Annotated in this window: 53 protein-coding genes (2 of these 53 only partly in view); 22 read left to right on the top strand and 31 right to left on the bottom strand. The window is 66.7% G+C overall.

Annotated features, from left to right (window positions below):
* Positions 1–448: the 3' portion of a hypothetical protein gene (locus V3328_RS16345; protein ID WP_340330754.1), read on the top strand. Its footprint begins 233 nt before the window's first position; 448 of the gene's 681 nt are visible here — the last part of the coding sequence; the start codon falls outside the window, past its left edge; the stop codon is at positions 446–448.
* 1 nt (position 449) lies between these two features.
* On the opposite strand, the gene bmt is transcribed toward V3328_RS16345, so the two are convergent.
* Positions 450–1,454: a betaine--homocysteine S-methyltransferase gene (gene bmt / locus V3328_RS16340; RefSeq protein WP_340330753.1), complete on the bottom strand. Its 1,005-nt coding sequence runs from the start codon at positions 1,452–1,454 to the stop codon at positions 450–452.
* A gap of 107 nt (positions 1,455–1,561) precedes the next feature.
* A complete protein-coding gene (locus V3328_RS16335; RefSeq protein ID WP_340330752.1) occupies positions 1,562–2,395 on the bottom strand; it encodes an MBL fold metallo-hydrolase in 834 nt (277 codons plus the stop codon).
* Positions 2,396–2,811: 416 nt separating this feature from the next.
* Between V3328_RS16335 and V3328_RS16330 the strand changes: the two genes are divergently transcribed.
* Positions 2,812–4,584 carry a hypothetical protein gene (locus tag V3328_RS16330; protein ID WP_340330751.1) on the top strand — a complete coding sequence of 591 codons (1,773 nt, stop codon included), beginning with the start codon at positions 2,812–2,814 and terminating at the stop codon, positions 4,582–4,584.
* A gap of 21 nt (positions 4,585–4,605) precedes the next feature.
* Here the strand turns inward: V3328_RS16330 and V3328_RS16325 are convergent, their stop codons facing one another.
* From V3328_RS16325 to V3328_RS16315, 3 genes are all read right to left on the bottom strand, one after another.
* Complete coding sequence (locus tag V3328_RS16325; RefSeq protein WP_340330750.1) at positions 4,606–7,038, bottom strand: GcvT family protein; 2,433 nt, start codon at positions 7,036–7,038, stop codon at positions 4,606–4,608.
* Between the two features lie 85 nt (positions 7,039–7,123).
* On the bottom strand, positions 7,124–8,425 hold the full coding sequence (locus V3328_RS16320; protein ID WP_340330749.1) for a M24 family metallopeptidase: 1,302 nt from the start codon (positions 8,423–8,425) through the stop codon (positions 7,124–7,126).
* An 11-nt stretch (positions 8,426–8,436) separates the two neighbouring features.
* On the bottom strand, positions 8,437–10,029 hold the full coding sequence (locus tag V3328_RS16315; RefSeq protein ID WP_340330748.1) for a trimethylamine methyltransferase family protein: 1,593 nt from the start codon (positions 10,027–10,029) through the stop codon (positions 8,437–8,439).
* Between the two features lie 374 nt (positions 10,030–10,403).
* Here V3328_RS16315 and V3328_RS16310 point away from each other — a divergent pair, with 374 nt between their 5' ends.
* The 7 genes from V3328_RS16310 (at position 10,404) to V3328_RS16280 (ending at position 20,167) form a co-directional block, all read left to right on the top strand.
* Complete coding sequence (locus V3328_RS16310; protein ID WP_340330747.1) at positions 10,404–12,092, top strand: ABC transporter substrate-binding protein; 1,689 nt, start codon at positions 10,404–10,406, stop codon at positions 12,090–12,092.
* Between the two features lie 122 nt (positions 12,093–12,214).
* Positions 12,215–13,165: an ABC transporter permease gene (locus tag V3328_RS16305; RefSeq protein ID WP_340330746.1), complete on the top strand. Its 951-nt coding sequence runs from the start codon at positions 12,215–12,217 to the stop codon at positions 13,163–13,165.
* 14 nt (positions 13,166–13,179) lie between these two features.
* Positions 13,180–14,205 carry an ABC transporter permease gene (locus V3328_RS16300; protein WP_340330745.1) on the top strand — a complete coding sequence of 342 codons (1,026 nt, stop codon included), beginning with the start codon at positions 13,180–13,182 and terminating at the stop codon, positions 14,203–14,205.
* Between the two features lie 14 nt (positions 14,206–14,219).
* Entirely contained in the window at positions 14,220–16,310 is a 2,091-nt protein-coding gene (locus V3328_RS16295) for a dipeptide ABC transporter ATP-binding protein (RefSeq protein ID WP_340330744.1), read from the top strand.
* Between the two features lie 199 nt (positions 16,311–16,509).
* Entirely contained in the window at positions 16,510–17,673 is a 1,164-nt protein-coding gene (locus V3328_RS16290) for an iron-containing alcohol dehydrogenase (RefSeq protein WP_340330743.1), read from the top strand.
* On the top strand, positions 17,670–18,779 hold the full coding sequence (locus V3328_RS16285) for a mandelate racemase/muconate lactonizing enzyme family protein (RefSeq protein WP_340330742.1): 1,110 nt from the start codon (positions 17,670–17,672) through the stop codon (positions 18,777–18,779). The genes V3328_RS16290 and V3328_RS16285 overlap by 4 nt, the downstream gene beginning before the upstream one ends.
* An 86-nt stretch (positions 18,780–18,865) precedes the next feature.
* Positions 18,866–20,167 carry an NAD(P)/FAD-dependent oxidoreductase gene (locus V3328_RS16280; RefSeq protein ID WP_340330741.1) on the top strand — a complete coding sequence of 434 codons (1,302 nt, stop codon included), beginning with the start codon at positions 18,866–18,868 and terminating at the stop codon, positions 20,165–20,167.
* A gap of 54 nt (positions 20,168–20,221) precedes the next feature.
* Here V3328_RS16280 and V3328_RS16275 read toward each other — a convergent pair whose 3' ends face one another.
* Positions 20,222–21,478 (bottom strand): glycosyltransferase, encoded by a 1,257-nt coding sequence (locus tag V3328_RS16275; protein WP_340330740.1) that lies wholly within the window; start codon positions 21,476–21,478, stop codon positions 20,222–20,224.
* Positions 21,479–21,552: 74 nt separating this feature from the next.
* On the opposite strand from V3328_RS16275, the gene V3328_RS16270 reads away from it, so the two are divergent.
* From V3328_RS16270 to V3328_RS16250, 5 genes are all read left to right on the top strand, one after another.
* Complete coding sequence (locus V3328_RS16270; protein ID WP_378759056.1) at positions 21,553–22,785, top strand: benzoate/H(+) symporter BenE family transporter; 1,233 nt, start codon at positions 21,553–21,555, stop codon at positions 22,783–22,785.
* An 84-nt stretch (positions 22,786–22,869) separates the two neighbouring features.
* Entirely contained in the window at positions 22,870–24,090 is a 1,221-nt protein-coding gene (locus V3328_RS16265; RefSeq protein ID WP_340330738.1) for a winged helix-turn-helix domain-containing protein, read from the top strand.
* A gap of 206 nt (positions 24,091–24,296) precedes the next feature.
* On the top strand, positions 24,297–24,782 hold the full coding sequence (msrB, locus tag V3328_RS16260) for a peptide-methionine (R)-S-oxide reductase MsrB (RefSeq protein ID WP_340330737.1): 486 nt from the start codon (positions 24,297–24,299) through the stop codon (positions 24,780–24,782).
* Positions 24,783–24,825: 43 nt separating this feature from the next.
* Positions 24,826–25,428 (top strand): peptide-methionine (S)-S-oxide reductase MsrA, encoded by a 603-nt coding sequence (gene msrA / locus V3328_RS16255; RefSeq protein ID WP_340330736.1) that lies wholly within the window; start codon positions 24,826–24,828, stop codon positions 25,426–25,428.
* 167 nt (positions 25,429–25,595) lie between these two features.
* On the top strand, positions 25,596–26,048 hold the full coding sequence (locus V3328_RS16250; protein ID WP_340330735.1) for a DsrE family protein: 453 nt from the start codon (positions 25,596–25,598) through the stop codon (positions 26,046–26,048).
* 19 nt (positions 26,049–26,067) lie between these two features.
* Here the strand turns inward: V3328_RS16250 and soxB are convergent, their stop codons facing one another.
* The 6 genes from soxB to V3328_RS16220 form a co-directional block, all read right to left on the bottom strand.
* Complete coding sequence (soxB, locus tag V3328_RS16245) at positions 26,068–27,759, bottom strand: thiosulfohydrolase SoxB (RefSeq protein WP_340330734.1); 1,692 nt, start codon at positions 27,757–27,759, stop codon at positions 26,068–26,070.
* 90 nt (positions 27,760–27,849) lie between these two features.
* A complete protein-coding gene (soxA, locus tag V3328_RS16240; RefSeq protein ID WP_378759055.1) occupies positions 27,850–28,704 on the bottom strand; it encodes a sulfur oxidation c-type cytochrome SoxA in 855 nt (284 codons plus the stop codon).
* 49 nt (positions 28,705–28,753) lie between these two features.
* Positions 28,754–29,080: a thiosulfate oxidation carrier complex protein SoxZ gene (gene soxZ / locus V3328_RS16235; protein WP_340330733.1), complete on the bottom strand. Its 327-nt coding sequence runs from the start codon at positions 29,078–29,080 to the stop codon at positions 28,754–28,756.
* Between the two features lie 12 nt (positions 29,081–29,092).
* Positions 29,093–29,548, bottom strand: a complete 456-nt coding sequence (gene soxY / locus V3328_RS16230) for a thiosulfate oxidation carrier protein SoxY (protein WP_340330732.1) — start codon at positions 29,546–29,548, stop codon at positions 29,093–29,095.
* A 93-nt stretch (positions 29,549–29,641) separates the two neighbouring features.
* Entirely contained in the window at positions 29,642–30,100 is a 459-nt protein-coding gene (gene soxX, locus V3328_RS16225) for a sulfur oxidation c-type cytochrome SoxX (RefSeq protein ID WP_340330731.1), read from the bottom strand.
* A gap of 147 nt (positions 30,101–30,247) precedes the next feature.
* Positions 30,248–30,871 (bottom strand): thioredoxin family protein, encoded by a 624-nt coding sequence (locus tag V3328_RS16220; RefSeq protein ID WP_340330730.1) that lies wholly within the window; start codon positions 30,869–30,871, stop codon positions 30,248–30,250.
* Between the two features lie 208 nt (positions 30,872–31,079).
* On the opposite strand from V3328_RS16220, the gene V3328_RS16215 reads away from it, so the two are divergent.
* A complete protein-coding gene (locus V3328_RS16215; protein WP_340330729.1) occupies positions 31,080–31,580 on the top strand; it encodes a GlcG/HbpS family heme-binding protein in 501 nt (166 codons plus the stop codon).
* 4 nt (positions 31,581–31,584) lie between these two features.
* Here V3328_RS16215 and paaE read toward each other — a convergent pair whose 3' ends face one another.
* The 5 genes from paaE to paaA all read right to left on the bottom strand — a co-directional run bounded on the left by paaE (position 31,585) and on the right by paaA (position 35,386).
* A complete protein-coding gene (paaE, locus tag V3328_RS16210) occupies positions 31,585–32,664 on the bottom strand; it encodes a 1,2-phenylacetyl-CoA epoxidase subunit PaaE (RefSeq protein WP_340330728.1) in 1,080 nt (359 codons plus the stop codon).
* 8 nt (positions 32,665–32,672) lie between these two features.
* Positions 32,673–33,176, bottom strand: a complete 504-nt coding sequence (gene paaD, locus V3328_RS16205; RefSeq protein ID WP_340330727.1) for a 1,2-phenylacetyl-CoA epoxidase subunit PaaD — start codon at positions 33,174–33,176, stop codon at positions 32,673–32,675.
* Between the two features lie 4 nt (positions 33,177–33,180).
* Entirely contained in the window at positions 33,181–33,954 is a 774-nt protein-coding gene (gene paaC, locus V3328_RS16200) for a 1,2-phenylacetyl-CoA epoxidase subunit PaaC (protein ID WP_340330726.1), read from the bottom strand.
* A complete protein-coding gene (paaB, locus tag V3328_RS16195) occupies positions 33,954–34,238 on the bottom strand; it encodes a 1,2-phenylacetyl-CoA epoxidase subunit PaaB (protein WP_340330725.1) in 285 nt (94 codons plus the stop codon). Before paaB ends, paaC begins: the two co-directional genes overlap by 1 nt.
* 152 nt (positions 34,239–34,390) lie before the next feature.
* Complete coding sequence (gene paaA, locus V3328_RS16190; RefSeq protein ID WP_340330724.1) at positions 34,391–35,386, bottom strand: 1,2-phenylacetyl-CoA epoxidase subunit PaaA; 996 nt, start codon at positions 35,384–35,386, stop codon at positions 34,391–34,393.
* A gap of 87 nt (positions 35,387–35,473) precedes the next feature.
* Here paaA and V3328_RS16185 point away from each other — a divergent pair, with 87 nt between their 5' ends.
* Complete coding sequence (locus V3328_RS16185) at positions 35,474–35,929, top strand: PaaI family thioesterase (RefSeq protein ID WP_340330723.1); 456 nt, start codon at positions 35,474–35,476, stop codon at positions 35,927–35,929.
* A 10-nt stretch (positions 35,930–35,939) separates the two neighbouring features.
* On the opposite strand, the gene V3328_RS16180 is transcribed toward V3328_RS16185, so the two are convergent.
* The 5 genes from V3328_RS16180 to paaG all read right to left on the bottom strand — a co-directional run bounded on the left by V3328_RS16180 (position 35,940) and on the right by paaG (position 40,096).
* Positions 35,940–36,785 carry a PaaX family transcriptional regulator gene (locus tag V3328_RS16180; protein WP_340330722.1) on the bottom strand — a complete coding sequence of 282 codons (846 nt, stop codon included), beginning with the start codon at positions 36,783–36,785 and terminating at the stop codon, positions 35,940–35,942.
* Between the two features lie 109 nt (positions 36,786–36,894).
* Positions 36,895–37,491 (bottom strand): TetR/AcrR family transcriptional regulator, encoded by a 597-nt coding sequence (locus V3328_RS16175; RefSeq protein ID WP_340330721.1) that lies wholly within the window; start codon positions 37,489–37,491, stop codon positions 36,895–36,897.
* A gap of 7 nt (positions 37,492–37,498) precedes the next feature.
* Positions 37,499–38,809, bottom strand: a complete 1,311-nt coding sequence (paaK, locus tag V3328_RS16170) for a phenylacetate--CoA ligase PaaK (protein WP_340330720.1) — start codon at positions 38,807–38,809, stop codon at positions 37,499–37,501.
* 37 nt (positions 38,810–38,846) lie between these two features.
* Positions 38,847–39,293, bottom strand: a complete 447-nt coding sequence (paaI, locus tag V3328_RS16165) for a hydroxyphenylacetyl-CoA thioesterase PaaI (RefSeq protein WP_340330719.1) — start codon at positions 39,291–39,293, stop codon at positions 38,847–38,849.
* A gap of 11 nt (positions 39,294–39,304) precedes the next feature.
* On the bottom strand, positions 39,305–40,096 hold the full coding sequence (gene paaG, locus V3328_RS16160) for a 2-(1,2-epoxy-1,2-dihydrophenyl)acetyl-CoA isomerase PaaG (RefSeq protein ID WP_340330718.1): 792 nt from the start codon (positions 40,094–40,096) through the stop codon (positions 39,305–39,307).
* A 338-nt stretch (positions 40,097–40,434) separates the two neighbouring features.
* Between paaG and V3328_RS16155 the strand changes: the two genes are divergently transcribed.
* From V3328_RS16155 to paaZ, 5 genes are all read left to right on the top strand, one after another.
* Positions 40,435–41,466, top strand: coding sequence for a TRAP transporter substrate-binding protein (locus tag V3328_RS16155; protein WP_340330717.1), 1,032 nt, complete (start codon positions 40,435–40,437; stop codon positions 41,464–41,466).
* An 84-nt stretch (positions 41,467–41,550) separates the two neighbouring features.
* Positions 41,551–42,060 (top strand): TRAP transporter small permease, encoded by a 510-nt coding sequence (locus V3328_RS16150; protein WP_340330716.1) that lies wholly within the window; start codon positions 41,551–41,553, stop codon positions 42,058–42,060.
* 3 nt (positions 42,061–42,063) lie between these two features.
* Positions 42,064–43,377, top strand: coding sequence for a TRAP transporter large permease (locus V3328_RS16145; RefSeq protein WP_340330715.1), 1,314 nt, complete (start codon positions 42,064–42,066; stop codon positions 43,375–43,377).
* A 7-nt stretch (positions 43,378–43,384) separates the two neighbouring features.
* Positions 43,385–44,608, top strand: a complete 1,224-nt coding sequence (locus tag V3328_RS16140) for a cytochrome P450 (RefSeq protein ID WP_378759053.1) — start codon at positions 43,385–43,387, stop codon at positions 44,606–44,608.
* Between the two features lie 24 nt (positions 44,609–44,632).
* Positions 44,633–46,657, top strand: coding sequence for a phenylacetic acid degradation bifunctional protein PaaZ (gene paaZ, locus V3328_RS16135; RefSeq protein ID WP_340330714.1), 2,025 nt, complete (start codon positions 44,633–44,635; stop codon positions 46,655–46,657).
* 55 nt (positions 46,658–46,712) lie between these two features.
* Here paaZ and V3328_RS16130 read toward each other — a convergent pair whose 3' ends face one another.
* From V3328_RS16130 to V3328_RS16090, 9 genes are all read right to left on the bottom strand, one after another.
* Complete coding sequence (locus V3328_RS16130) at positions 46,713–48,608, bottom strand: PhoX family protein (RefSeq protein WP_340330713.1); 1,896 nt, start codon at positions 48,606–48,608, stop codon at positions 46,713–46,715.
* Between the two features lie 266 nt (positions 48,609–48,874).
* The gene (locus V3328_RS16125) at positions 48,875–49,669 is read right to left on the bottom strand and encodes an alpha/beta fold hydrolase (RefSeq protein WP_340330712.1); all 795 of its coding nucleotides are present in this window, start codon (positions 49,667–49,669) and stop codon (positions 48,875–48,877) included.
* 13 nt (positions 49,670–49,682) lie between these two features.
* Positions 49,683–50,360 (bottom strand): carboxymuconolactone decarboxylase family protein, encoded by a 678-nt coding sequence (locus V3328_RS16120; RefSeq protein WP_340330711.1) that lies wholly within the window; start codon positions 50,358–50,360, stop codon positions 49,683–49,685.
* Positions 50,361–50,373: 13 nt separating this feature from the next.
* Positions 50,374–51,402 carry an acyl-CoA dehydrogenase family protein gene (locus tag V3328_RS16115; RefSeq protein ID WP_340330710.1) on the bottom strand — a complete coding sequence of 343 codons (1,029 nt, stop codon included), beginning with the start codon at positions 51,400–51,402 and terminating at the stop codon, positions 50,374–50,376.
* 14 nt (positions 51,403–51,416) lie between these two features.
* A complete protein-coding gene (locus V3328_RS16110; protein WP_340330709.1) occupies positions 51,417–52,580 on the bottom strand; it encodes an acyl-CoA dehydrogenase family protein in 1,164 nt (387 codons plus the stop codon).
* Between the two features lie 4 nt (positions 52,581–52,584).
* Positions 52,585–54,741: an acetate--CoA ligase family protein gene (locus V3328_RS16105; protein ID WP_340330708.1), complete on the bottom strand. Its 2,157-nt coding sequence runs from the start codon at positions 54,739–54,741 to the stop codon at positions 52,585–52,587.
* Positions 54,738–55,943 (bottom strand): CaiB/BaiF CoA transferase family protein, encoded by a 1,206-nt coding sequence (locus tag V3328_RS16100; RefSeq protein WP_340330707.1) that lies wholly within the window; start codon positions 55,941–55,943, stop codon positions 54,738–54,740. The genes V3328_RS16105 and V3328_RS16100 overlap by 4 nt, the downstream gene beginning before the upstream one ends.
* Before the next feature lie 7 nt (positions 55,944–55,950).
* On the bottom strand, positions 55,951–56,403 hold the full coding sequence (locus V3328_RS16095) for a MaoC family dehydratase (protein ID WP_340330706.1): 453 nt from the start codon (positions 56,401–56,403) through the stop codon (positions 55,951–55,953).
* On the bottom strand, positions 56,403–56,867 hold the full coding sequence (locus tag V3328_RS16090; RefSeq protein WP_340330705.1) for a hypothetical protein: 465 nt from the start codon (positions 56,865–56,867) through the stop codon (positions 56,403–56,405). The genes V3328_RS16095 and V3328_RS16090 overlap by 1 nt, the downstream gene beginning before the upstream one ends.
* A gap of 228 nt (positions 56,868–57,095) precedes the next feature.
* On the opposite strand from V3328_RS16090, the gene V3328_RS16085 reads away from it, so the two are divergent.
* Positions 57,096–57,113: the beginning of a LysR family transcriptional regulator gene (locus V3328_RS16085; RefSeq protein WP_340330704.1), read on the top strand. 882 nt of this gene lie beyond the right edge of the window; only the first 18 of its 900 coding nucleotides appear in the window; it begins with the start codon at positions 57,096–57,098; its stop codon lies beyond the right edge, outside the window.

Below are 57,113 nucleotides of genomic sequence, written 5' to 3'. Positions count from 1 at the left end.
CGAGCCGATCGCGGCGGAATTCGACGCGCGTGCGGTGTTTCCGTTCGACAAGCCGCCGCTGCCGTTCCAGCGCTGGGCCATGCGCGCGGAACCGGTCCATTCCTCACCGCTCGGGATCCTGATCCACCCGGACCATGGGCTGTGGCACGCCTATCGCGCGGCACTGATGTTTGCCGAAGCGATCGATCTTCCGCCGGCCGACGATCGGCCGAGCCCATGCGAGGCCTGTGCAGATCGCCCCTGTCTCACCGGCTGCCCCGTGGGCGCGTTCAGCGCGGCCGGCTACGACGTCGCCGCCTGTGCGTCCTACCTGAAATCTCCGGCCGGCCAGGTCTGCCTCGAGACAGGCTGCCAGGCGCGCAACGCCTGCCCGGTGGCTTCCGACCGCGGGTACGGCCCCGCGCAGATCCGATTCCACATGGCCGCCTTCCGGCGTGCCGTCTGCTGACTCAGCCGCGGCCGCGCCGCCGGCCGCGACGGGGCCGGTCATCGTCGCCTCGGTCGGTCGCCTGCTTCATGATGAGCGGGCCGAGGCGGCCGACGATCCCGTCGACATCCGGGCGCGGGCCCGGCACATGATCGTCGAGAGCAGCACGCATCGCGGCAATGTGCCGGGGCGTGGTGCCGCAGCACCCGCCGACGATCCGTGCGCCGCAGTCCACGGCCAACCTGGCATAGTCGGCCATCAGCTCCGGCGTGCCGGAGTAGTGGATGTGCTCGCCGTGAAACTGCGGAATTCCGCAGTTGCCCTTGGCGATCAGCACGGCGTCCGGCGACTTTGCCGACATCTCGAGGATCGCCAGCAGGAGGTCGGGCGCGCCGACGCCGCAATTGGCGCCGTAGCCCGCAGGCCGTGAAGGCATCTGCGCGGCGATGTCGGGCAGGTCGCCCGGAGGCACGCCCATCATCGTTCGGCCGGCGGTGTCGAAGCTGGCGGTGAAGACGAAGGGCAGGCCGGTCCGGGCCGCCCCCTCCGCAGCGGCGCGGATTTCGTCGGGAGCCGACATGGTCTCGATCCAAAGCACATCGGCCCCGCCGGCCTTCAGCCCCTCCGCCTGCTCGGCGAAGGCCTCGACAGCCTCCGCATAGGACAGTTCCCCAAGCGGCTCGAGGAGGTCGCCGGTCGGACCCATGGAGCCGGCGACGACGATGCGCCGGCCGGAGCGATCGGCGATCCAGCGGGCGATTTCCGCCGCACGCCGATTGATCTCGCGCGCCTTTTCGTCCGCCGCATGCAACCGGAGACGGCGACGGTTGGCCCCGAACGAGTTCGTCAGAACGATATCGGCGCCGGATTCGATGAACTCGCGGTGCAGTTCCGCGACGCGTTCGGCCGTCTGCACGTTCCACAGTTCCGGCGCGTCGCCGGACATCAGGCCGCGGTCGAAATAGTTGGTCCCGGTCGCGCCGTCGGCCAGCAGCGTGCCGCGTTCGGCGAGCAGTTCGAGCAGCACGGGCGATCTCCTGATCGGTTGACCGGCGCCAACTATCAGTCCTGACGCGTGGGCGGTAGCCCACCCGCGGCATCGGTCATCCTCGGGTCGACACGGTGGCGTCCGGCCTAGGGTTCCGCATCGGCCGGACCGTTGCCGGTGACGGCGTCGACGTACCGGCTGGCCGACGACTCGACCGCCTGTCTGGCGTCGCAGGCGATGATCTTGTCCCAGAAGGCGCCGTAGATACGGTCGTAAGAAAACGGCGCCATCCGCGAAACGATCCGCTCGACGACCGCGGGCGACAGCGGAATGTAGTTCGGATAGCTGCGCATGAACGAAACGTGCCGGCGGTCGGGCGTGACCTGCAGAATGTCGCCGACCAGCAGGGCCCCTTTTCCCTCCGCCCCGTCGGCCCAGTGCAGAACCGTGCCGCCAGCGAAATGGCCGCCGGTGCGAATGGCGACCAGTCCCGGCAGCAGTTCTTTCGTGCCGCCGCTCCAGTAGTCGATGCGATCGCTCGGTCGCACGACCCATTGCCGGTCGTCCTCGTGCAGGTGGATCGGCACGCCGCCGAACGCCTCGCTCCAGGTGACCATCGCCGAGTAGTAGTGGGGATGGGAGATCGCGATTGCGTGGAGGCCGCCGAGCGCGTCGATGATCGTGCGGGTCGCGTCGTCGATCAGCGAAACACAGTCCCACAGCACGTTTCCCGCCGGCGTGCAGACCAGCAATGCGCGCTGGCCGATGGCAAAGTGCGGTTCGACGCCGATGCCGATCAGGCCGGCCTCCTCCTGCCGGAAGCTGTTTCGGTGCGACTGTGCGAGCCGATCGAGGCTTGTCCAGCTCTGGCCGTGCGGATTCACGTACTGCCGGTCGTCCACGCAGATCGGGCAGTCCGCAGGCGGGGTCTCCGCCGGCGGAAATTCGGTCCCGCAGGTGGTGCACATCGGCGCGAACATCGCATCTCCTCGACATGAGGGCAGGGATCGGGCGGCGGCGCGTCCGGGTACTTGAGCCCGGTTGCGGAGCGACTTTTCCCTGCGTGACAACGGAGCGTCAAGTGTGAGGCGGAGCAACCGGCGTCGAGGCGCGGGCGCCCGAATTCGGTCCTCTCGGACGCCGCCGGACCGACGGACTTGCCGGCGCCTGTGAGTGGCCGGGCGGCCCAGCGTCGCTGGACAAGCTCAGCACCGGCATGACACTTACCCGCAGTCGCCGAGCGGCCAGGACCTCGGGAGCCCGGCGACCCACTGGCGAGCATCCAAGAGGCCAATCTGTGGAATTTCTGATCTCCAACGTCGAAATACAGGATAGCGATGCACTAATCCGCGGGATGAACGCCGTCAGAATCAGCGATCCTCCCGAATTCGAGATCTTGGAGCAGAGGACTTTCCGGGCATACGTCAAGGGCGCATGCGCATCTGACGGCAACAAGGTGTTCTCTCTGGACGGCACCGCATTCTTCAAGGACAGGTTCGTCTCGAAGTTTCATGGAGTCGATGGCGGGCTTCTTCGCGAACTGAAGGAAACGGTGCGATCCGATCCCGAGGAACCCGTCGGAAGTTTTTGCCTCGTCTCGATAGATCGAGACAGAAGCGAATTCCTGGTCCAGTTCGACCCGCTCGGCGCCTATCCGTGTTTCGTCTGGCGCCAGGGCAGCGCCTTCGCCGTCTCCAACAATATCCACTACATCAACGCCATCGTCACGGTGGCGGGCGGAGAGCTGACCAGGACGGTCTTGCCGTACCTGGGCGATTTCGCGCTCGGCTCGGCCTACGACGTCGGAAGCCCGTACGAGGAAATCCACATTGTCGGGCCCGGCCAAACGCTCGGGGGCGGCACGAAGCTGGAGGTTCTCGACCGCGGTCTCGATCCCGCCGGCGCGGAAAATGACGTTTCCTACGACGACAGCCTGGCCCGGGCGGCCGATCGGCTCCGCAACCGCGTCGAGATCGTCGCCAGAACATTCGAGGAGCGCGACGTCTTCTTCGACCTCACCGGCGGCATGGACAGCAGGATCGTCCTGGCGGCCGTTGTGTCGCGGGTTCCGCGGCCGCGCTGGGACTACCGGACGCTGTTCGACCATCCTCATCCGGACGGCCACTGCGCGGCCCTATTCGGCGAGACGTACGGTCTGGGCCGGGTCCAGGGAATTCCATGGGATCATCGCCGGAACATGTCGGCGATCGAGAGGATGCGGTTCGAGACGTTCGTATCCATGGGAGTGGGACCCAAGTACGGATGGTCGATAACGCCCCCTTACGCCGACATAGCGCAACTGCACGGGGGCTACGGCGAAATCGCCGGGTCGTCGCCGGATGCAAAGCGCTTCCTCATTCAAGGCGAAGAGCCGACCTATCGGAGCCTGCCCGAGCAATACCTTACGAGACTGGGCCAGATGGGCCTGTTGCGGTTCTTCACCCCGTACGGGATCGAATGGTTGCGGGGCCTCCTCGGATCGCGCCTCGGCGAATTCGAGAAGGCCGGGGTGCGGCCGGCGGATGCGCCGTTGCACTACTACAATTTCGGGCGGCTGCGCTCGCATTTCGGGGTCAATTCGAGGCTGCAGTCGCAGAACCGGAATTATGTCGACCTGTTGTACGACGTGCAGTTGCAACACTGCGCGCTGAGGGTCGACCGCGTTGCGCGTGCCAAGGGCAAGGTCAATCTGGACCTGATCCGCCTCGTCGGCGGCGACGAAGTGGCCGGCCTGCCCATGGCTGCCGATCAGTGGGACGCCTCGCTGTTTGCGAGCGACGACCTGCGCATCGCGCTGCAAAAGCCGCCGATCACGGCGCAGACTCCCAGGATGTTCGACAACGCGCCCGAGAAGAGGCAGATCCCGCCGGCGAACGGGAGCCCTGTTTCGTTTCGCGCGCGGCCCGACCCCAGGCTCGCCGGATACGATGCAAGCCAGGTGGATATGGCGCTGCGCAACACATACCGGCGCTGGGCGTTCCTGGAGACCTACCTGCCGGAGACACGCGCGATGCCGGAGCTGAACAGGCGGCTCGACTGGGAGGCGATCGACGGGCTTCTCTCCCAGCCGCTCGAGACGCTGCAACGCTATCCCAACAACGTGCTCGTGCAGACACTCTGCGACTGCGTCATCTGGCACCAGGAGATGGAGCTTTCGGTCTTCGAGTGACGCGAACGACTGCGCCGGGGCTCATCCCCGCATTCGCAGTCCCTCCGGATCGAACAGCGGCTCGTGCTGGACGGTCACCGGGCGGCGCTCGCCGATGATCTCTATCTCGAACGCGCCGCCGCCGCCATTGGCCAGTTTCGCCGGCACGTAACCCTGCGCCAGCGAGGCATCGACATAGTGGGCATAGCCGCCTGATGTGACCCAACCCACCACCTCGCCATCGTGCCAGATCGGCTCGTCGCCGATCACGTCGGCATCGTCTGCGTCGACGACGAAGGTGACCCGCTTGAGCCTGGGCCCGTCGGCGTTCTCCCGCGACGCTGCTTCCAGACCGATGAAGTCGTTCTTCGACAGGTCGACGAAGCGGTCGAGGCCCGCTTCGAACGGACCGTAGATCGGCCGGAGTTCCCGATACCAGGTCGGAAAGTTCTTCTCGAGCCGCATCGACAGGAGGGCGCGCATGCCGAAGTTGACGATGCCGAACTCCTCGCCCGCCTCCATGATCTTCTGGTAGAGGCGCCGCTCGTACTCCGGCGACACCCAGATCTCGTAGCCGAGATCGCCGGTATAGGTGATGCGCCCGACCTTGGCGGGGACGGCGGCAAGGTCCATCTCGCGGAATGCCATGAACGGAAACGCCTTCGCGGAGACATCCTCGTCGGTCAGCCTTGCGAGCACGTCGCGCGCCTTCGGCCCGGCGATCGACAGGCCGACCAGCTTCATGCCAAGGGCCTCGATCCGCACCGACCCGTCGGCTGGCAGGTGCCGCTCGAACCAGCGCATGTGGTAGACCTGCGCCTGGCTGGAGCCGAACATGTAGAACCTGTCGTCGGCTACCTTGGCGATGGTGAAGTCGCCGATCAGCTTGCCGGCCTCGTTCAGCATCGGGGTGAGCACGATGCGGCCGGTCCGCGGCATCCTGTTGGTCATCAGCCGCGAAAGCCAGGCTTCGGCGCCCGGGCCGGTGATCTCGTACTTGGCGAAGTTGGCGATCTCGGTGACGCCGACGCGTTCCCGCACCGCCAGAACCTCGGCTTTCACGTGCGGGAAGTCGTTGGATCGGCGGAAAGAGACGATGTCCTTCGGCTCCACTCCTTCCGGGGCGAACCAGAGCGGCGTCTCGAGGCCCCACGAGTCGCCCATAACCGCGCCCTGCGCGACCATCCTGTCGTAGAGCGGGGTGGTCTGGATCGGTCGTGCGGCGGGCAGCTCCTCGTTCGGGAAGCGGATCGAGAAGCGGCGGGAATAGTTCTCCTTCACCTTGGCATTCGTATAGGCAAGCGTCGCCCAGCCGCCGAAGCGGGAGACATCCATCGCCCAGACGTCGAAACCGGGATCGCCGTCGACCATCCAGTTGGACAGCGCAAGACCGACACCGCCGCCCTGGCTGAAGCCGGCCATCACCGCGCAGGCGCACCAGAAGTTCCGCAGGCCCTGCACCGGGCCGACCAGCGGGTTGCCGTCCGGCGCGAAGGTGAAGGGCCCGTTGATGATCTGCTTGATGCCGGCCCGCTCGAAGGCGGGGAAATGCGAGAAGCCGACCTCCAGCGACGGGGCGATGCGGTCGAGATCCGGCACCAGCAGTTCCTGGCCGAAGCTCCAGGGAGCCTGGCGCGGCGACCAGGGACGGCAGGCCTTCTCGTAGGTGCCCATCAGCATGCCGCCGCGCTCCTGGCGGATGTAGATCTCGCCCTCGAAATCGATGGCGTGGACCACCTCCTTGCCGGTGGTCCGGTTGATCTCCGCAACCTCCGGCATGTCCTCGGTCAGCACGTACATGTGCTCCATCGCCAGTACCGGCAGCTCCAGGCCGACCATGCGACCGACTTCGCGGGCCCACAGGCCGCCGGCGTTGACCACGTGTTCGGCATGGATCGTCCCCTGCTCGGTGACGACCTGCCAGGTACCGTCCTCGTTCTGGACGAGCTCGGTCACCCGGTTGCGCAGCACGATCTCGGCGCCGCCGATCCGCGCCGACTTGGCGTAGGCGTGCGTGGTGCCGGACGGGTCCAGGTGGCCCTCGATCGGATCCCAGAGCGCGCCGACGAAGTGGCTTTCGTCGATCAGCGGCAGCAGTTCCTTCGCCTCGGCGGGCGTGATGATATCGAGGTCCATGCCGAGATAGCGGCCGCGCGCCTTGGCCATCTTCAGCCATTCCATCCGCTCGGCCGTGCCGGCGAGCTGAAGTCCGCCCGTCAGGTGCAGGCCGCAGGACTGGCCGGAGATCTCCTCGATCTCCTTGTACAGGCCGATCGTGTAGGCCTGCAGCTTGGCGACGTTGGGGTCGCCGTTCAGGGTGTGGAAGCCGCCGGCCGCGTGCCATGTTGAGCCCGAGGTGAGCTCCGAGCGTTCGATCAGCACGACGTCCTTCCAGCCCGCCTTGGTCAGGTGGTAGAGAACGCTGCATCCGACGACGCCGCCGCCGATCACGACGGCCTGTGCGTGGCTTTTCATCGGCTCTTGTTCCTTCTTGATTGCATTCGCGCTTGCTCTGGCCGTCGGGAATGACGACGGCGGCGGAAGACCGCTTCGCGCACCATCATACCTCGGGCACCAGGTCCATCGGGAAGCGGTCCAGCACCTCGATCCCGGTTTCGGTGATAAAGGCCTGGTTCTCCAGCTTCACGCCTTCGCTGCCGCCGACCGCACCGACATAGCTTTCGAAGCAGACGCACATGCCCGGCTCGAACACGCCGTCGTAGCCGCCCTTCTTCGTGTCCTGCGGGTAGGCGACGCTGGGGTATTCGTCGCACAGTCCGACGCCGTGGACGACGCAGCTGTAGCGGTTGGGCATGTAGTCGTCGGAGAGCCGATAGCTCTTCTCGGCGAACTCCCGGAAGCCCATGCCCGGCTTCAGCAGGTCCATGTTGAACGCGATCTGCTCCGTCGCCACCGCGTGCAGCACCGCCTGCGCGTTCGACGGCCGGTTCGAGCCGGCGACCCAGGCGCGGGAGATGTCGCAGCAGTATCCGTACGGGCCGATCAGGTCGGTATCGAAGGAAACGACGTCACCGGCCTCGATGACCCGGTCGGAGCATTCCTGGAACCACGGATTGGTGCGGGGGCCGCTGGCCAGCAGGCGGGTCTCGATCCATTCGCCGCCGCGGGCGATGTTCTCGCGGTGCAGGATCGACCAGAGCTGGTTCTCGGTCATGCCTGGTTCCAGCGACCGCCACATCGCCGTCATGCCGGCTTCGCAGGCGTGGATCGCGCGGCGCATCGCCCGGATTTCCTCCGGATGCTTGATCTTGCGCGCTTCCTCGACGAAGGACTGGCTCGAATGCGGTTCCAGGCCCTCGGCGACCAGGGCGGCGATGCCGAGCTGGTCGCACTTGTCGACGGCTAGTCGCCTGTTGCCACCACCGTGGGCGCGCATCAGGTCCGCCAGTTCGGTGGCCCACTGTGCGGCGCGCTCGCGCTCGTCTTCGCCCGCACCGAAATAGAACCAGGAGATGCCGGGCCGCGTCTCGGTGACGGTCGGGAAGTCCGCCGACAGATGTCCGCAGCCGTGGAAGTCGAACAGGACCGTCGGCCCCTCGGTCGCCACGAACAGGTAGCGCACCGCGTTGTGCAGGCACCAGACCTGCATGTTCGAGGTGTCCGTGGCATAGCGGATGTTGAGCGGGTCGTAGAGGAGGGCGCCGCCGAAATCCCGCTCGACGAGCTGCTGACGGATACGTGCCAGCCGGTACTGCCGCAGAACGTCCATTGCCGGGGCATCGAGGCCGGCCGCTTCCCACTCGGCAATGGCGGGGTTCCCCACCCGGCCCGGATCGAGAGTCTCCACCACGACTTCGGGCCGTCGGTGGGGATGGATCTTCGGCGTATGGACGTCCACCATCGGAGCGGTCCCTAGAAGTCCGTCGGCGCGCCGCCTTCGGCCTTTCGGCGCTCGACGAAATCGTCGAGCTCCTCGGCGATGGCGGGATCGAGCGGCGGCTGCTCGTACTGGGCGAGGGCCTCCTTCCAGAGCCGGTTCGCCTTCTGGTAGGCGGTGGGTGAGCCGGCCTCGCTCCAGGTCTCGAAATTACGCCAGTCGGAGATCAGCGGCGCATAGAAGGCGTCGCGATAGCGCTCCTGCGTATGCGCGGTGCCGAAGAAATGTCCCCCCGGACCGACGTCGCGGATCGCGTCGAGCGCCAGCGTGCTGTCGTCGACGACGAGCGGGTTGAGGAACTCGGCAACCATCTGCAGCAGATCGACATCGAGGATGAACTTCTCGAAGGAACAGGTCAGGCCGCCCTCCATCCAGCCGGCCGAATGCTTGATGAAATTGCCGCCGCCCATGATCGCGCCCCAAAGCGAGAAGACGGATTCGTAGGCGGCCTGTGCGTCTACCGTGTTGGCTGCGCAGGTGTTGGACGTGCGATAGGGCAGGTTGTATCGGCGTGCCAGCTGGCCGCCGACGATGGCGGCCTTCATGTATTCCGGCGTTCCGAAGGCCGGCGCTCCCGACTTCATGTCGACGTTCGAGGTGAATCCGCCGTAGACGACCGGCGCGCCGGGGCGCACGAGCTGCGTCAACGCGATTCCGGCAAGCGCCTCGGCATTCTGCTGAGCGAGCGCACCGGCGATCGTCACGGGCGCCATCGCGCCGGCCAGCGTGAACGGCGTCATCACGATCACCTGGTTGCGCCGCGACATTTCGATGATGCCCTGCATCATGGGGGTGTCGAGCCTCAGCGGCGACGAGGAGTTGATGATCGAGAGGACCGACGGTTCCCGCTCCAACTGGTCGTGGGAGACCCCGCGCGCGATGCGGGCGATCTCGATGCCGTCGCGGTTGCGTTCCTTCCCCAGCGAATAGACGTGGAAGATCTTGTCGGTGAGCGTCGCGAAATCGCGCAGGCACTCCAGATGGCGGATCGAGGCGTGCAGGTCGACCGGCTCGACCGGGTAGCCGCCGCTCAGGTGGATGATGTTGAAGACCTGGCCGAGCTTCACGAGATCCCGGAAATCCTGCTGATTGCCCGGTCTCCGGCCTCTGTCCATGTCGGAACAGTTGGGGGCGCTGGCCATCTGCGCAAAGGCCACAGAGTTGCCACCGAAATGGACGTTGTGAGCCGGATTGCGGGCGTGCATCGTGAATTCGGCGGGACAGGTCGCAATCGCTTCGGCGATCAGGCCGCGATCCATGCGCACGCGGTCCGAACCGGGATCCACCTCTGCGCCGGCCTTGCGGAAGATGTCCTTCACCTCCTCGTGCAGAACGTCGATCCCGATCTCTTCCAGGATCCGCATCGAGGCGTCGTGAATCGCCTCCAGCCCGTCGGCGCTGACCGCTTCGGTGAAGGAATATGGCCGTCGCGGCTGTCGGAACGGCTTCTGCGCGATCGCGTGGCCCTCGCGTGCGGAGCGGCCGGCGCGCCCGCCGCGGCCGCCGTCCCGGCGTGCCGTGGTGGTCTGGACCTGAAGGCCGGTTTCCGCGGCCGGTGCGGCACACATGTCAGCAAGCTCCCCGATGTCGCGAATAGTCCCGGATGCAGGTTGCATGACCCCTCGACAGGCGCGCGAACGCCAGCGGCAACCGCTTGCCGCAAAGATACGCTGCCGCGAAAATCCTGATTAGCCAAGCAGTTCCCGATGCGACTCGAACGTGAGGTCGCGGAACCGGCGAGACAGGTCGTAATTGAAGCATTTATTGTCTTCTCGGTATTGCGGAGTGTCCGGGGCTGCATGTTAGGGTGACGCAGCCTTGACTGAGGATCAGCCACGCTTGGCCCGGATTTCGAGTGGAGATGCACCCGCACAAGAAGCATTCACAGCGGGGGCACGGTCCATCGAGTCGCGGTCTTGCCGTAACGGGAGGTAGTTTGACGATGACGAAAAGTGACAAGCCTCGCATGCACCCGATGGTGCATGAGGCGAAGGATCTAATGGAAAAAGGCCGCATGGACCGGCGCGAGTTCGTCCGTCTCGCAGCGCTTCTGGGCGTCTCGGCAGGTGCGGCATATGCGATGGCTGGGGTCAAGCCCTCCTTCGCCCAGCAGGCGGACCTGCCGTTCCCGCAGGCCGACGACAATGCCAAGTCGGGCGGCACGCTGCGCGTCGCCATGCAGGTCCAGAAGATGGAAGATCCCGCCACCTATTCGTGGGTCGAGATGTCCAACCAGACCCGCCACATGCTCGAGCACCTGACCTTCACCACGCCCGACAACGTCACGCAGCCGATGCTGGCGGAGAGCTGGGAGGCTTCGGACGACCTGCGGACCTGGACGTTCAAGCTTCGCCCCGGCATCAAATGGCACAATGGCGACGACCTTACCGTCGACGACATCATCTTCAACATGACCCGGTGGATGGATCCGGAAGTCGGCTCCTCCAACATAGGCCTCTCCACCTTCGCCTCGATGGTCGAAGAGAAGGATGGCCAGAAGGTGATGATCCCCGGATCGCTGGAAAAGGTCGACGACCTCACGCTCCGGATGAATCTTTCCAAGCCCGTCCTGTCGGTGCCGGAAGACCTTTACAACTATCCCACCGCAATCGTGCATCGCAGCTTCAAGCCGCCGCTTTCCGACAACCCGATCGGCACCGGCGCCTACACGCTCACCAACCTCAAGGTCGGCGAGCGCTGCGAACTGAAGCGGGTCACCGAGACCACCGACGGCAAGCCGTTCGAGTACTGGGGCGGCGAGGTCTTCCTCGACGAGATCCACTACTACAATTTCGACGAAGACAACCAGCTGACCGCATTCGCGTCGGGAGACGTCGATGCGATCTACGAATTCGGCATCGAACAGTACGAACTTGCCGAAGCGGTCGAGGGCGAGATCATCGAGGCGCGGACCGCCCAGACGGTCTGTGCGCGCATGCGCGTCACCGAAAAGCCCTTCGACAACGAGAAGCTTCGCAAGGCCGTCGTCATGGCGTGCGACAATTCTGTGTACCGGGATCTGGTCTTCCAGGGTCGCGGCGATATCGGCGAGAACCACCACGTTTCGCCGATCCACCCCGAGTACTACGAATTGCCGGCACTGAAGCGCGACGTCGAGGGTGCGAAGAAGCTGCTTGCCGAAGCCGGATACCCCGACGGGATCGAGCTGACCATCGATTGCGGCAATACGGACGGCCCGTGGCACCAGACCGTCTGCGAAATCATGCGCGACCAGCTCAAGGACGCCGGCATCAGGCTGAACATCAACGTCATCCCGGCTTCGAAGTACTGGGAGATCTGGGACTCCACTCCCTTCGGGATTACCGCCTGGACCCATCGTCCGCTCGGCACCATGGTGCTGTCGCTCGGCTATCGCACCGGCGTGCCGTGGAACGAGACGGCTTTCGCCGATCCGGAGTTTGACGCCGCGCTCGATGACGCGGAGGCCACGCTCGACGTGGAAGCGCGCCGGCAGAAGATGGAGAAGGTCGAGAAGATCCTGCAGGACGCAGCCGTCATGGTGCAGCCGGTCTGGCGGCCGGTCTTCACGATTGCGGCGACCCGCGTCCACGGCTACCCGCCGCACCCCACCCAGTACCATCAGTTCAACAAGGTCTGGGTCGACAGCTGATCCTCAGCTTGCAGGCCGCGCACGTCCCCTGACGTGCGCGGCCGTACTGCCGTAATACCGCATGCCGTCCAGGGAATTGGTCCGGGCCACGGCGCAGCGGAATAAGGAGGGGACGGCAGACAATGGCGAAGCTATTACTCCGCCGCCTGGGTCAGATGGTTCTGATCATGGCGGTGGTTTCGCTGATCCTGTTCATCGTATTCGACAGCGACAAGTTCAAAAAACAGATCGCCGTCAACGAGCTGGGCGGATTCGGCGTCCAGGCGCTTACCGAACAGGAATACGAGAACTGGCTCACGTCCAAGGGGCTCAACGTCCCGTTCTATGTCCGCTACGTCGACTGGGTGGGTGACGTTCTTCGCGGCGACTTCGGCTTTTCCTTCGAGAAGAACACCGCGGTCGGACCGCTGCTGGCCGAACGCTTGGTTGCGACGGGCATCCTCGGCTTCTGGGTCTTCGCCCTGATGATTCCCATCGCCCTGACGACGGGGGTCGTGGCGGGGATGAAGGAGGGCTCCGTACAGGACCGAACCGTCTCCTTCATATCGGTGCTGACCACCTCGATTCCCGAGATCGCCACCGCGATCTTCCTGACGGTCGTCTTCGCGCTCGGCCTCGGCTGGTTGCCGACGAAATCGGCGATGACGCAAGGGTTCGACTGGACCCAGCTGGTGCTTCCCGTCGCCACGCTCGTACTCTACGACTTCGGCTATGTGGCGCGCATGACGCGGGCGTCGATGGCCGAGGTCATGATCTCGCAATACATCCGCACGGCGATCCTCAAGGGGATCCCGTATCGGCGCGTCATCATGCGCCACGCGTTGCGCAACGCCCTCATCGCGCCGTTCACGGTCATCGTGCTGCAACTCAACTGGCTGCTGTCAGGCGTTGTGGTGGTCGAGGTGTTCTTCCAGTACAACGGCTTTGGCCGGTTGTTGCTCGATGCGGCGCTGTTCGGCGACATCTACGTCATTCAGGCCGCAACGCTCGTGGCCGTCTTCATCGCCGTTTTCTCGCAGATCATTTCGGACGTCGGGTACACGCTGCTGAACCCGCGCATCCGGTTCAGCTGAGGGGGAGACCGGACATGAGCGCTGCTGCAGAAGCCCCGATCCCCACACCGTCCGTGCTTGCCCGCCTGTCGCGGCCGCGGCCGCTGGTGGTCCTGATCCTGCTGATGTGGGTGCCGCTGGTGACCTACGTGATGTTCGGTCACCTGATCGGGCCGTCCCGCGACATCCTCCTCGTGCCGGCAGTGCCGGCGACCCTCATCCTCTACGTGCTGGCGATGCGTGCGTGGTGGGAATCGAAGATCGCCGTCATCGGCGCCACGATGGTGTTCTTCTGGATGCTGATGGCGGTTTCGGCGCCCTATCTTCCGCTCATCGATCCCAACCAGCCGATCGCGCCGTTCACCCTGCCGTTCACGGAAAAGAACGGGATCTTCTTCTGGCTCGGCACCGACTTCAAAGGCCGCGACATGCTGTCCCGCGCGATCTGGGGCTGCCAGAGGGTGATCGTATGGGGTGTCACGGCGACGCTGGTCGCCTACGTGGTCGGTACGGCATTCGGGCTGATCGCCGGCTATCTCGGAGGCTGGTGGGACGAGATCATCTCGTTCCTGGCCAACGTCCTCCTGTCGTTCCCGGTGATGGTGCTGTTCATCCTGATCCTGAACTATCTCGGGCAGTCCGGTTTCAACATCGTCATCGCCGTCACCTTCGCGTCGGCGCCGGCCATCATGCGTATCGTTCGCGGGCTGGCGCTCGACATCAAGTCACGCGACTACGTCTACGCGGCCCAGACGCGCGGCGAGCACCCGATCTGGATCATGGTGATCGAACTGCTGCCGAACGTCCGTGGGCCGATCATCGTCGATGCCTGCCTCCGGCTCGGCTATACGACCGTCGCGATCACCACCCTGACGTTCCTCGGCCTCGGCCTGCAGCCCCCCGATCCCGATTGGGGCCTCATGATCAAGGAGGCCGCGAACACCGCGATGATCTTCAAGTTCTCCTACATGCTGATCATCCCGGCCCTGTCCGTGTCGTCGCTGATCCTTGGCTTCAATCTGATGGCGGACGGACTGCGCGAGATGAGTCTGCGGGATTGAGGGGAACTGGGAAGATGGCCGAACAGACACCCGTACTGGAATGCCGCAACCTGTCGATCTCCTATTTCACCCGTGCCGGTGAAATACCCGCGGTCGTCGACTTCAACCTGAAACTGATGCCCGGCGAGGCGCACGGCATCGTCGGGGAATCCGGGTGCGGGAAGTCTACGGTGGCACTCGCGATCATGCAGTATCTCGGCCAGAACGGCCGGATCGTCGGCGGCGAGCTGCTGTTCAACGGTCGCGACATGCGCACGATGAGCGAGAGCGAACTGCGCAGCCTTCGCGGTTCGAAGATCGCCATGGTCTACCAGGAGCCGATGGCGTCGCTCAATCCGGCCATGAAGATCGGCGAGCAGCTTGCCGAGGTGCCGATCTATCACGACGGCGCCTCGAGCAAGGAGGCGCTGAGGCGCGCCGCGGAAATGCTCGGCAACGTCAACCTGCCCGAACCCGCCCGGATCATGGACTCCTATCCGCACCAGATCTCCGGCGGCCAGCAGCAGCGTGTCGTCATCGCCATGGCGCTGCTGTCGAACCCGTCGCTGCTGCTGCTCGACGAGCCGACGACCGCGCTGGACGTGACGGTCGAGGCCGGCATCGTGGATCTCATCAAGGAGATCTCGGCGAAGTTCGGCACGTCGATGATCTACATCTCGCACAATCTGGGCCTGATCCTGGAAACCTGCGACCGCATCACCGTGATGTATTCGGGCGAGGCGGTGGAGGTCGGCGACATCGAGACCGTCTTCAACAACATGCGCCATCCCTATACGCGCGGTCTTTTCGCCTCGATTCCGCTACCGGGAGCCGACAAGAACACTCATCCGCTGGTCGCCATTCCCGGCCAGTTGCCGCTGCCGCATCAGCGCCCGACCGGCTGCTATTTCGGTCCGCGCTGCCAGTTCTTCCAAGGCGGGCGCTGCGATCTCGGCCTAATACCGATGGAGAAGGTCGACACCGGCGCGGAGCATTTCGTGCGCTGCGTGCGCTGGGACGAGATCGACTGGGAAGCCACCAAGCCCAAGGCCGACGAACGGCCGCCCGTCGAGCCCGGCGACGTGGTCCTCCGGGTCGAGGACATGACCAAGCACTACGAAATCGAGGACGCGGCATTTTTCGCGTTTGGCGGCGGTGAAACGAAGACGGTGAAGGCGAACGAGGAGCTGACGTTCCAGGCCAGGGAGGCCGAGACGGTGGCGATCGTGGGCGAATCCGGTTGCGGAAAGTCGACCTTCGCCAAGGTCCTGATGGGACTGGAGGGGGCGACCGAAGGGGAGGTCATTCTCGGCAACCTCGACCTCGCCAACCTGCCGGTCGAAAGACGCGATGCCAAGACCATCGCGAAACTGCAGATGATCTTCCAGAACCCGTTCGACACGCTCAATCCGAGCCACTCGATCGGGGGCCAGATCGCCCGCGTCATCAGGAAGTTCGGGGTGGAGACCGACAAGAAGAAGATCCAGGACCGGGTGTTCGAACTGCTCGATATCGTCAAGCTGCCGCGCGACTTCGCCAAACGCCGGCCGCGCCAGCTCTCCGGGGGACAGAAGCAGCGTGTCGGCATCGCCCGGGCATTCGCGGGAAACCCGGAGGTCGTCATCGCCGACGAGCCGGTCTCCGCGCTCGACGTGTCGGTGCAGGCGGCCGTCACCGAGCTTCTGATGGACATCCAGCGCGACCATCGCACGACGCTGCTGTTCATCAGCCACGATCTGTCGGTGGTGCGCTACCTCGCCGACCGGATCGTGGTGATGTATCTCGGGCAGATCATGGAGCAGGGCACGACGGAGCAGATATTCGCGCCGCCCTACCATCCATACACCGAGGCGCTGCTGTCTGCCGTTCCGATCGCCGACACGCATGTCGAGAAGCGCAAGGTCGTGCTGACCGGCGAGATCCCCTCGGCCTCCAATCCGCCGAAAGGGTGTCCGTTCTCGACCCGCTGTCCATACGTGATCAAGGGGCTGTGCGAGACGCGCCTGCCGCCCAACCGCAGGATGGCGGACGGTCACTACATATTCTGCCATCTCGACGAGCAGACGCTCAACGACATGGAACCGGTGATCAAGGTGGCGGAGAAGGGGGAACCGGAGCCGGCCTGAGGGGCGCCCGCGGGCGCTCCGTCGCATTTTCCGCTACATCCTGTCGCGATCCTGTCCCGGAAATGGTGGCTGAGCTGCTTATCCTGCCGGCAATCGCGAACGCCGGGACCGGCCCACACGGTTCCGGCACGCTGCTGGCCGCGCAAACCACCCGTGCTCGTACAGCGGCGTCTCCGTCCTCTAGACCAAGGCCGCCCAGATGACAGGATTCGTACTGTCGCGAACGCCGTCCATTGCCGTCGGACCGGGGCGGTGCGGGCATGTCGGCGCCGACGTGACCGGTCTCGTCGGCGAGGGGGCCAGCATCCTGCTGGTCGCCGATCCGGGTCTTGCAGCGTCGGGAATCACCAGCCGCGCCCTGCAGGCATTGGCTGGCGCCGGCCACCGCGTGACGGTCTTCGACGGCTTCACGGCCGATCCCCAGGAAGCGCATGTGACCGCCGGCGCGGCACTGGCCGGGGATACAGGCGTGCAGGTCGTCGTCGGGCTCGGCGGCGGGTCGGCCCTCGACGCCGCCAAGATGATCGCCGTCGCGGCCGTCGCCGACCGGACGGTCGAAACGTATCGGCTGGCCGCAGCCCCCCTTCCTGCCCGCAGCGTCCGTTCTATCTGCATTCCCACGACGGCGGGCACGGGCTCGGAGGCGACCGCGGTTTCGGTCCTGACCGGGCCGGACAAGACGAAGTACTGGTTCTGGGGGGATCCACTGAAGCCGGATCTCGTCATCCTCGATCCAGAATTGACGGTGGGCCTCCCGGCGGTCCTGACCGCGGCGACCGGCCTGGACGCGCTGGTCCACGCCATCGAGGCGGCGACCAACAGGAGCGCAAATCCCGCAAACGATCTCCATGCCAGGACCTCCATCGATTTGGCCGTGCGGTATCTGCCGCGCGCAGTCGTCAATCCCGGCGACATCGAAGCGCGGACGAACATGCTGATGGCTGCGACGATGGCAGGTGTGGCGATCGACAATGCCGGGACCGCCCTTGCCCACAATATCGGCCACGCGCTCGGCAGTCTTATGCCGGTCCATCACGGCCGCGCGGTGGCGCTGGCAATGGAGGCGACGCTGCCCTGGGTCATCGAAGGAAACCGGGAGGCGTTCACGCGCGTCGCGGAGGCATTCGGCCTCGGTCCTGCGCCCGAGAAACTGCCAGACGCCTTCTCCGCCTTGCTCGACCGGGTCGGCTTCGACCGAAGCCTGCCGCAGCCGCTCGATGTGCAGGTTCTGGCTGCTCGAATGGCCGCGCCGGAAAACGCCGCCATGCTGAACGCGACTGCGAGGCCGGCGACTGCCGACGACATCCAGGCGCTCGCCGGGGCCGTGCTTCGCCGGGCCGGCCAGATCCCCGCAGCCGCATGAAGATCACCCGAATCGACATAACGCAGCACCGGCTGCCACTCGACCCGCCGTTTCGAGCCAGCTGGGACACGCGTTCGCGCACCTCGTTCGATGCGACGGTCGTGCGCGTCACCACCGACGAGGGCCTGACGGGCATCGGGTCCGGGGACCTGATGCTTGGCTTCGACGGCCATGAGCATCTGTTCGTCGGCGAGGATCCGCTCCGGCTAGAACGCCATTTCCGCGTCCTCGACAACATCTCGTTCCACTACGGCCGCTGCTGGCCGCTCGACCTGGCGCTCTGGGATCTGGCCGGCAAGATCGCCGGCCTGCCGGTCTGGAAGCTGCTCGGCGGCCGCGGCGACCGGGTTCCCACCTATGCATCGTCGGGGATGTTGCGCGATCCTCGGCAACTGGCCGAACTCGCGGAAGAGTTCACCGGGCGCGGATTCAAGGCCATGAAGATCCGTTTTCATCGGGACGACTGGCGCGACGACATCGGGGCGCTTGAAGCAGTCCGCGACAGGGTCGGCGACCGGCTGATGCTGATGGTCGACTGCAACCAGGGCTGGCGCATGCCCTGGGACACGGCGCCGCCGTGGAAACTGAAGGATGCGATCGAGGTCGCCCGCGAGCTGGAGCGCCTGTCCATCTTCTGGATGGAAGAGCCGCTGCATCGCGGCGATCGCGAGGGGATGCGCAGGTTGCGCGACAGCGTCGATGTCCGCATCGCTGCAGGCGAGATGACGCGCGAGCTCTACGAGTTCCGGGACCTGATCACCGAAGGCGCCGTCGACGTCGTCCAGCCCGACGCCGCGCTCGTCGGCGGCATCACCGGCCTGCGCCGGATCGCCGTCCTGGCGGAGGAGCACGGCATCGTCTTCACCCCGCATACCTGGACCAACGGGCTCGGTCTCGTGGCGAACGCCCATCTGACGGCGGGCGTCGGTTGCGCCCCGTTCATCGAGTTCCCGTTCGATCCGCCGCAATGGTCGCTGGAGCGGCGCGATTTCCTGCTGGCGGCGCCGGTCGACGTGAATGCGGAAGGGGAACTGGTCCTGCCGGACCGCCCGGGATTTGGCGTGGCACTGGACGAAGCGCGGCTGGAGGCGACGCGGATTGGATAGCGCGGCGCGGACCGGCACGTATCATGGATGTCGGGAAAAAGCCCGGAATGACATCTGATTTGCTGGACGGTGGGAGGGACTGAGACGTGAAGACCTGCGATGCAGTGATCATCGGCGCCGGCGTGATCGGCGCGGCGGTGGGACTGGAGATGGCGCGCAAGGGCCTGAAGACCCTCAATGTCGACATGGCGCCGGCCGCCGGTTACGGCTCGACGGCGGGCTCATGCGCGATCATCCGCACGCACTATTCCACCCTCGAGGGCTCCGCCTTCGCCTACGAAGGGTTCTACTACTGGAAGAACTGGTCCGACTATCTCGGCTGCGACGACGAGCGCGGGCTGGCCGAATTCCGCCAGACCGGCTGTGTCGTCATGAAGACCGCGGCGAACGACTTCCTGTCGAACGTCAAGTCGCACATGGACGCGCTGGGAATTCCGTACGAGGATCTCGACGCATCCGCCGTCCGGGGGAAGCTGCCCTACTTCGACACCCGGCTCTACTATCCGCCGAAGCGTCCGGACGACGAGGGCTTCGGAGAGCCGACCGGAGAGGAACTGCCCGGCGGCGTCTATTTCCCGTATGCGGGCTACATCACGGACCCGCAGCTTTCCGCCCATAACCTGCAGCGCGCCGCCGAGGCCGCAGGCGGCGAGTTCCTTTTCAGGAAACGCGTGGTCGAGATCGACAAGGACGAAGGTGGCCGCGTAGCCGGGGTGACGCTCGACGACGGGACGAAGATCTCCACTCGGGTCGTCGTGAACGTCGCCGGCCCCCATTCCTACAAGGTCAACGAACTCGCCGGCGCGACGGACGACATGAAGATCAGGACGCGCGCACTGAAGCAGGAGGTGGTGCACGTGCCGATGCCGGTCGCCGACTACGACGAGATCGGCATGGTGACGTCGGATTCCGATATCGCGTGCTACACCCGCCCGGAAAAGGGCGGTTTCGTCCTGATAGGCTCCGAGGATCCGCCCTGCGATCCGCGCGAATGGGTCGATCCCGACGACTGGGACCGGAACTTCTCGGAGCAATGGCGGGTCCAGGCGCTGCGCGCGGCCCAACGCATCAGGAACCTGGGCATCCCGAGCCAGATGAAGGGCGTCACCGAGCTCTACGACGTCACGGACGACTGGATACCGATCTATGACAAATCCTGCGTTCCGGGCTTCTACATGGCCTGCGGCTCGAGCGGCAATCAGTTCAAGAACGCCGGCGTTGCGGGCGCCATGATGGCCGACCTGATCGAGAAGGTCGAAGCCGGCCACGACCACGACGCCGATCCGGTCCAGTTCTCGCTCAAGCATATCGGCCGGACGACCAATATCGGCTTCTATTCCCGTCTCAGGACCATAAATCCGGAATCGAGCTTTTCCGTACTGGGCTGAACCGGCGCCGCGCGCGAAGGGAGTTCCCACCAGGACCGAACAGGTTGCGCGGGCCTATCGGGCAATCCACGCCTCGACGAGGTCGGCGGCGACCTCCGTGCCGCCCTCGGTTCGGATCTCCTCGCCGAGCCTTGCGGCACGCTCGTCCATTTTCCGGTCTTTGGTCTGTCTCAGCGCCACGGCGAGGCTATCTGGCGTCAGTTTCTTCAGCGGGATCGGCTGCGGTCCAACGCCCAGTTTGGCGACGCGGCGGCCCCAGAACGGCTGGTCGACGCCTACGGGGCAGACCACCGTAGGCCGGCCCCAGCGCAGACCCTCGTGTGTGGTTCCCGCGCCGCCGTGGTGGACGACGGCCGCGCAACGGGGAAACAGCCAGGAGTGCGGGGCGGTCTCAATGATGTGCACCGTGTCGGGTGTGCTGGTGGACTCGAGCGAGCCCCAGTTGGTGGCAAGGAGCCCGCGCATTCCGGCGCGCTGCAGCGCTTCGACCACGATTCCGGTCAGCCGGGACGAGTCGGCGCTCGGCATCGAGCCGAATCCGACATAGACGGGCGGCGGACCGCTGCCCAGAAACCGTTCCAGACCGGCGGGAGAGGCCCAGGAGGCTTTCGCGGCTTCGAACCAGTAGCCCGTGACCTTGTCGCGCCTATCCCAGTCCTCGGGGCGCGGCACGATGTGACGGCTGAAGGCGTGCAGGCGCAAAGGTGGTCGTCCCGCCGGATCGTAGCCATCGAACGGCTGCAGCAACCCGTCCGTGTCACCGTACCGGTGGCGGTGCCATCGCCTGAGCAGCGGGGTGTAGGACAGGTCGATCAGCGATCCGATCAGCCGGTGGCTGAGACGGTTGCCGATGGCGCCGAGGCTCGCCGCAGGGATCAGCGGAAAGGGAAATGCCGACGTCGCGACCATGCCGGGGAGGAGGAAAGACGCGACCGCCGGCACTCCGAGCTTCGCCGCGACGGTCGGCGCGACGCCCATCTTCTGGTGAAACACCAGGACGTCGGCATCCGTCTCGACGATCCGGTCGCAGGTCTCGTCAATCTGCCGCAGCGTCTCGGCCTTCATGGCCCGGAAGGCCCGGACCTTGCCGGAGAGGCTATCGAGCGCCTCGCGCACCACGGGTTCGCCGAGCATCGAGCGTACGTCCATCGAAATCGGAGCGGAAACAAGGCCCGAGTCCTCGATCAGCTCGTCGAAGCCCCGGCCCGTGGTCACGGTCACTTTGTGGCCGCGCGCCAGCAGTGTGGCGCCGAGCGCGACATAGGGCTGGACGTCGCCGCGTGAACCGAGCGTGAGCAGGTGAACGTGCACGCGGAGAACCTATCAGATTCCGACGCGGGTTCCGTGAACGATCATCGATGGTTGCGCGCGGGCGAGGGCGTAGTATGACTGCGGCGATTCTTCAGGCCGTTCCATCGAAAGCCGCCATGTCCGAAGCGTCCATACGCCCGCGTCCTTCCATTGCGGCGATCGGAGCCGGTATCGTTGCCGCCGTGGTCGGCTTCGGCAGTTCGTTTCCCGTCATCGTCCAGGCCCTGAAGGAGGTCGGGGCGAGCAGCGGCGAGGTCGCCTCCGGGCTGATGGCGCTTTCGCTCCTGATGGGGGTGTCGGCGATCATCCTCAGCGTGCGCACGCGGGTGCCGATCTCGATCGCGTGGTCGACCCCCGGCGCCGCGCTGCTGATCTCCACGGGTATGGTCGACGGCGGATTTCCGGCCGCCGTCGGCGCCTTCCTGCTAACCGGAGTCCTGATCATCGTGGCGGCCGTGGTGCGGCCGTTTCGCGAGATCGTCTCGTCGATACCCACGTCGCTCGCCAACGCCATGCTGGCGGGCATCGTCATGCAGCTTTGCCTCGCCCCGGTCGAGGCGATCGGCGTGGTGCCGCAATACGTCCTGCCAGTGATCGCGATCTGGGTGGTGATGCTGCGGTTTGCGCGGCTCTATGCGATGCCGGCTGCCGTCGCCGCGACGACGGCCATCATCGTTGCGACCACGGACCTGCCGGTTGCGTCGCCAGGCGAACTTCTGCCGCACCCGGTGTTCGTCATGCCGGTGTTCACCTGGGGTGCGGTCGTCTCGATCGCCATCCCGCTGTTCATCGTGACGATGGCGTCGCAGAACATCCCCGGCATCGCCGTGCTGCAGGCCTACGGCTACAAGCCTCACGTCCGCGAGACGTTCCTGACGACCGGCATCGGCACCGTGCTGGGCGCGCCGTTCGGCGGCCATGCGATCAACTACGCGGCGATCACGGCCGCCATATGCGCCGGTCCCGACGCCGATCCCGATCCGCACCGACGCTGGCTCGCAGCGCTTGCCTCGGGGATCTTCTATGTCTTCTTCGGCTTCGCCGCGACGTTTGCGACGGTCCTGATCGCGGCATCGCCGCCACTGTTGATCCAGGCGGTCGCGGGCCTTGCCCTGATGGGCGTGCTGGCAAGCTCGCTGCTCGGCGCGATGCAGGCTGCCGGCGACCGCGATGCCGCCGTCGTCACCTTCGTCGTGGCGGCGTCGGGCCTGAGCTTCTATGGGATCGGTGCGGCGTTCTGGGGGCTGATCGCGGGCGCCGCGATCCTGCTTCTGTCGCGTTGGCGCCGGGGCGCCGGCACCTCGTGAGCGCAGCACCGGCGTTTCGGGTGGGCGGGGCGGAGGAGCGCCTTATGTTGGCACCGACAGACCTTCCAGGATGACGACAGCAAGATGCCGCGACCCGATCCGAAACCCGTCGACAGCCTGACGCCGAAGAGGGCCCGCCGCATCGCGCTGGCCGCGCAGGGCTTCGCCGACCGCAGGCCGACCGCCGAGATCGCCGCGCGCCACATCGACAGGGTCTTCGACCGGGTCGGCCTCGTGCAGATCGACTCCGTCAACGTGCTGACGAGGTCGCACTACCTGCCGTTTTTCGCCAGGCTCGGCCCCTACCGTCGCGACCTGCTCGACCGCCAGGCCTACCGGCGCAAACGCTACTTCGAGTATTGGGGGCACGAGGCGTCCCTGATACCGATCCGGCTGCAGCCGGCGATGCGCTGGCGCATGGAGCGGGCGCGCAAGGGCGAGGGGATCTACAAGGGCCTGGCCCGGTTCGGGCGCGAACGCCGGGACTTCATCGAGGCCGCCCTGAAGGAGATAGAGGCGCACGGCCCGATGGGCGCGTCGGAGCTTTCGGGAAGCGGCAAGGGCGAGGGAGGCTGGTGGGGCTGGAGCGACGGCAAGGTCGCGATGGAGTGGCTGTTCTGGGCCGGCCTGGTGACGACGGCGACCCGCCGCAACTTCGAGCGCCTGTACGACCTGACCGAACGCGTGCTGCCGCCGGAGATCGTCGCCATGCCGACACCCGACGAGCACGAGGCGCACCGGACGCTGCTGCGCGTGGCAGCCGGTTCGCTCGGCATCGCCACCGAGCGCGACCTGCGAGACTACTTTCGCCTGCCGGCGTCCGGAACGGCGGACAGGATCGCGGAACTGGTCGAGGCGGGTGATCTGCTGCCCGTCGAGGTGAAGGGCTGGAAACAGCCGGCCTATCTTGCGCCCGATGCCCGCACGCCCAGAAAGGTGGAAGCCTGCGCACTCATGTCGCCTTTCGATTCACTCGTCTGGGAACGCGACCGGGCGGAACGGCTGTTCGGTTTCCGCTACAGGCTGGAAATCTACACCCCGGCGGAGAAGCGGGTGCACGGCTACTACGTGCTGCCGTTCCTGCTGGACCACGAACTGGCCGGCCGCGTCTGCCTGAAAGCTGACCGTGCTGCCGGTGTGCTTCGCGTCAACACCGCGCACGCCGAGGATGGGGTGGATCCCGATCGCGTTGCGGGCGCACTTGCCGGCGAACTGCAGCTGATGGCGCGGTGGCTCGAACTCGACGGCATCCGGGTGGACAAGACCGGCGATCTTGCCCCGGCTCTGGCCGCCGCCGTCGGGTGAGCCTCCCGCGGCGGCCTGCCGCGGCGAACGCCAGGTCACAGCCAGCTTCCATGCCGCGGACACGGTGAAGCCGCAACGGCTCGCCATGGACACTGCAGACACGCCGGTCACCGGCGTCGCACGAAGGTGTGAACCGCTGCGAGCGCTTTGTTGCCTGTGTGTTCGGGCTCGAATGCCTATGTTCTGCCCAACACAGGAGGATCTCCATGCTCACCAGACGCCAGTTCGCCGGTGTGTCCCTGGGGGCGGTCGTGTCGCTGGGCGCACTCTCCAGTCTGACCGGTGTCCGTACCGCCAACGCCGCGTTTCCCTATTCGAAGACCGATGCCGAGTGGCGGAAGCTGCTGACGCCGGCGCAGTATCGCGTACTGCGCGAGGAAGGCACCGAGCGCGCCGGTTCGAGCCCGCTGGACCACGAAAAGCGCGCAGGCACGTTCCATTGCGCCGGCTGCGACCAGGCTTTGTTCGCCTCGAAGACCAAGTACGACAGCGGCACCGGTTGGCCGAGCTTCTACGCGCCTTTGCCAGGTGCGGTGGGTACCAAGCCCGATCCCGGGATATTCGGAACCCGCACGGAGGTTCACTGCAGCAACTGTGGCGGTCATCTGGGCCATGTCTTCGACGACGGACCCGCACCGACCGGCAAGCGCTACTGCATGAACGGCATTGCGATGACGTTCCAGGCGGCCTGATCGCCGAACATTCCGCCAGGCGGCGGACCGAAGAGGACCCGACATGATCAAACGCCGCACACTCGTGAAGAGCCTGCTCGCTGCCGCGATCCTGAGCGTCACGGTGCCGGTCGGCTACGTGCCGGCCGCCAGGGCTGCCGAGGCGACCGCGGTGTTCGCGGGTGGATGCTTCTGGTGCATGGAGGCGCCCTTCGACAAGATCCCCGGGGTGATCTCCACCACGTCCGGATATGCCGGCGGCAGGGTCGCCAATCCAACCTACCGGCAGGTTTCGGCCGGCGGCACCGGGCATCTCGAGGTCGTGAAGGTGGTCTACGACCCGAACCGGGTCTCCTACGAGAAGCTGCTCGATACCTTCTGGCACAATGTCGACCCGTTCGACGGCGGCGGCCAGTTCTGTGATCGGGGCAGCCAGTACCTCAGCGCGATCTTCGCCTCCGGAGACCAGAAGAGGGCCGCGCAGGCGTCCAAGGAGGCGCTCGAGCAGAAGTTCGGCCGCAGCATCGCGACACAAGTGCGCGGCGCGGCGACTTTCTACCCGGCCGAGGACTATCATCAGAACTACTATCGGACGAATGCCGTGAAGTACCGCTTCTACCGGAGCCGCTGTGGACGCGATGCCCGGCTCAAGGCGGTTTGGGGCTAGCCGGATCCACCAGCGGTCCAGTCGCAGTTCAACGCCACTGACGGACCGTCGTGGCGGCGCATTTTCGTCGCCATTCTGTCCGCCGCATCGAGACAACGAGGTGCCTCCACCCGAGATCTGCCCTATATGGGGCGGGTATGAGGACGCCCGGAGTTCTGGAGGAAACGATGACACGACCAGTCGCGGCAAACCTGGTTGCCCTGGTGGCATTCGCGCTGCTTGCCTTTCCGGTCACCGCATTTGCTGCGGACGGACAGCACAAGTTGGCGCTCCAGATCAGCGACGAGGATCCGCAGAAGATGACGGCGGTCCTGAACGTCGCCGCCAACGTGTCGCGCTACTACTCGGAAATCGGCGAGGAAGTGCAGATCAAGATCGTCGCCTTCAATGCCGGCCTCACCATGCTGCGCGAGGACATTTCCCCGGTCCGCGATCGGCTCACCAGCTTCGAGCAGAGCATGCCGAATGTCGAGTTCCTGGCCTGCGACAACACAATCCAGGCGATCGCGCGAAAGGACGGCAAGGCGCCTCCGATCGTCGAGATGGCCGAAATCGTAACCGCCGGCGTCGTGACGCTGATCGAACTGGACGAGGCCGGCTGGACGATCGTCCGGCCGTAGCGAACGCCGTCGGCGAAGGTCACTCCTCGACGATGACGGAGCGGTTGGGCGCGAGCCGCACAGTGCGGTGCGTGCCGAGATACTCTTCGACCACCTCCCAGACGGGCGGTCCTTCGACATCTTCGTTCACCGAGGCCCACCCGGCGACCACGTAGGTCCCGTCGGGCTCGATCGCTTCGCCGGTCTTCAGCAGGGTCATGTCGGATATCCGGCTGCCGATCTTCTCGGTTATGTCGATCCGGTAACCCATGCCGCCCACCCGGACCATGTCGCCGCCCTGCTGGTAGTACGGATCCGGGTTGAACAGATTGTCGGCGACGTCCTCGAGGATGTCCTTGAGCAGGGCGCCGGTCATCTGCGAGCGGTAGGCCTCGGGATAGGTCATGGCGCAGGCGGCGTGCAGGTCCTCCACCGTGATCGTCTGACCCGGCAACAGCGCCGTTCCCCATCGGAATCCCGGCGACAGGGAGATATCGGCCTCGCGAACCTCCATCAACGCGTCGCAGATCAGGTCGTCCCACGTCCCGTTGAAGTTGCCCCGCCGGTAGAGGAGCGTGTCTGTGACGCCGAGTTCTCTGGCCAGTTCCTCGGAAAATGGTGCGCGCACCGACTCGATCAGCGCAGCCATGTCGGGATCCGGTGAAATGACGTCGGAGAACACCGGGATCAGCCGATACCTGAAGTCGCGCACGGAGCCGCCGGAAACGTCGAGGTCGAGGCGCGACACGAACTTGCCGTTCGATCCGCTTGCAATCAGCAGCGTGTCGCCGACCCTGACCGGCTCCGGCAGCGCATCGTGCGTATGGCCGGTCAGAATCACGTCGATGCCCGGAATGCGCCCGGCGAGCTTGCGGTCGACGTCGAAGCCGTTGTGCGACAGCAGCACCACCACATCGGCGCCCCCGGCCCGGGCCTCCTCGACATGGCGGGCGATTTCCTCCTCGCGGATGCCGAAGGACCAGTTGGGAATCAGCCACCGGGGATTGGCTATCGGCGTATAGGGAAAGGCCTGGCCTATCACGGCGATGCCGACGCCGCCGCGTTCGAACATGCGCATACCTTCGAATGCGGGTTCTTCCCACTCGTTGTCGAAGATGTTGGAGCCGAGGAACGGGTAGGGCAGGGATTCGACCAGTTCTGTGACGCGGTCGGTCCCGTATGTGAATTCCCAGTGGCCGGTCATGGCGTCGGGGCCAAGCGCGTTCATGGCCTGTACCATGTCGTCGCCGAGGGTCCGCAACGCGGTGTAGCTGCCCTGCCATGTGTCGCCGCCGTCCAGCAGCAGCGTTGCGTCCGGCCGCTCCGCCCGGATCCTGTTGACGATCGTGGCGATGCGGTCGATGCCGCCCATGCGGCCGTATTCGCGGGCGAGCGCGGTGAAATCCACCGAGGTCAGCGCGTAGGCCGCCGGCGACCCCGGCGCGATATTGTAGAGCTTCAGAAAGTCCGCTCCCGTGACGTGCGGGGGCACACCGGCCATGTCGCCGACGCCGATATTGACGGAGGGCTCGCGGAAATACACCGGGACGAGCTGCGCGTGGATGTCGGTCAGGTGCAGCAGCGTCACGTTGCCGAACGGCGACAGGCCGAGGAGGTCTTCCTCGGTCAGCCCCTGCTGGGCGGCGAGGCGGGACAGCGGCAGTCCCGAGCCCGTGCCGAGGATCGCGGCGGCGGCGACCGATGCCTGCAGGAACTCACGCCGTGACGTCATGCAAACTGGTCCCGATGTCAGCCCACGCCGGCCCCCTGCGCCCGTCCCGGCAGCGCGGCGGTTCGTGCGGCCGCCGCGCCTGGGCGCCGCCTATTGGCGAACCGCCGGGGTTTCGACGGAGAGGCCCGTGCCGCGCCAGGTGACGTAGGTTTCCAGGGCCATCGCCTCGTCGCCGAGCGGCTCGAACGGCACGGCGCGCGTGTCGCGGACGCAGCCCTTGAACCTGTTCTGGACGGAGACGAGATCGGCCTGCTTGAGGCGGTAGGTCGGGAAACCGTTGACCTGTCCCTGACTGAGATGGTCGGCCCGTATGTGCCGGCCGTTGTGTTGTTCGTGGCAGGAGGCGCAGGACAGGTCCAACTGGCCGAAGCGCGTGTAGTAGATCTCCTTGCCCTGCTCCCACCACTTCCGCATCTCGCCCTCGGTCAGGTCGAGCCCGACGGGCATTCCGAGCGACTGATGCTTGACGAAGGCGACCAGCGCCTTCTGGTCGGCGGCGTCGAAAGCATAGGGTTCCGCACCCATCTGCTCGACGCGGCAGTCGTTTATCTGGAGGTCCATGTTGTAGGGCTTGCCCGCCTTGGCGTTCCATTTCGGCATGCTGGCACCGACGCCCTTCATGCTTTCGGCGGCATCGCCATGACATGAGGCGCAGGACTTTCCGGCCGTGCCTTCGACCGTGTTCCAGATCTCCTCGCCGCGCTCGACATAGAGCATCGCCGGATTGACGAACGTATCGGTCTCCAGCGCGCGGGTTTCAGGCGTGCGGTAGTGCCAGCCCGAGATCACCGTGTCGAACGGATGCCCTTCCGGGGCGGGTGCCTGGGTGATCATCTCCTGACCGTCGATCTCCAGGGTCTCCTCCAGGGCCGGCTCCGCGGATGCGGCGATGGCCCCGGCCAGGGCCAGGCCGGCAACGCCCGTTGCTATGGTTCTGATATTCAAGACGTCTCCTCCCAAGGCGCGACGCTGTCGCTGCGACGAACGATTTGCGTCAGTTCACTTCTATCGCCTGCTCCTCGGAGTAGACCGAGCCGTCATCGTCGACCCACGTGAACCTGATGGTTCCGCTCTCGGGCACACGCATGGTGAACTCGAAATACGGATTGGCCGAAATCGCGGGTTCGATCTCCGCCTCGAACACCTTGCTGCCGTTGAACTCGGCAGTGAACATGTTGATGATCTGCCGGGGGATCGGATTGCCGTCGCTGTCCTTGCGCTGGCCCGATTCCATGGTGTGGTTGATCAGCGTCTTGATCGTGATCACCTCGCCCTTCGCGGCCGTCTTCGGGACTTTCACCCGGGGTTTGGACTCTGCCATCTGATCGCCTCCTCAGCCGCCGCAACCGCCGATGGTCACCTTGACCTCGTGCTTGTCCATGAAAACCGAGCCGTCCTTCATCCTCGCCACCGCCATGACGTTCTGCGTCTTGGCGAGCCGCATGCGCGTCGCGGCTTCCGCCGACCCGCTCATCGGAGTGAACCTGAAGGTCGCGACGTCCGGGTTCGGATTTTCCTCGGCGACGAGCATCACCGCCTCGACATAGTCGTCATCGGTCATCGGGCTTTCGACGGATACCGAAACGGGGACGGTATTGCCGTTTTCCGCGATTTCCGGCGCAGTCAGGGTAATGCGCCCGCTCTGCGGCTCCTTGCCGCCTGTGAACTCCATGATCAGCGCCTGGGCGTCCGCGGCCGCCGCCAGGGCCGGCATCGGCTGCAAGCCGACTGTTGCAAGGGCCAGTGCCCCTCCGCCCAGAACCAGTGTCTCTCGCCTCGTCAGGCTCATTTCAATTCTCCTCGTAGGTGATCAAGCCCTGGTCGGTGCGTTGGCGACCTTCGGCGTTCGCGCCGGGAGCTTCTTCGTGGCCTGATCTAGTGCCTATTCCTTCAGCGTCGACAGGTAGGCGACGACGTCCTCGACCTGCTCGGCGGACAGGATCGTCTTGCCCTTGTACGCCTCGGCGATCCGCTGGCCCTCGATGATACGGTAGAATGCCGGCATCACGGTCTGGTCGCCGAAGATCTCCTTCGGATTGACCACGATTGCGCGCAGCATCTCGGGCTCGTAGCGGTCCGCGACGCCGTCCAGCGGGGGGCCGACTTCGCCATGGAAAAGCTCGGCCTGATCGGCGTTGGCGTGGCAGGCCAGGCAGTTGCCCAGCTTGCGGTCGGCGAAGATGACGCGTCCCTTCGCCGGATCACCCGGCTCGCCCGTCAGGGGCGTCCGGACGGTCATGTCCTCGAAGACAACGGCGGTCGGCTTCACTACTTCCGCCGACGCGATCGATACGCCGAACAGTAGCCCCACGACCGCCAGACACCCGATTCGCGGTGGCATGGCGTTCCTTCCCCTCGTAGTTTCCGCTTGCAGCGGCTTGCCGTCTACCGCAGCCCGCGGCGATCCGGTAGGCGAATTCCTATTTTGACCCGGTTCGCCGGCCGCATACAAATTCCGTTGTTTGAATATTACCCTTGGCACCCCGAACTATTCCGCATTCGGTCCGATGATGCCGTCTTCGCGCAGGCGCCGGGCATGGTAGTTCTGGAAGTGCTCGTCTCCCTCGTAGCCCTTCTCGGCGACCCACTCGTACATGTGCAGCGAGGTATGCCTGCCGAAGGCGCCCGGCATCACCGAGACGGCGGCCTGGCCGACGCTTTCGCCCGCGTTGGCCTCTTCGGGCAGGAAGATCACCGTAGGCGTGAAGATCACGCCCCATTTCCGAGCGGCCTGCTTCTCGGTCAGCACCTCGCCGTCCAGGTCCGTCACCTCCGCGGCGCCGTGGAGGTCGTACTGGACCACCTCGTAGTGCTGCTTGATGTAGTCGCGCACCTGCGGATCGGAGAAGACCTCCTCGTGCACCTTGGCGCAGTAGATGCAGCCGCGCTGTTCGAAGATGATGGCGAGCCGCTTGCCCTGCGACCTCGCGGATTCGAGATCCTCTGCGACGTCCTTGAAGGTCAGCGAGAACCAGTCCTCCTTGTGGAGACCGTCATCGCCGATTTCCGAGGCGGCCGCCGGCAATGCCAGCAGCAGGCCTGCGGCCAGGAGGCCCGCAATCACACGTACTGCCGGCCCGCCGGCGACGCCGAGGTCTCGCGCAACTCCCATTCCGGTCTCCTCCATACGGCCCATGTCAGGGCTGGAACCACAAATAAGGCAGTACCGTGCAAAGGACAGCCAGGGCAAATGCCGGCGCAGTCGCGGAGTGCGCCGGCGGCAGGTCCCCGGGCCCGACTGTCGCAAATCCGGTCCGATGTGCTACAAGGCTCGATGACAGTGTCCCTCCGGGGGCCTCGCCGCGACATGAGGGAGACGCATGAAGAGACTGGCCCTGTGCATCGCCCTCGCCGCCGGTCTGGCCTCGCCGTCGGCAGCCCAGGACAGCGACGCCGTCTACACGGTGAAGCTGTTGTCGCTCGACGCCGCGCTGACCGCCGCCCAAGCGGCGATGCAATCCTGCCGGGACGAGGGCTACCAGACCGCGATTGCGGTGGTCGACCGGTCGGGCGTCACCCAGGTCGTCCTGCGAGACCGGTTTGCCGGTCCGCATACCCCCGAGACGGCGCGCCGCAAGGCGTGGACCGCGGTCAGCTTCCGGACGGACACGATCTCGCTCGGCGAACAGACCGAAGCCGGCGCTGCCTGGGCGGTGCGGGGGATAGACGACGTCCTGCCGCTCGGCGGTGGGGTCCTGATCGAGGCGGGAGACGGCAGCCTGCTGGGCGCGATCGGCGTTTCCGGTGCGTCGGGCGGTGCGGCGGACGCCGCCTGCGCCGAGGCCGGCCTGGCGGCGATCGAGTTCGACATCGCCTTCTGAGGCGTCAGACCGCGTCGAAATCCAGCACCAGCCGCTTCGTCGTCGGCCTCGACTGGCAGGCAAGCGTGAAGCCTTCCTCGATCTCCCAGGGCTGCAGAGAGTAGTTGACGGCCATTTCCGCTTCGCCCTCGACGATCTTGCACCGGCAGGTGCAGCACATGCCGCCCTTGCAGGAATAGGGCAGGTCGAGACCCGCCGCCAGTCCGGCGTCGATGACGCTCATCTGCGGATCGGTGATGTCGAACGCCAGCCGGCGGCCGTCGAGAATGGTCTCGACATGCGCCCCCTCCGTCGCCGCGGCTCTGGCCGCGGGCGAGGGCGGGGTGCGCGGCGCCTGGCCGTCGGCCGGCACGAAGCGCTCGGCCAGGATCGACTTCTCGTCGACGCCGAGGTCGACGAGTGTCCTGGAGACGGTATCGATCATCTCGCCCGGACCGCAGATCATCACCGCGTCCGCACCCGCCGGATCGATCAGCCCGCGCGCCGCGAGTTCTTTCAGGCGCGCTTCGTCGATGCGCCCATTGAGCAGCTCGACATCCTGCGCCTCCCGGCTCAGCAGGGTGATCAGGGTGAAGCGGTCGAGATATGCGTCCTTGAGGTCCTCGAGCTCCTCGAGGAACATGATCGAATCCGACGTCCGGTTGCCGTAGACGAGCGTCACCCGGCTGTGAGGCTCGTGGGAGAGAACGGCCGCTGCGATCGACAGCATCGGAGTGATGCCGGAGCCTGCCGCGATCAGCAGGTAATCGTGCGTGCCGCCGATCTCGACGCCGAAGCGACCTTCCGGCTCCATCACCTCTATGACGTCGCCGGGCTTCAGATGCGTGTTCGCGAAGGTCGAGAAGCGCCCGCCCTCCAGCACCTTGACGCCGACGCGTATGCAGTCCTCGCCCGGCAGCGAGCAGATCGAATAGGTGCGGCGCACGTCCTCGCCGTCGATTCTTGTGCGCAGCGTCACGTACTGGCCGGGACGGAACTTGAACGCGCCGTTGACATCCTTCGGCAGCTCGAAGGAGATCGCCACCGCGTCCGTCGTCTGGCGGTCGACCGCGCGAACGTTCAGGGGATGGAAGTCGAAGCGCATGGTTCAGCTCATATGCATTTGAAGTAGTCGAAGGGCTCGGAGCAGGAGGTGCAGCGGTAGAGAGCCTTGCAGGCCGTCGAGCCGAACTCGGAGATCTTCTCTGTCTCGGTCGAGCCGCAATGCGGGCAGGCGACGACGGTCTCCCCGAACAGGGCGCGCACGGAATTCGACGCCTGGGCCGGCGGCGCGATGCCGAAATCGCGGAGTTTCTCGCGACCTTCTTCGGTGATCCAGTCGGTGGTCCAGGCCGGCGACAGCACCCGCTCGATGCGCGGTTCGAAGCCTGCTTCGCGCAGCGCGACCTCGATCGCCATCTCGATCGCCAGCGTCGCCGGGCATCCCGAATAGGTCGGAGAGACCCTGGCGATGGCGACGTCGTCCTCGATCTCAACGGAGCGAAGCATGCCGAGATCGGCGACGGTGACGCAGGGCACCTCCGGATCCGGCACGGCTGCGGCGGCGTTCCACGCCCGCTTCTGCTCAGTCGCTCTGTCGAAGGAGGCGACGCCCATCACATCACCAGTTCAGGCCCGGGTAGGTTCTCTGCATGTACTGTAGTTCGGCCAGAAGGTGTCCGAGATCTTCGCCATGCAGGCCGTCGCGGCCGCCGCGCTGGGGGTAGGCGATCTGCGGCTGCTTCAGGTTCGCCTCCGAGAAGACCATTTCGATGGTGCGGTCCCAGTCCGGGCGCAGTGCGGCGGGATCGGGCGCGATGCCCGCCGCCGCGAGGGCATCGGTAACCGCATCGGTGCCGAACATCTCGTCGACGTAATGGCCGAGTTCCTCGACGGCGTCCTTCATGCGCCGGGCGCTCCCCTGCGTCCCGTCGCCCATGCGGATGACCCACTGACCGGCGTGGCGGATGTGATACGCCATCTCCTTGACAGCCTTGCCGGCGATTCCGGCCAGCGTCTCGTCCTTCGAGCCGCACGTCGCGCGCCAGTAGGGCTCCATGAACGCGGCGAAATAGAGCTGGCGCAGCATCGTGTGCGCGAAGTCGCCGTTCGGCCGCTCGACGAGCAGCAGGTTCCGGTACTGCCGGTCGTTGCGCAGGTAGGCGAGATCGTCCTCGGTCCGGCCGTTGCCTTCCACTTCCCCGGCATAGGTGTAGAGGGAGCGTGCCTGACCGATGAGGTCGAGCCCCATGTTCGGGAGCGCGAGATCCTCCTCCAGCATCGGAGCGTGGCCGCACCACTCGCTCACGCGGTGGCCGAGGATCAGGCAGTCGTCGCCGAGCCGCAGCAGCAGCTCGAACAGGGCCTCGCGGAGCTCCGGAGAATGGCCGGCCATCACATGTTCCCCACTTCCTCGGGGATCTCGTAGAATGTCGGGTGCCGGTAGATCTTCGAAGCCGTCGGCTCGAAGTTCTCGTCCTTGTGCAGCGGGTCCGAAGCGGTAATCGCGTCGGAGCGCACCACCCAGATCGACGTGCCTTCGCCGCGGCGGGTATAGACGTCGCGAGCCGCCTGCAGGGCAAGCACCTCGTCGGCGGCGTGGACCGAGCCGCAATGGCGGTGGGCCAGTCCGTTGCGGGGCCGTATGAAGACCTCCCAGAGCGGGGTTTGGGCTGTCATCGGTATCTCCTTCGATAGCCCGCCGTAACGACGGGCCTGACGTTTCTCTCCGCCCACTCCCGCGAAAGCGGAAGTTCGTCGCGGGTAGCTCCGGCCTTGCGTTGCCGCGACTGGATCCCCGCTCTCGCGGGGATGAGCGGCGGACAGGAAGCCTACTCTGCCGCCACCCGGGCCGCTTCCATCCGGTCGCGGCGCTTCTCGGCGTGGGCCAGCGCCGCCTCGCGCACCCAGGCGCCGTCGTCCCAGGCCTTCTTCCGGTCGGCGATCCGGTCGCGATTCATCCTGCCGCCGCCCTTCACGACCCGCCAGAATTCGTCCCAGTCGATCTCGCCGTGGTCGTAGTGTCCCGTTTCCTTGTTCCATCTGCAGTCCGGATCGGGAACCTTGAGGCCGAGGAACTCCGCCTGGGGCACGGTCGCGTCGATGAACTGCTGGCGGAGCTCGTCGTTGGTGAAGCGCTTGATCTTCCAGGCCATCGACTGCTCACTGTGGGCGCTGTCCTTGTCTGAGGGGCCGAACATCATCAGCGCCGGCCACCACCAGCGGTCGAGCGAATCCTGCGCCATCTGCTTCTGCTCCGGCGAGCCTTTCGCAAGCGTCATGACGATCTCGTAGCCCTGGCGCTGGTGGAAGCTCTCCTCCTTGCAGACACGGATCATCGCCCGCGCGTATGGCCCGTAGGAGCAGCGGCAAAGCGGGATCTGGTTCATGATCGCGGCGCCGTCGACCAGCCAGCCGATCGTGCCGATGTCCGCCCAGGACGGCGTCGGGTAATTGAAGATGGAGGAGTACTTCGCCTTGCCGGACAGCAGTTCCTCGGTCATCTGCTCGCGGCTGACGCCGAGCGTTTCGGCGGCGGCATAGAGATAGAGACCGTGGCCGCCCTCGTCCTGCACCTTGGCGAGCAGCGCGGCCTTGCGGCGCAGCGTCGGCGCGCGCGTGATCCAGTTGCCTTCGGGCAGCATACCGACGATCTCGGAATGGGCATGCTGGCCGATCTGGCGCACCAGCGTCTTGCGGTAGCCCCCGGGCATGGGATCGTTGGGCTCGATCTTCTCCTCGGCGTCGATGCGCTTCTGGAAAGCCTCGAGAAATGCTTCGTCTTCCTGCGTGGCGCCGTCGGCGCCGATCAGGCCCTGAGAATACATGATGGTCTCCTCCAAGACTCGCAGATATAATATGTTACGAGATTCTCAAAATCAACACCAAATCGGTAACAAAAGAGGAGCTGCGAGATGGGATCCGACGCGTCGCGGGGAGGGAACGACTTCGGGGTCAGGGAGGGCCAGCAACTGCTGGCGGACGTCTTCGCCCCTTGGGTTCAGGAACTGGGGCTGAAGGTGGCGTCGGTCGGTGCTTCCGTCTCGACCTTCACCATGCCCGGCGGCGCTCGCTTCGTACGGTCAGGCGGAGCAGGCGGCGGCGTCATCTGCGGCCAGGCGGTCTCAGCCGCCGCCGATACGGCCTCGGTTGTCGCCCTGTCCGGCCTGAACGGCCGTTTCCGGGCCTGCACGACCGTCGACCAGACGGTGCATTTCATGCGGCCCTTGCCTGACGGCGAGGTCGAGATCCGTGTGGAGGCCCTGTCGAACGGGCGGCGCATGGCCGTCACCCGCGTGGAGTTCCGTCCGGCCGGAAGCGACAAGGTCGGTGCTGCGGCGACCTGCGCGTTCGCCTATCTGGAAGATTGACCCGCCGCCGTCAGATGCCTCCTCCGAACCGCTGCGCCAGCATCGCGCCGGGTTTCGGCAGCGGTGCATCCGGGCGCCCGTCGCATTGGTCGAGCCAGCGCTCGCTGGGCTCCAGGAGCCGCCGGTAAAGCCGCTTGACCAGAGAGCGCGCGTCCTCGCCCGGCCAGTCGCGAGGGCGCAGCCGGTTCGGCAGGGCGGCGTCGCGCAACACCACCCGCCGCCAATCGTGGATCAGCAAGGTGCGGGCGACCACGGCATCGAGCGGCGACAGCGTGCTGCCTCTGGCAAGCGCCGCGTCGAGCGATCCGAAGTCGGCCAGGATCGACGTGTAGCCCTGGGCGACATCGGGGTCGGAAACGAACCCGGTCACCCAGTCCGGGACCGCGTCTGCGGCCGCTGCGAGCACGAACATGTCCTTGGGTATGGCGGCTGCGTCGGCGACCCTGCCGGGGCGGATGTAGGTGCCGTTGCCGATCCTGACGAAGCCGGCGCCGGCCATCGTCGCGGTGCGCGCATCCCGTTCGCCTGCCGGCTCCTCGGGCGCGATCGCGACTTCCAGCGAGCCGTCCCAGCCGGGCGGACCGGCGGCGTAGAAGCGGTCTCCCGCCGCAATCGAGGTCGCCGCGCTCTCCCGCGACAGGCGGTAGTAGCTGCGGCGCCCATGGCGTAGCCGAACCACCCAGCCATCCTTGGCGAGGCGCGACATCGCGGCGCGCAGTGCGCCGGGTGCGACACCCATGCGGGTCGTCAGGTCCTGCAGCGCCGCCATGCCGATCATCCCGCCGCGCGGGATCACCGCGTCGCCGAAGACCGTGATGACCACCGACCACACGCGCAGGCGCTTGGCTGCGTTCAACTGCGCGATCAGAGCGCCGAGCGCGGCCGTGGCCGAATCGTTGCCCCCTTGCATCGCGCCATATGGGACGGATGGCGCGGGCAAGGCAAGATTGCCGAGGCTCCGGGGGTCAGTCGAGCGAACGCACCCCGTTGACGAGCAGGTTCGTCGCCAGTTCGGCATACTCCTCGCGGCTGACCGGACCGCGGTCGCGGAACCACATGAACAGCCAGTTGAGCATGCCGAACAGCGACATGGTCACCGGCTTGAGGAGCGGCTTGCCCTCGAACAGCGCGGGATTGAGCTCGCGGATCGCGTCGGAAAACAGCAAGACGAGCTGGCGCTCCAGTTCGCGCAGGCGCGACTGGTAGTCCTCCGGCAGCGCCGACATGGCGTTGATCTGCACCTTGTGCTCGGCATCGGCGTCCTTGTAGGCGTCGAGCAGGGCGCCGACCAGCGCTCGTACCCTGACGTCGGGCGGGCCGTCGCCGGGATCGGCCGCCTCGACCGCCTCGATCAGGTCGTTGAGGTGGCTCTCGATGATGTCGAGAAGCAGCGCTTCCTTGCTGTCGTAGTAGTGGTAGATAAGCGCCTTGGAGACGCCGCAGGCCCTGGCAAGGGCGCTCATCGAGGCGCCGTGATAGCCGGACTCCGCGAAGGTGCGCGCTGCGACGCGCATGATTTCGGCGCGTTTTTCGTCGTGGTCCTTGGCGCGGGTGCGGGCCAACGTCCGATCAGCCCTTCGGCCGGTTGTCGACGACGCGGACTGCCTTGCCCTGGCTGCGCGCCACGCCGCCGGGATCGGTGACGTCGACATCGACGGAAACGCCGACGACCGACTTGACGCGGTGGACGAGGTCGCGGGCGCTCGCCGCTTTCGCCTCGGCCGTGGCCGCCGCAGGCAGCGCCTCGACGTGAACGGTCAGGCAGTCCATGCGGCCGGCCCGGGTCAGCTCGATCTGGAAATGCGGGCTGAGGCCGTCGACCTTCAGGATCTGCTCCTCGATCTGCGTCGGAAACACGTTGACGCCGCGCAGGATGATCATGTCGTCGGACCGCCCGGTGATCTTTTCCATCCGCCGCATCGATCGCGCCGTGCCCGGCAGCAGGCGGGTCAGGTCGCGCGTGCGATACCGGACGATCGGCAGCGCTTCCTTGGTCAGCGTCGTGAAGACCAGTTCGCCCTGCTCACCCTCGGCAACCGGCTCGCCCGTCTCCGGGTCGATCACTTCCGGGTAGAAGTGGTCCTCCCAGACGTGCAGGCCGTCCTTGGTTTCCACGCACTCGTTGGCGACGCCGGGGCCCATGACCTCCGACAGGCCGTAGATGTCGACGGCGTGCATGTCGAATGCCTGCTCGACCTCCTCGCGCATCGCATTGGTCCACGGCTCGGCGCCGAATATGCCTACCTCGAGCGGGCTCTTGCGGGGATCGAGGCCCATCGCCCGGTAGACGTCGAGGATCGCCAGCATGTAGGAGGGCGTCACCATGATGGTGGTCGGCCGGAAGTCCTCGATCAGCGTGATCTGCCGTTCGGTCATGCCGCCGGAGACCGGCACCACCGTGCAGCCGAGCTTCTCGGCTCCGTAGTGCGCGCCCAGTCCTCCCGTGAACAGGCCGTAGCCGTAGGCGATGTGGACGATGTCGCCGGGCCGCGTGCCCGAGGCGCGCATCGACCGGGCGACCAGGCTCGCCCAGTTGTCGACGTCCTGCGCCGTGTAGCCGACGACGGTCGGCTTGCCCGTGGTCCCGGACGAGGCGTGGATGCGGACGACCTTCTCGCGCGGCACGGCGAACATGCCGAAGGGATAGTTGTCGCGGAGGTCGGATTTGGTGGTGAACGGGAACCTCGACAGGTCCGCCAGGCTCTTCAGGTCGTCAGGATGTGCGCCGGCCTTGTCGAAGGACGCCCTGTAGAACGGCACGTTCTCGTAGGCGTGCCGCAGCGACCACTTCATCCGGTCGAGCTGCAGGGCGGCGATCTCGTCACGGGAGGCAATCTCGATCGGGTCCAGGTCCGAGCGTTTCGGTGTGAGGTCCCTCATGGTCGTTTCCTGCCAGACTTGTTCTCTTGAATCGGTCTCAATCCGGAATGTGCGTGCCCTTGATGGCGCGCGAGTTGCCACGGAACTCCGCGATCAGGGTGCCGTTCTGGTCGGTCACCCGGGCATCGTAGATGCCGGAGCGCCCGAACCGCGCCACTTCCCGCGCCACCGCCGTCAGCCGGTCGCCGAGCTTGCCGGGCGCCACGAAGGTGATCGAGTTGTGCTGGGCGACGACGATGTTGTTGTAGGAGTTGCAGGCGAATGCGAAGGCGGAATCCGCCAGCGTGAAGATGAAGCCGCCGTGGCAGATGTCGTGACCGTTGGTGTGCCGCTGCTCCACGGTCATCGACAGTGTCGCGGTACCCGGCCCGACGTGGTCGAGCGACATGCCGAGGCCGCGCGATGCATCGTCGTTTTGCCACATCGCCTCGGCGCAGGCCCGGGCGAGCTCGTCTGGCGTCATCTGCGAAGCGGACCTTGTCATCGCCGCCGCGCTCACGTGCGGCCGGTGAAGTTGGGGGCGCGCTTTTCGAGGAAGGCGCGAACGCCTTCCGCGTAGTCGGGCGTCCGGCCCGCGCGCCGCTGCAGGTCGCGCTCGAGGTCGAGGTGCCGGTCGAGCGTGTTGGTCGGAGCGGCCTGGATGGCCTCCTTCATCAGGGCGTAGCCGGCGGTCGGGCCTTTGGCGAAGGTCTCCGCCAGCGTCGTCGCTTCGTCCATCAGCCGGTCGTCGGGAACGGCCTTCCAGATCAGGCCCCATGCCTCCGCCTGCGCCGCCGTCAGCGGCTGCGCCGTCAATGCGAGCCCCTTGGCGCGCGCCTCGCCGAGCAGCCGGGTGAGCTGCCACGTGCCGCCTGCGTCGGGGACGAGGCCGAGCCTGGCGAAGGCCTGGATGAACTTCGCCGACTCGGCCGCAAGGACGATGTCGCAGGCAAGCGCGATGTTGACGCCCGCGCCCGCCGCGACGCCGTTGACGGCGCAGACGACCGGCTTGCGCAGCGCCCGGATCTGCCGGATCAGCGGGTTGTAGAAGGTCTCGATCGTCACGCCGAGGTCGGGCGGCCCGTCCATCGCCGAGGGGTCGCGGTCGCCGAGGTCCTGGCCCGCGCAGAAGCCCCGCCCGGCGCCGGTCAGCAGCACCGCGCGACAGCTGTCGTCGGCGGCGATGCCGTCGAGCGCGGCGCGCAGTTCCAGATGCATTCCATCATTGAAGGAATTGAGCTTTTCCGGGCGATTGAGCGTCACGACCGCTAAGCCGCCGCGATCCTCCACTAGTATCGTTCCACCCACTGTGCGCTCCTCCCAGAGGCATCGGACCCTGAGGGCCCGTCACTGTCACATCCCGCCTCGCCCGGCGGCCTGAACATTGACACTTGTTGCATGTGAAACGATCATGCGCGTGCCGGAAAGACACTTGCATAAACCGACCGGTCGGTCAATAATGCGTGCAATCGCAAGGCCAACAAACGTGTCTTGCCGGTATCACCGTGACCCGATTCTGCGGCTGTGACTTTGGGTTGTCCATGGCGCGGCCGGACGCCGGATCGGAGGTGATGGGGACGAGCGCCGAGCGACCGTGCATCGAGCGGTATGAAACCGCCGAACGGGTTCAACTGGGAGGAACTTGCATGAAAGCCTTGAGCAAAATTGCCGCTGCGAGCGTATTTGCGGCGACCACCGCGATCGGAGCCATGTCGGCAACGGCCGCCGACACGACGCTGACGATCTCGAGCTGGGGTCCGCCGACCCACGGCATCAATTCCAAGATGTGGCCGAAATTCACCGAGATGGTCGAGCAGGCCACCGACGGCCGCGTCACCACCGACCTGAAGCTGAACCTGGCGCCGCCGCCGGCCCAGTTCGACATGATCCAGGATGGCGCAGCCGACCTCTCGATCATCTTCCACGGCTATCAGCCCGGCCGCTTCACCGCCCAGAAGCTGATCGAACTGCCGGGCTACGAGGGCAGCGCGGAAGCTGCGTCCGTCGCCGACTGGCGGGCCTACGAAAAGTACCTCCAGCAGGCCGACGAGCATCGCGGCGTGAAATTGATCGCGCTGCATACGCATGGGCCTGCACAGGTCTACACGATCAATCCGGTCGAGAGCCTCGACCAGATCAACGGTCTGAAGCTGCGTGTGCCTGGCGGCGTCGGCAGCGACGTCGGCACGGCGCTCGGCGCGACGGGCATCCAGGTGCCGGCGCCGAAGGTGTACGAGACCCTCGCATCCAAGGCCGCCGACGGCGTCGTCATGCCGATGGAGTCCCGCAAGGGCTTCAAGCTCACCGAGGTCGCGCCCTACACATACGAGATGCCCGGCGGCTTCTATCGCGGCTCCTTCGCCTTCATCATGAACGAGGACGCCTTCAACAGTCTGCCGCCCGACGTCCAGAAGGCGCTCGAGGAGAACGTTTTCGGGGAGCCCCTGAGCCGGGCAATCGGCCAGATCTGGGACGAGATCGACGCGGAAGGCCGCCAGGCCACGATGGATACCGCCGGAAATAAGATCGTCGAGGCGTCTGACGCCGACAAGGCCGCCTACAAGCCGATCGCTGACGAGGTCACCGCCAAGGTGATCGAGGAGGTCGCTGCGACCGGCGTCGACGCGCAGGCCGCCCACGACTTCATTGCCGAGACCATGAGGACCTACGGCAACTAGTATCGCACCCGGCCCGGCGGCGCGCGTCGCCGGGCCCTTCTCCGGTTCAAGGGCAGGTCGATGCGATCGCTGGCGGATCACCTCGTGGCTTTTGGACAGCGGATCGCCGGTCTGCCGTCCTGGATGGCCGGGATCGCGCTGTTCTTCCTGATGGTGATGACGTTCTGCGATGTCGTGCTGCGCAGTTCGTTCGACAGTCCGATCGAGGCGGCGACCGAGTTGACCCGGATCTGCATGGCGATCATCGTCTTTGCCTCCCTGCCCGTGATCTCGGCGCGCGGCGGCCACATCTCCGTCGATCTGCTGGATCCGTTCTTCCGCGGCTGGGGCGAGCGGCTGCGCGACGCGGCCGTCGATATCGTCTGCGGCGTGATACTGATCTGGCCGGCGAATCAGGCTTTCGTCCTCGCGGCCCGGGCCAGGGACTACGGTGACCTCACCGAATCCCTCGGTATCCCGCAGTTCTATATCGAATATTTCATTGCGATATTCACCTCGCTCACCGTTGTCGTGCTGATCCTGAGGGGCCTGATCGAGCTGGTCGGCCCGGCGGCGCTGCACACCGACAGGACCGTCTACAAGGACGTCGACTGAGCCATGGTCGAGTCGCTGATCGGATTTGCCGCCGTCCTGATCCTGGTTCTGCTGCGTCTGCCGATCGCCTTTGCGATGGGCGTGGTCGGCATGGCCGGATACGCCTACGAGACGAGTGTCCGCGGCGCGGTCTCGATGTCCGGCCGGCTGCTGATCGATACGGCGCAGGACTACGGCCTGTCTGTCGTGCCCCTGTTCATCCTGATGGGCCTGTTCGTCAACAAGGGCGGGCTGAGCCGCGAGCTCTACCGGGTTTCGTATGCCTTCCTCGGCCATTTCCGCGGCGGCCTGGCGATGGCGACGATCGTCGCCTGCGGCGGGTTCTCGGCGATCTGCGGGTCCTCGTTGGCGACGGCCGCGACGATGTCGAAGGTGGCGATGCCGCAGATGCGCCGCTACGGCTACGCGGATTCCCTGTCCACGGCCTCGATCGCCGCCGGCGGCACCCTGGGGATCCTGATCCCGCCGAGCGTCATCCTGGTGATCTACGGACTGCTGACGGAAACCAGCATCGGCAGCCTGTTCATCGCCGGCATCGTGCCGGGAGCGATCGGCATCCTGTTCTATCTGGGGGCAGTACGGTTCACCGTAGGCCGCAATCCGGCAGCAGGTCCGGCGGGCGAACGGATGGACTGGAAGGAACGGTTCGAGGCGGTGCGCGGCGTCTGGGCGGTGCTTGCGCTGTTCGTGCTGGTGATCGGAGGCCTCTACGGCGCGTTCAACGTCTGGCCGCTCAATCTCACTTTCTCTCCCACGGAAGCCGCGGGAATGGGGGCGATGGGAGCCTTCGCCATCGCCCTGTTTCGCGGGGGCCTGTCGTTCTCCGACGTCAAGGAAGTGCTGATCGAGACGTCCTACACGACCGCCAGCCTGTTCGCCGTGCTGATCGGCGCCTGGATCTTCTCCAATTTCGTGAACCTGGCCGGCCTTCCCGAGGCGCTGCTCGCGCTGGTCGATCAGGCTGGTTTCAGCCCGATGCTGGTGATGCTGTGCATCCTCGTCGTCTACCTGGTGCTCGGCTGCGTCTTCGAGAGCCTGTCGATGCTGCTGCTGACGGTGCCGATCTTCTTCCCGCTCGTCGTAAGCCTCGGCTTCGATCCGGTGTGGTTCGGCATCATCGTGGTGGTGGTGACGGAAATCAGCCTGATCACCCCGCCGGTCGGGCTCAACGTGTTCGTGCTGAAGGGCGTCGTCGAGGACGTCTCCACGGCGACCATCTTCAAGGGTGTCACTCCGTTCTGGATCGTCGACATCCTGCGGCTGGCGCTGATGGTGCTGGTGCCCTGGCTGGTTCTCGTCCTGCCCAACAGCATGTGAGGCGGCGATGATGGCATCCGACCCGAAGGCGCTTGCCGAGGAGTTCGATCCGCGCCACCTCACGCAGGCCTTTCGCGATGATCCCTATCCGACCTACCGGGCGCTGCTGGAACATGCGCCGGTCAAACGTTACGAGGACGGCTCGTACTTCCTGTCGCGCTACGCGGACCTCGTCACGGTCTACCGGGATACCAGGCGGTTCTCTTCCGACAAGAAGATCGAGTTCAAGCCGAAATACGGCGACAGTCCGCTCTACACACATCACACGACGAGCCTGGTCTTCAACGACCCGCCGCTGCACACGCGCGTGCGCTCGATCATCGTCGGCGCGCTGACGCCGAAGGCGATCGCCCAGATGGAGCCCGGCCTGATCCGCCTGGTCGACGACCTGGCCGACCGCATCGCCGAGAAGGGCCGCGCCGATCTCATCGAGGACTTCGCCGCCGCCATTCCCGTCGAGATCATCGGCAATCTCCTGCGCGTCCCGCACGAAGACCGCGGCCCGCTGCGGGGATGGTCGCTGGCGATCCTGGGTGCGCTGGAACCCGTCCTTACGCCGGAGCAGCAGGATCTCGGCAACCGTTCGGTCAGCGAGTTCCAGGACTATCTCGAAGGCCTGATCGCGGAGCGGCGGCGACATACCGGCGATCCGTCTATCGACGTCCTGACCCGGTTGCTGCAGGGAGAGGGCGGTGAGCAGCTGACGCCGTCGGAACTCGTCCAGAACTGCATATTCCTGCTCAATGCCGGGCACGAGACGACCACCAATCTCATCGGCAACGGCCTGCACATCCTGACCCAATGGCCGGACGAGCGCCGACGGCTGATCGAGGATCCGGCGCTGATCAGGACGGCGATCGAGGAGTTCCTGCGCTTCGAGAGCTCCAACCAGCTCGGCAACCGGATCACCACCGAGGAGGTCGAACTGGCGGGGGAGATCCTGCCGCCGCGCACGCCGATCACGCTGTGCATCGGGGCGGCGAACCGGGATCCCGCGCAGTTTCCCGATCCCGACAGGCTCGACGTCTCCCGCAGCCCCAACAAGCATCTCGCATTCGCCTGGGGCCCGCACCTGTGCGCCGGACTGTCGCTGGCGAGGCTGGAGGGACGCATCGCGATCGGACGGTTCCTGGAGCGGTTCCCCGGCTACGAACTGGCCGGCGAGCCGGTGCGTGGCGGCCGGGTTCGGTTCCGCGGCTTCACCTCGCTGCCGGTCGACGTGTCTGCATAGCAGATTGAATCAAAAGGATAATCCATGACGATCATGCAGATCCGCAGCTTCGCGAACGGCGCCTGGATCGGGCCGGCCGACGCCCGTCCGATCATGAGCGCGGTCACCGGCGAAGTGATCGCCGAAGCCGGTTCCGGCGCGGTCGACTTCGCGGCGATGGCCGAGCACGCCCGCACCGTCGGCGGGCCGGCGCTGCGGGGGATGACCTTCCATGAACGGGCCGGAAAGCTGAAGGAACTGGCCCAGTACCTCAACGAGCGGCGCGAGGAGCTCTATGCGCTGTCCTTCCTGACCGGGGCGACGAAAGCGGATTCGCTGATCGATATCGACGGCGGCATCGCGACGCTGTTCGTGTATTCCTCGAAGGGACGGCGCGAAATGCCGGATTCCCAGGTGTTTCTCGACGGCGGCATCGAGCCGCTGTCGCGCTCCGGTACCTTTGTGGGACAGCATATCTGCACGCCGCTTCAGGGACTTGCGGTCCACATCAATGCGTTCAACTTCCCGGTCTGGGGGATGCTGGAGAAGCTCGCGCCGACGCTGCTGGCGGGCGTTCCGGCGATCGTCAAGCCGGCCACCGCGACCTGCTACCTCACCGAGGCATGCTTCGCGATGATCGTCGAAAGCGGTGTGTTTCCAGAGGGTTCGGTGCAGCTTGTCACGGGTGGAACGGGCGACCTGCTGGACCGCCTCGGCGCCCAGGACGTGGTGAGCTTCACCGGTTCGGCGGAGACCGCGCTGATGCTGCGCTCGAAGTCGGGCCTGATCGAGAGGTCGGTGAGGTTCGTTGCCGAGCAGGACAGCCTGAACGCCTCGATCCTCGGGCCGGATGCGCAGCCGGGGACGCCGGAATTCGACCTTTTCATCCGCGAGGCGGCGCGCGAGATGACGGTGAAGGCCGGCCAGAAGTGCACGGCGATACGGCGCATGATCGTGCCATCGGAGTGCCAGGACGCTGTCATCGATGTGCTGTCGCAACGCCTTTCCTCTGTCACGGTCGGCGACCCCGCCCTCGAGGCGACCCGCATGGGTCCGCTGGCCAGCACAGGACAGCGCGTCGACGTCCTGACCAAGGCCGGGATCATCGCGACGGAGTGCCGGCGGGTGTTCGGCGACCCCGACGATTTCGAGGTCGAGGGGGCCGACCGGGAGAAGGGGGCGTTCCTGCCGCCGATGCTGTTTCACTGTCCCGATCCCGACGCGGCGACGAGCGTCCATGTCGTGGAGGCGTTCGGTCCGGTGGCGACCGTGATGGGCTACCGCGATCTCGGCCACGCCGTCGATCTCGCCAACCGGGGGCAAGGCAGCCTCGTCGCCTCGGTGTTCACCCACGACCCGGCGGTGGCGCGGACGGTGGCGCTGGGCGCGGCCGCCTGGCACGGCCGGCTCTACTTCGCCGACCGCGATTCGGCCAGGGAGGCGACGGGTCACGGCTCGCCGCTGCCGCACATGGTGCACGGCGGCCCCGGCCGCGCCGGCGGCGGCGAGGAACTGGGCGGCGTGCGCGGCGTGCTGCACTACATGCAGCGCACCGCCGTGCAGGGCTCGCCGGCAGTGCTGTCGGCGATCGGCGACGCCTGGGTCCCCGGAGCGCCGGAAATAGAGGCGCCGGAGCATCCGTTCCGGATCCCGTTCGACCGGCTCCGGCTCGGCGAGACGATCCATACGGCGGCCCGCGAGATCACGCTTGAGGACATCGAGCATTTCGCCGAGTTCACGGGCGACACGTTCTACGCGCATATGGACGAGGAGGCTGCCGCCGCCAATCCGTTCTTCCCGGGCCGGGTGGCGCACGGCTACCTGATCCTGAGCTTCGCGGCGGGACTGTTCGTCGAGCCTGCGCCGGGCCCGGTGCTCGCCAATTACGGCCTCGACAACCTGCGCTTCCAGAAGCCGGTCAGCCCGGGCGACACGGTCCGGGTGCGCCTGACGGTGAAGCAGAAGACCCGCCGCAACGCCGAGTATGGCGAGGTGCGCTGGGACGTCGCCGTGTTCAACCAGCACGACGAGCAGGTGGCCAGCTACGATCTCCTGACCATGAACGCGTGAGACGACGGGCGCACTGAACCCGGCGCGCCCGTTCTATGCATGTCCGGCCCGCCGGTCAGCCGACCGGAGCGTTGTCGTCGCGCTTGATCGCGATGATCGAGGAGCGCGGCAGCTTGCCCTCGCCGTCGGGGAACGGCGCGTCGGGGTGCTGGATGCCCACGAACATCGTCTTCCTGTCCGCCGACCAGCAGATGCCGGTCACCTCGCTGCCCTTCGGGCCGGTCAGGAAGCGTTCGATCCGGCCCGAGACCGGGTCGCCCGCCAGCATCTGGTTGTTGCCGTGCCCGGCGAAGTCTTCCTCGTTGGAATCGTCGCCGTCGGTCTGGATCCAGACGATTCCCGTCGAGTCGATCGCCATGCCGTCGGGGGAATTGAACAGGTTGCCCTCGTTGATGTTCTTCGAGCCGGCATAGTCGTCGTCGTGCACGGTCGGATTGCCGGCCATGACGTAGAGATCCCACTCGAAGCCGTCGGCGGCGTGGTCGTCGTTCATCGGACGCCAGCGCACGATCTGGCCGTATTCGTTGGCCTCGCGCGGGTTCGGGCCGCCGACGGGCTGCTCGTCGCCGCCGGCGTTGGTCTTGACGCCCCGGTTCTTGTTGTTGGTCAGCGCGCAGTAGGCCTCGATGGCGACCGGACTGACGGCGACCCATTCCGGACGGTCCATGGTGGTGGCGCCGACCCGCGAGGCCGCCATGCGCGAGAAGATGGCAATCTCGGCGTCGGACATGCCGATCGCCTCGGGTGTCAGCGCCACCCATTCTCCGGTCAGGTCGTCGTTGAACCGGGCGACATAGAGCTGGCCCTCGTCGAGCAACCGGGAGGTGTCGGCGCCGGGCACGTATGGCGCGCTCGACACGAACCTGTAGATGAACTCGCCGCGTTCGTCGTCGCCCATGTAGACGACGACCCGCCCGTCGGGAGCGAGCGTGGCGGCGGCATTCTCGTGCTTGAAGCGGCCAAGGGCGGTGCGCTTCACCGGGGTGCTGCCGGGATCGGACGGATCGATCTCGACGATCCAGCCGGCGCGGTGCGGCTCGTTGGGGTGCTTCGAGGTGTCGAAGCGGGCGTCCCACTTGTGGTAGTCGTAGCCCCAGCCTTCGGCAGCGATGCCATAGCGCTCGTAGCCGGCGGCGACCGTCTCGTCGAGCTGCGGTTCTTCCGTGGCGCCGAAATAGCCGTTGAAGTTCTCCTCGCAGGTCAGATAGGTGCCCCACGGGGTCTTTCCCGAGCCGCAATTGTTGAACGTGCCGAGGCTCTCGGTGCCGCTCGGATCGGCCTCCGTCTTCATCAGGTCGTGCCCGGCCGCCGGGCCGGAGAGCTTCATCGGCGAGTTGTGGGTGAGGCGTCGGTTGAGCGGGCTGTCGGTGACGACCGTCCAGCCGTCCGGACCCTCCTCGATCTCGAAGACGGCGACGCCCTGCAGGTTCTGCAGCTTCAGCACGTCCCCGGCGTCGCGCGGCACGCCGCCTTCGGCCTGCGGCAGGTTGACCTCGTTGTTGGTGTATTCGTGGTTGACGGCGATCACCTGCCTGCCGTCGACCAGAAAGGATTCCATTCCGTCGGTATTCTCGCCGAAGACCTTGTCGGCGTCATCGGCGGAGCCGCCGGACTCCTGATCGAGTTCGGCGACACCGGGAAACAGCGGATCGCCCCAGCTGACGAGCCGCTTCCAGGTATAGCCCTCCGGCACATGTACGGTGTTGTCGGTCGCAGCCGGGATCGGCTGGAAGGCAAAGCGCGACGGCTCCTCGGCCAACGCCGCGGTGGAACTCAGCAGTCCGGCGCGCATGGCCAGCGCGCCCGAGCCGAAGGCGAGCACTCCGCCGAGGAAGCCGCGACGCGACAGCGCACGCTCCACGACGCGATCGAATTCATTCTCCTCGGGACGCGGGAAATTGATCTCGTCCCACTCGTCCGCCGTCAGCTTAGTCCTGGTCATCTCGTTCATGGCTGGCTTCCCGCTCGTAAGTTGGTGGCTTGCGCAGAGGCAGACAGGATCCGGGAAGACCGTGCCCATGCACGGCCCTACGGATCTGGCCTGATCGCCGAATGAACGAAGCCGAGTGGAGCGGCCTTGCCGCCGGGTGCCCCCGGTGCGGCGGAGACGCTCGCAAACCGCTTCTCCATCGCTACGGCTTTAGAGCGACTCGATGACACTTTTATTCCCGCCGCTGTATATCTGCGGGAGAGGCCGGGCTCGCGGCGGGAAAAAAATCAGGGCCCGTAGGCGAGGAACCCGGTGACGACCGCCGGCAGGGTCTGCGGCGACTGCACGGCGGCGAAATGGCCGGCGTCGATCACCTCGAAACGGCAATCGGGGATCCGGTCGGCGATCGCGCTCAGCCGGTCGGGCCGGTTGAAGGGATCGTGCTCGCCGGCGAGCACCAGCGTGGGGCAGGCGATTTTCTCGACGTCGCCGATGACGCCGTGGTTGTTCAGGGCACGGTACATAGCGGCGTAGCCCTCCGGATCGGCGCCGTGCCAGCGGGCGAGCGCGGTGGCCTTCTGCCGGTCGTCCCGCCACAGGTTGCCGGGAAACGCCTGCGGCAGCACGATGTCGGCGACGGCACGCATGCCCTCCTTCTCGACGCGATCAGCCGTCTCCCGTCCGCCGGCCCGGCGGTCCTCGGGAACGGTGAGGGCGGGGGCCAGAAGCACCAGCCTGCCGATGCGATCGGCATGACGCGTGGCAAACCGCACGGCGACGCCGGCGCCGGCGGCCGCGCCCATCACGTCGACGGTGCCGGAGATGCCGAGATGGTCGACGAGAGCGGCGATGTCGTCGGCCAGCGTGTCGTAGTCCTGCGTGCCCTTCAGCTTCTCCGACATGCCGGCGCCGCGCAGGTCGTAGCGGACGATGCGGACGTCGTCGGGCATGAGACCGACGAACTCGTCCCAGCTGTTCAGGCTGCCGGCGAGTTCATGCACCAGGACGAGCGTGTCGTCGCCCTGGCCGGAGACGCTGTACCGGCAGGCGGCGCCGTTGATCAGCGCGAATTGCGCACCCATGCAGGGATCCTCCTCAGTTCGATTCCACCCTCACGTTGTTTAACACGTCATCCAGTCCCGGTATCCCGATCGTGCACGTGTGGACGGAAATCGCCGCCGACAGATGCAGGATCGCGGCGATCTCCTGCGGGCTGGCGCCGGCGTCGAGCGCGCCGCGGACGTGGCGCCGCATGCCGCGTTCGAACAGGCAGGTCGGCGCGGCGCATATGGCCAGCGCGATCAGTTCCTTGTCCTTGCGCGACAGCGGACCGTCGTCCCAGACCGCATTGCCATAGGCCTCGTATCCCTGCTGGAGGACCGGAACAGATCCGCGGATGTCGGCTTCCGGGGTGCCGAGTTCATCGGCGAGGATGTCGAGGCCGGTGTCGATCGGCTGCCGGCCGGAGACGACGGCGGTCAGCAGGACGACCTGGAGCAATTCGTCTGCCGTGGCGCCGTGATCCAGGGCGTGGCCCATGTGGCGCCGGCCGCCGCGGTCGTACATGTGGTTCACCGAGATATCGATGGCGACGTAGACGAACTCGCACAGCTTGCGCGGCAGGATGCCGGAGCGCGACGGCGCCGCCTGGAAGGCTATGTAGGCCTTGAGGAACTCCGGCGAGCGCTCCAGCAGCACGTCGTGGAACCGGGCCCAGTAGCCGCGTTCGCGGAGGATCTCGTCCTTCAGCGCCTGTTTCTCGGCATCCGTCATGTGGTCTTTCCGATCAGCAGGTTTCGATCCCGTCGAGCAGGATGTCGGCCAGCCCGGCGCGTCCCTGCCGGGGACGGGCGATGGTGGAGCGGCGGTAGGCGATCCGCTTCAGGTAGCGGTGCACACCGTGGTCCCAGGTGAAGGCGATGCCCCCGTGCATCTGGACGCAGGCCTCGGCGATCCGCCGGGCATGGTCGCCGACGAAGGCGCGGGCCGTCAGCAGCGCGCGGCGCGCGTCGCCCCGGGAGTCGAGGTCGCCCTGGTCGAGGCACCAGGCGGCGTACTCGACCGCCGCCTTCATGCCCTCAAGCGCCACGGCGGCGTCGGCCGCGATGTGCTTGACGGCCTGGTTGGCGCCGACGGGCCTGCCGAACTGCGTGCGGTCGCCGACATAGGCGACCGTCTGCTCGAGGCAGGCGGCGGCCGAGCCGGTCATCTCGGCCAGCACGAGCACCGCGAGCGCGTCTTCAAACGTCCCCGGGGCGGGCGCGTTGCCGGGGTCGGCCGCGGCGCCGGTGACGGAGACCCAGCGGGCGTCGGTGGCGATATCGAGGACGGCGGCAGGTGCGAGCTCGGCGTTTCCGGTCTCGACGGTGATCCAGCGGCGTCCGTCCGCCGTCGCGCAGGGGGCGAGGATCGTCGCCGCCTCGGCGGCGAAGGGCACCAGGACCCGCCCCGAAGCGGCGCCGTTCTCGAGCGCGAGCTGGCCGTCGACGGCGACGCCCAGCACCCCGCCATCGGCGAGCGCGGCCTCGACGGGTGCGGATGATCCCGACAGGCCGAGCCCGGCCGCCAGCATCTCGACGAGCGGCGCGGCCGGCAGCCGGCGACCGACCTCGATGGCGACGGCGACGGCGTCGACATGGCCGAGCAGGAAGGCATCGCCGTCGGTCGCGAAGACGCCGGTCTCGGCTGCGGCCCTGACGAGGCTTTCGGCCGGATAGGGATGGGGCGGATGGTCGGTGATCACCGGGAATGAATCCAGCATCCTGGCGACGCTTCCGGCGATCTGCCGCTGCTCGAAGGAGAAGTCGAAGTCCATTGCCGGGGGCCCTGCTAGCGCGGCAGGCCGAGCATGCGCTCGGCGATGATGTTGCGCTGGATCTCGGAGGTGCCGGCGTAGATCGTCTCGGCGCGCGACTGGAGATAGAGGAACCGGAAGCGCTCCGCCTCCGGGTCGCCATTGGCGAAGGCCTCGTCCAGCACCTCGCTGGCGAAGGCCATGATGCGCTGGTGCAACTCGCTCCAGAACAGCTTGACGATGCTGGCCTCCGAACCGATGCCTTTGCCGTTGGCGATGCGGCTGGCGGTTTTCAGGTTGAGCAGGCGCAGCACGTTGAGGTCGGCCGCGTGCGCCCCGACCTGCTGGCGGAACCAGCCGTCGGACGCCTTGTCCGGGCGGGCCGCCAGCAGCTTCAGCAGCGCGTCGAACTCGGCCTGGAACCGCGCCTGGCGGTAGAGCCGGGCGGTGGCCCGCTCGAAGCCGAGCACGCCGACGGCGGCGTGCCAGCCCTCGTTGACCGCGCCCAGATGCATGCCGGCGGGAATGCGGACGTCCTCGAGGAACACCTCGTTGAACTCGTGCCGGTCCGTGATCTGGCGCAGCGGCCTGACCGTGACGCCGGGCGTGTCCATGTCGAGCAGGAACAGCGTCAGCCCCTTGTGCTTAGGAGCGTCGGGGTCGGTGCGGGCGAGCAGGATGCACTTGTTGGCGTGGTGGGCGAAGCTGGTCCACAGCTTCTGGCCGTTGACGACCCAGTGATCGCCGTCGAGGACGGCGCGGGTGCGCAGGCCGGCGAGGTCGGAGCCGGCGTCGGGCTCGGAGAAGCCCTGGCACCAGATGTCGTCGAGCCGCAGGATGCGCGGGATGTAGTGCTTCTTCTGCTCCTCGGAGCCGACCGCCAACACGATCGGTCCGACCAGTTCCTTGCCGAGGGTGTTGATGCCTTCCGGCGCCGATACGCGGCCGAGTTCTTCCGCCGCGATCAGTTGCTCGACCGCCGTCAGGCCCTGGCCGCCATAGGCCTGCGGCCAGTGGATGCCCTGGTAGCCCGCCGCGTAGAGCCGGCGCTCCCAGTCGATCTGGAAGCGGGCGTTTTCGGCCTCGTCGTCCGGACCGGTGAAGCGCGGTCCGCCCCAGCCGGGCGCGAGGTTTTCGGCGAGCCAGTCGCGCAGGCCCTGCCGGAAGGCCTGCTGGCCGGGCGTGAAGCTGAGATCCATCGGGTCAGTCCGTCGCCGGACCCTCCTTGGTGCGCACCAGGATGTCGAGGGCGGCGCCGCCGTCCGGGAAGACGCGGAACGGGTTGATCTCGATGCTGTCGATATCCTCGCCGTTCGCCGCGACCAGCGCACCGAGCGCGCAGATCGCCCTGGCGAGCGCATCCTTGTCGGTGGGCGCCGCGCCGCGCCAGCCGTCGAGGACCGCGGCGGCGCGCAGGCGGCCTATCATGGCGCGGGCAGACGCCATGCCGATCGGCGCCGGCGCGATCACCACGTCGTCCAGGGCCTCGGCCATGATGCCCCCCAAACCGAGCATCACGACCGGGCCGAGATCGGGGTCCTGCCGGGCCCCGACGATGGTGTCGATCCCCTCGCCGAGCATCGGCGAGACGATGCCGCCGGTGATCCGCGCCGAAGGCGCCGCATCGGTCACGCGCGCCATCATCGAGCGCCAGGCGGACCGCACCGCGTCGGCGTCCTTCAGGCCGAGATGGACGCCTCCGACCTCGGTCTTGTGGGCGATGTCGGGGGAATCGATCTTCAGCACCACGGGAAAGCCGGCCCGGCCGGCCGCGTCCACGGCTTCGTCCTCGCCCGATACCGCCACGGTCGCGATGTCCGGCACGCCGATGCGTCGCAGCAGGGCGGCGGCCGAGACGGCCTCCCGGGCCGCGGCGTCCAGGTCGGTGCGGCCGACGGGCGCGATTTCGATCAGGGGATCGTCGGCGACGTCCTGGCCGCGCCCGAAATAGCGCAGCGCCGCGACGGCTCCGACGGCGCGGGTCGGATCCTCGAAGACCAGGTAGCCCTGCGCCTCCATGTCGGCGCGGAAATCGTCGGCGGCCCGGGTGATCAGCACCATCAGCCGGTCGCGATGGCGTTCCGCGATGTCCGTCAGGGTCGGTCGCAGCAGGTCGGTGACGCCCGGGGTCTTGCCCATATGCGCCATGAAGATCAGCAGGATCGGGCAGGCCGTGCCGTCGGCGACGATGTCGAGCACCTTGCCGAACAGCCGGAAGTCGGCGGTGACCTGCGCCGTGGTGTCGACCGGATTGCCGGTCGAGGCGAGCGGCAGCAGCGCCCGGATCTCCGCGGCGGTCGCGGGGGGAGGGGCGGGAAGCGCCAGCCCGGCCGCCTCGCAGGCGTCGGCCAGCATGATGCCGACGCCGCCGGACGGGGTGACGATGGTCGCCGCGGGGCCCGAGGGAACGGCCGCGACGCTGCAGGCATAGGCGATGTCGACCGCCTCCTCGATGCGGGTCGCGGGCCAGGCGCCGTAGTGCCTGAGCACCGCGTCGAAGACGCGCTTGGAGCCCGCCATCGCCCCGGTATGGGACTGCACCGCGGCCTGGCCGATGTCGGAGGCGCCCGGCTTGATGGCGATGACCGGCTTGTTCGCCGCGCGCGCCGCCGCCAGCGCCTGCTTGAGCCGCCCGCCGTCGCCGCAGCCCTCCAGGTAGGCGACGATCACCTCGGTCAGCGGATCGCCGGCGAGCCAGGCGATGCAGTCGGCGACGTCGATGTCGGCCTCGTTGCCGGTCGCCACGAAGTGGCTGAAGCCGATGCCGCGTTCCGCCGCCAGCGCCATGATGTAGGTGCCGACGGCGCCGCTCTGGCTGGCGATGGCGACGTTGCCGGCCTTCGGCCAGATGTTGTCGAGGGCGGCGGAAAAGGTGGCGTGCAGGCCGGTGTGGAAGTTGATGTAGCCGAGGCTGTTCGGGCCGAGCAGCCGCGCGCCGGCATCGGCGCACATGCCGGCGATGCGCCGCTGGGCGGCCAGCCCGTCGGCGTCGATCTCGCCGAAGCCTGCGGCATAGACGACGATCCGCCCGACGCCGGCATCGAGGCAGTCGCGCACGGTCGCCTCGACGGCGGCGCCCGGCACCGCCAGCACCGCCACGTCGGGCGTTGCGTCGAGGCTGCCGATGTCGGGCACGGCCGGTATGCCGGCGACCTCGTCGCGCTTCGGGTTGACCGGAACGACGCGGCCCTGGAAGTGCTCCTTCAACAGGACCATCGGCCGGCCGCCGATCTTTCCGGGATCGGCCGAGGCGCCGATCAGGGCGACGGTTTCGGCGCGGAACAGGCGGTCCAGCGATGCGGTTCGGGGGCCGGCGGGCTGCGGCGTGTCGGTGCGGGTGCGGGGTGCGGGCGCGCTCATGTCTCTCCGAAGGCGCCATCGGCGCGCAGTGCGTCGATTTCGGCGGCGCTGTACCCGGCGCCCCGGAGGATCTCGTCGGTCTGTTCGCCGAGTCCGGGGGGCGGGCTGCGCATGGTGCCCGGGGTTTCGGAAAGACGGAAGGGGGTGGCGATGTAGCGGTGCGGCGCGCCGCCCGTCTCGAAATCGAAGACGCCGCCGATCGCCCTGAGCTGCGGATGGTCGGCGGCCTCGCCGATATCCTGCACGATCGAGACGTTGACGCGGGCGGCGCTGAGCTTCTCGTGCAGCTCGTGCTTGGTGAACCGCATCGTCACCTGCGACATCGCCGCGATCACCTCCTTGCGCAGCCGCAGCCGCTCCGACGAGGTCGAAAAGCGCTCGACGTCGAGCTTTTCGGCATCGAGCGCCTGCGCGCAGCGCTTCCACATCTCGTCGCTCGGGGCGATGATGACGACATAGCCGTCGCTCGTCGGGAAGGCCTGGTTCGGCACGCTGAGATGGTTCGCCGTGCCCATGCGCTCGTGCAGGTTCCCGGTCAGCCAGTAGTCCTGGTAGAAGTAGCTCAGGAAGTGCGCCGAGCTCTGCAGGAGCGAGGTTTCCACCCGCTGGCCGCGGCCGGTCTTCTCGCGGTGATAGAGCGCGGCGAGGACGCCCGAGACGATCGCCAGGCTGGCATGCAGGTCGATGATCGCAGCGCCCGCTCGCACCGGACCGCCGCCTTCCTCGCCGGTGATGCTCATCAGGCCGGAATGGGCCTGCAGCGCCAGGTCGTTGGCGCCGATGTGCGACAGCGGCCCCTCGGAGCCGTAGGCGGTGAAATCGCAGTAGATCAGGCGCGGATGCGCCTCCTTGAGCTCATCGTAGCCGAGGCCCCAGCGCTCCATCGTGCCCGGCCGGAAATTGTTGACCAGGATGTCGGCGTCCGCGACCAGCCGCCGCGCGACCCGGCGGCCGGCCTCGGCGCCGAGATCCAGCGCGATCGAGCGCTTGTTGCGGTTGAAGGCGCGGAAGGAGGGGCTCGGCGGCCCGATCGCCTCCAGTTCCTCCCTGGTGACGCCGAGGTAGCGGCAGCTGTCGCCGCGGTCGGGCGTCTCGATCTTGATGACGTCGGCGCCGAGGTCGCCGAACACCTGCGTGGAATCGGGCGCGGCGAACACCCGCGAGAAATCGAGGACCCTGATGCCGTCGAGGACGTGGCTCATGGCGCGTTCACCCGGCCACGAAGACCGTCGCCTCGCCGACCGTGAGCTTTCCGGCCGTGTCGTCCTCGCACCACACGTCGAGCGAGATCGCCGCGACGCCGTCGGCGTCGCGCGCGACACGGCTGACGCGGGCGCAGGTCACCACCACCTGGTCCTCGTAGATCGGTGCGATGTACTTGGTCCTCAGCCGGCAGCGCTCGGCGACGCCGCGACCGAACAGGTCGACCAGCAGGCCCATGATCCAGTTCGTTGAGATCATGCCGTCGGCGATGATGCCCGGCAGGCCCTGCTTGCGGGCGTAGTCGTCGTCGTCGTGGATCGTCGGGTCCTGGGTGTGGATGCGGCCGTCGTCGGCGGCGACCGTCGGCTGCGCGTCGACGTACCAGCGCATCCGCTCGCGGGTCATCGGCCGCGGGGCAAGACGGAACTCGGTGCCAACCTCGGGTACGAAACCGGCCATCACACCGCCTCCTCGGATTTCCTGTCGCCGTCGCCGCCGCCCGGCTTGTAGGCCAGGATGACGCGGTCGACATAGCGCACCAGCAGCTCGCCGGTCTCGACGCGCTTCAGCTCGATCGTCATGACGACGTAGTCGCGGCCCTTCTTCTCGTAGCGCTCGGTGACCTCGCCGCGGACGCTCAGCCGGTCGCCGACATGGACGGGGGCGAACACCTCGGCATCGTACTCGTAGTGGATCCGGGCCGAGGATCCGGCGCCCTTCGGGCAGGCGTGATTGTACAGCCGCAGCTTGTCGAGATGGATGAGGGTCGGCGGCATGACCTGGCCCTCGGTGCCCTGGAAGCAGGGATGATGAATTTCCACGGCGTGGGTGTATTCGCGGACGACGAAGGGGCTCAGCGTGTATTCGAGCGGGCCCAGCACGTCGCCGACGACAAGGTCCGAGGTGTAACCGCCCAGCGCCATTCCATTCGCCTCCCTTCGCCTCCCGCCGGTCGTCCCGAGCGGCGGGACGACACGGTGCCGGACGGCGTGATTGTCGTTATGTCCATTGGCTTAGCATGTGCAGATGATCGACTGAATGCCGACATGCAAAGCCCATCTTTACGCGATTTGAAAAGATCGGCGTTTTCGTTTAGGCCTGCGCCGGGTTTGCCGCAACGGCGCACGAGGGGTCCCCGGCCGGTGGAGTGGGTGCAGACGATCAGGTCG

The organism is Microbaculum marinum, from assembly GCF_037855135.1.
In the GTDB taxonomy this organism is placed as follows: Bacteria; Pseudomonadota; Alphaproteobacteria; order Rhizobiales; family Tepidamorphaceae; genus Microbaculum; species Microbaculum marinum.
Note: the sequence above shows the minus strand (reverse complement) of the source record. Positions and strands in the feature narration are given on the sequence as shown.

Excerpts from the sequence above, each read along its gene's own strand:
- V3328_RS16335 (WP_340330752.1), bottom strand. The coding sequence starts at position 2,395 with ATGTTCGCGCCGATGTGCACCACCTGCGGGACCGAATTTCCGCCGGCG.
- V3328_RS16325 (WP_340330750.1), bottom strand. The coding sequence starts at position 7,038 with ATGAAAAGCCACGCACAGGCCGTCGTGATCGGCGGCGGCGTCGTCGGA.
- V3328_RS16320 (WP_340330749.1), bottom strand. The coding sequence starts at position 8,425 with ATGGTGGACGTCCATACGCCGAAGATCCATCCCCACCGACGGCCCGAA.
- V3328_RS16315 (WP_340330748.1), bottom strand. The coding sequence starts at position 10,029 with ATGTGTGCCGCACCGGCCGCGGAAACCGGCCTTCAGGTCCAGACCACC.
- V3328_RS16310 (WP_340330747.1), top strand. The coding sequence starts at position 10,404 with ATGACGAAAAGTGACAAGCCTCGCATGCACCCGATGGTGCATGAGGCG.
- V3328_RS16305 (WP_340330746.1), top strand. The coding sequence starts at position 12,215 with ATGGCGAAGCTATTACTCCGCCGCCTGGGTCAGATGGTTCTGATCATG.
- V3328_RS16300 (WP_340330745.1), top strand. The coding sequence starts at position 13,180 with ATGAGCGCTGCTGCAGAAGCCCCGATCCCCACACCGTCCGTGCTTGCC.
- V3328_RS16295 (WP_340330744.1), top strand. The coding sequence starts at position 14,220 with ATGGCCGAACAGACACCCGTACTGGAATGCCGCAACCTGTCGATCTCC.
- V3328_RS16290 (WP_340330743.1), top strand. The coding sequence starts at position 16,510 with ATGACAGGATTCGTACTGTCGCGAACGCCGTCCATTGCCGTCGGACCG.
- V3328_RS16285 (WP_340330742.1), top strand. The coding sequence starts at position 17,670 with ATGAAGATCACCCGAATCGACATAACGCAGCACCGGCTGCCACTCGAC.
- V3328_RS16270 (WP_378759056.1), top strand. The coding sequence starts at position 21,553 with ATGACTGCGGCGATTCTTCAGGCCGTTCCATCGAAAGCCGCCATGTCC.
- V3328_RS16265 (WP_340330738.1), top strand. The coding sequence starts at position 22,870 with ATGCCGCGACCCGATCCGAAACCCGTCGACAGCCTGACGCCGAAGAGG.
- msrB (WP_340330737.1), top strand. The coding sequence starts at position 24,297 with ATGCTCACCAGACGCCAGTTCGCCGGTGTGTCCCTGGGGGCGGTCGTG.
- msrA (WP_340330736.1), top strand. The coding sequence starts at position 24,826 with ATGATCAAACGCCGCACACTCGTGAAGAGCCTGCTCGCTGCCGCGATC.
- V3328_RS16250 (WP_340330735.1), top strand. The coding sequence starts at position 25,596 with ATGACACGACCAGTCGCGGCAAACCTGGTTGCCCTGGTGGCATTCGCG.
- soxB (WP_340330734.1), bottom strand. The coding sequence starts at position 27,759 with ATGACGTCACGGCGTGAGTTCCTGCAGGCATCGGTCGCCGCCGCCGCG.
- soxZ (WP_340330733.1), bottom strand. The coding sequence starts at position 29,080 with ATGGCAGAGTCCAAACCCCGGGTGAAAGTCCCGAAGACGGCCGCGAAG.
- soxY (WP_340330732.1), bottom strand. The coding sequence starts at position 29,548 with ATGAGCCTGACGAGGCGAGAGACACTGGTTCTGGGCGGAGGGGCACTG.
- soxX (WP_340330731.1), bottom strand. The coding sequence starts at position 30,100 with ATGCCACCGCGAATCGGGTGTCTGGCGGTCGTGGGGCTACTGTTCGGC.
- V3328_RS16220 (WP_340330730.1), bottom strand. The coding sequence starts at position 30,871 with ATGGGAGTTGCGCGAGACCTCGGCGTCGCCGGCGGGCCGGCAGTACGT.
- V3328_RS16215 (WP_340330729.1), top strand. The coding sequence starts at position 31,080 with ATGAAGAGACTGGCCCTGTGCATCGCCCTCGCCGCCGGTCTGGCCTCG.
- paaE (WP_340330728.1), bottom strand. The coding sequence starts at position 32,664 with ATGCGCTTCGACTTCCATCCCCTGAACGTTCGCGCGGTCGACCGCCAG.
- paaD (WP_340330727.1), bottom strand. The coding sequence starts at position 33,176 with ATGGGCGTCGCCTCCTTCGACAGAGCGACTGAGCAGAAGCGGGCGTGG.
- paaC (WP_340330726.1), bottom strand. The coding sequence starts at position 33,954 with ATGGCCGGCCATTCTCCGGAGCTCCGCGAGGCCCTGTTCGAGCTGCTG.
- paaB (WP_340330725.1), bottom strand. The coding sequence starts at position 34,238 with ATGACAGCCCAAACCCCGCTCTGGGAGGTCTTCATACGGCCCCGCAAC.
- paaA (WP_340330724.1), bottom strand. The coding sequence starts at position 35,386 with ATGTATTCTCAGGGCCTGATCGGCGCCGACGGCGCCACGCAGGAAGAC.
- V3328_RS16185 (WP_340330723.1), top strand. The coding sequence starts at position 35,474 with ATGGGATCCGACGCGTCGCGGGGAGGGAACGACTTCGGGGTCAGGGAG.
- paaK (WP_340330720.1), bottom strand. The coding sequence starts at position 38,809 with ATGAGGGACCTCACACCGAAACGCTCGGACCTGGACCCGATCGAGATT.
- paaI (WP_340330719.1), bottom strand. The coding sequence starts at position 39,293 with ATGACAAGGTCCGCTTCGCAGATGACGCCAGACGAGCTCGCCCGGGCC.
- V3328_RS16155 (WP_340330717.1), top strand. The coding sequence starts at position 40,435 with ATGAAAGCCTTGAGCAAAATTGCCGCTGCGAGCGTATTTGCGGCGACC.
- V3328_RS16145 (WP_340330715.1), top strand. The coding sequence starts at position 42,064 with ATGGTCGAGTCGCTGATCGGATTTGCCGCCGTCCTGATCCTGGTTCTG.
- V3328_RS16140 (WP_378759053.1), top strand. The coding sequence starts at position 43,385 with ATGATGGCATCCGACCCGAAGGCGCTTGCCGAGGAGTTCGATCCGCGC.
- paaZ (WP_340330714.1), top strand. The coding sequence starts at position 44,633 with ATGACGATCATGCAGATCCGCAGCTTCGCGAACGGCGCCTGGATCGGG.
- V3328_RS16130 (WP_340330713.1), bottom strand. The coding sequence starts at position 48,608 with ATGAACGAGATGACCAGGACTAAGCTGACGGCGGACGAGTGGGACGAG.
- V3328_RS16125 (WP_340330712.1), bottom strand. The coding sequence starts at position 49,669 with ATGGGTGCGCAATTCGCGCTGATCAACGGCGCCGCCTGCCGGTACAGC.
- V3328_RS16120 (WP_340330711.1), bottom strand. The coding sequence starts at position 50,360 with ATGACGGATGCCGAGAAACAGGCGCTGAAGGACGAGATCCTCCGCGAA.
- V3328_RS16115 (WP_340330710.1), bottom strand. The coding sequence starts at position 51,402 with ATGGACTTCGACTTCTCCTTCGAGCAGCGGCAGATCGCCGGAAGCGTC.
- V3328_RS16110 (WP_340330709.1), bottom strand. The coding sequence starts at position 52,580 with ATGGATCTCAGCTTCACGCCCGGCCAGCAGGCCTTCCGGCAGGGCCTG.
- V3328_RS16105 (WP_340330708.1), bottom strand. The coding sequence starts at position 54,741 with ATGAGCGCGCCCGCACCCCGCACCCGCACCGACACGCCGCAGCCCGCC.
- V3328_RS16100 (WP_340330707.1), bottom strand. The coding sequence starts at position 55,943 with ATGAGCCACGTCCTCGACGGCATCAGGGTCCTCGATTTCTCGCGGGTG.
- V3328_RS16095 (WP_340330706.1), bottom strand. The coding sequence starts at position 56,403 with ATGGCCGGTTTCGTACCCGAGGTTGGCACCGAGTTCCGTCTTGCCCCG.
- V3328_RS16090 (WP_340330705.1), bottom strand. The coding sequence starts at position 56,867 with ATGGCGCTGGGCGGTTACACCTCGGACCTTGTCGTCGGCGACGTGCTG.